Below are 54,900 nucleotides of genomic sequence, written 5' to 3' on the forward strand. Positions count from 1 at the left end.
CGGTGCGTGGGCGAGGAGTTCGCCGTGCCCGGGGAGGTCGAGCTCCAGGACGTCCGGCACCCCGTGGGTGGCGTAGTCGAGTACGGCCGCGATGGACCGGGCCCGCAGCCCGGTGTCGACCCAGGTGTCGACCTCCTGTTTGACCCGGGTCACCAGATCGTCCGGGAGGAAGCCCGGCAGTACGAGGAAACCGGACCGTTCGAACTGGGCCCTCTGCGTGTCGTCGAGTTCGGGCAGCCGGGTGGGGGTGTGCAACGTCTGCACGGACATGGGTGAGAGCTCCGTTCTTCATTGATGAACTGGCCGGTCGCGCGCCCGGGGACACGACGGGGTGCCGGGCGGTCTGCGGCGACCGGATGCTTCGGCTCAATCGAGCGGCTCTATCCGAAAAGAGTGACAGACGTTGCCTAGTCGGTCAATAATCTTGGCAACCCACATTGCCTTATCTGGCAACTGAATGCTCCGACGGAGGCAGCATGCGAGCGGATAACCCCTTGGTCGTCCTTGTCGACGCGTACGGCACGGGCCGGCACCTCCGGGCGGCCTTCGCCGGACTCGGCGCCGAGGTCGTGCACCTGTCCAGCACCCCCGAACCCCTGGAGCACCTGAAGGCGCCGGACCTGGGCGGCTACGCGGCGGCCCTGGTCGCCGCCGGCCCGGCCGAGACCGCCCGGCAGCTCGCCGCGTTGCGCCCGGCGGCCGTGGTGGCCGGGCAGGAGCCCGGCGTACCGCTCGCCGACCTGCTGTCCGAGATGCTCGGCCTGCCGACCAACGGATCGGCCCTTTCGGCGGCGCGCCGCGACAAGTACGAGATGATCGAAGCCGTCCGGAAGGCAGGCGTGCGCTGCGCCCGCCAGTTCCGGTCCGACGACGTCGACGCCCTCGTCGCCTGGGCTCGGGAGCAGGGCGGCCGGCCGGTGGTGGTCAAGCCGCTGGCCGCCTCCGGCTCCCAGGGCGTGTCCATCTGCGCCGACCCGTCCGAGGTGCGCGGCGCCGCCGAGGCGGTCCTGGGCACCGTCACCATGTACGGCGAGACCAACGCCGAGGTCCTCGCGCAGTCCTACCTGGAGGGCACCGAGTACATCGTGGACACCGTCTCCTGCCGCCGGGCGCGCTACGACGCCGGGGTGTGGCGCTGCGACAAGCGGCGCCGAGGTACCCGCAACGTCCCCCACCGGGCCCTGCTCGTCGCGCCGGAGGACCCGGTGGTCGCCGAGCTGACCGCCTACACCCACGACGTGCTGGACGCCCTCGGCATCGAGTTCGGCGCCGCGCACGCCGAGGTGATGATGACCGCCGACGGGCCCGCGCTCGTCGAGATCGGCGCCCGTATGAACGGGACGATGAACCCGGACTTCGACGCCGGGAACTTCGGCGCGGACCAGGCCCGGGCGAGCGCGCTCGCCTGGCTGCGGCCCGACGCGTTCGCCGAGGAGTTCGCCGGCCGCACGTACCGCAAGCTCCGGGAGGGGTTCGTGTACCACGTCGCCACCGGCCTGGCCGGAGTCGTGGAGTCCGTGGACGCGGCGGTCCTGGCGGAGATCCACGGGGTGGAGTCCGTCCGGGCGGTCACGGTGAAGCCCGGCCCGGGCGACCGGCTCCGGCCCACCGTCGACCTGCCGTCCAGCCCGCTCACCGTCCACATGGCCCATGCCGACGCGGCCGCCCTGGCCCGCGACCAGGCCCGGGTCCTGGCGCTGTCCGAGGAGGTGTTCCGGCTCGCGTAGCCGTCGCGGGAACACGGGAGGAGGGGGCGGGCGCGACCGTGTCGCGCCCGCCCCCTCCCCGTGTGCAGCGGCCTCAGCCCGCGAGCACCTGCCGGATCACATGGCGGGCGTTCGCGGAGATGACCGGGTTCGTCCCGCGGTAGTAGGGCAACTGGACGAGGGCCATGGACAGCGCCCAGCCCCGGCCGCGGGCCCAGGAGGCGTCGTCGGTGTCCACGGCCTCGCGGAAGGCCCGCCGCGCGGAGGACGGCAGCAGGTTCCACGCCGGGATCAGGTCCACGGCGGGGTCGCCGAGGCCCGCGGTGCCGAAGTCGATCACCGCGGCCAGCCGTCCGCCGGCACCGAGCAGGTTGCTCGGCATGAGGTCGGAGTGGATCCACCGCGGCTCCCCGGACCACCCGGGGGCGGCGAGCGCCTCCTCCCACGCGGCGAGGGCCGCGGCGGCGTCGAAGGGCTCGTCCGTACGCCGCAGTTCCTCGATCGCGGCACGGGTCTCCGCGTCGGCGGCGGCCAGCGGCCGGCCCCGGTGGGCCCGGGGCCCCTCGCCGGGATCGACCCCGCGCAGCGCCGTGACGAACGCCGCGAGGTCCCGGGCGAGCCGCCCGGGGTCCTCCACCCGGTCCTCGACCAGCACCTCGCCGTCGATCCACCGGTGGACGGCCCATCCCCACGGGTAGCCCTCGGCGGGCCGGCCCAGCGCGAGGACCTCCGGGACGGGCACGGGCACCAGGGGCGCGAGCCGCGGCAGCCAGTGGGCCTCCCGCTCCAGCGTTCCGGCGCCGCCCTGGGTGAGCGGCAGCCGGACGGTCAGCCCGGTGCCGACCCGGTAGATCGCGTTGACAGTGCCACCGGACTCCAGGCGCCGTACCGGCAGGCCGGCCCACTGGGGGAACTGTCCGCGGAGCAGCCGCCGGACGAGGTCCTCGTCGGTCCGCGCTTCGTCTGCGTGCATCGTGGCCATGGGTCGTCAGGGCCAGTCGATGACGCCGGCGCCGCCGTCCCGGGTGCCGGCGGGGGCGGTGGGTCCGGCGGGCCAGTCGATGCCGTCGCCCTGCCCGGCGCCGACGGTCCGGACGGAGGGCTCGGCGGGCCAGTCGATGCCGGGGTCGGCGGTCGTGGCGACGGTGGCCGCAGCGACGGAGAGCAGGGCTGCGGCGGAGGTGACGATGATGCTTGTACGCATGAACGGCTCCGAACGAGGATCCCGTGATCGCGGGATCGGGGATGTGGGAGGTACTCGAGATCCGCTTGAAGCGGCTCGGCCTCGATCAACCTAGAACTCCCGGCCCCCGATGGCAAGTCGATTTGCCAAAAGTTGCCAAGGGTTCTCGCGGGCTTCACGGGGGTGCGCCGGGTCGGCGGGGACGGAAGGCACGCGTCCGGCAAATAATTTGCCTACGCGGGCGGGGAGCGCTAGGATGCCCACCACAGCGTTGGCGGGCGCGATCAGGGTTGTCTTCCGAGAATTGATTGCAGGACTCACATGACAGACGAGTCGTCTTTCGGCGCGCGCCTCAAGGCTTTGAGGCTCCAACGGGGTCTCTCCCAGGCCTCGCTGGCCGGCGAGGAGATCTCCACCGGCTATTTGTCCCGCCTGGAGTCGGGCGCGCGGCAACCCACCGAGCGAGTGATCACCTACCTTGCCAAACAGCTGGGCGTGGACCGTCTCGCCTTCGACGCCCTGCCCACCGCTGCCGCCGCCCCCGGCGGCAGCTCGCTGACGCAGGCGCTGAGCATCGCCGCCTCCTCCGACAGTGACGAGTCCGTCGAGCAGCTCATCGACGTGCTCGCGGCCTCCGGGGCGGAGGATCCGCTCCTGCGCTGGCAGGCCCTGTGGGTGATCGCGGGGTACCGGTCCCGCCACGGCGAGCGCGCCGAGGAGCAGGCGTGCCTGGAGGAGCTGGCCGAGGTGGCCGAGGAGCTCTCGCTGCCGGCGCTGCAGTGCCGGTCCGGCACCCAGCTCGCCCGATGCCTGCGCTCGGTCGGCCAGATCGCCCGGGCACTCGAACTCGCCGAGAACGCGTACCGCGTCGCCAAGGACGCCGGGCTCTCCGTCGCCGACACCGGGACCGCCCTGCTGGCGCTGGTGTCGGCCGAGGCGGAGTCCGGCCGCCTGGCCGAAGCCCGGGCGCACGCCCGGGAACTGGTCGAGCTGGTGGCGGGCAGGTCGGACGCGCTGCGCGCCGAGGCCCTGTGGTCGGCGGCCACCGTCTGCTCCCGTCAGGGGGACGACGAGGCGGTCCACGCGTATCTGGAGCAGGCCATGCAGGCACTCGACAGCCGTGTCGACCCGATTCTGTGGGCGCGGCTGAGACTCGCCGCGGCCTCGCTCTACCTGCAGTCCAGACCCGCCCTCACCGAACAGGCCCGCACCTGCCTGACGCAGGCCGAGGCGGCGCTCGCGCTCATCGGCACGCCCGTCCAGCAGCAGGAACTGCTGGTGCTCCAGGCGCACCTCGCGTTCGAGGAGGGCCGTTACGCGGACGCCCGCGCGGCGCACGGCCGGCTGGACTTCGAGAACCTGCGCCTGACCTACCGCGACCGGATCCGGCTCCAGACGCTCGACAGCCTGCTGCTGATCGTCGAGGGCCACCAGCAGGAGGGCCGCGCCCGGCTGAAGCAGCTGGGCGAGGAGGCCCGCCGCGCCTCGAACATGGACCTCGCCGCCGAGATCTGGCGGGTCCTGGCCGAAACGCTGGAGAACGCCGAACGGGCGGGCGCCGCCGGCCGCTGACCGGCCGCACGGCCGCACACCGGTGGCCGCATCCCGACACACCGGCGGACGCACCGCCCGTCTGCCCGTACACGCCGCATGCCCCGGGGGGCCTGGCCCGGGCCAGGCCCCCCGGGGCATGCGCGGGCGCCGTCGGCCGGCGGCCCCGCCGCTGCTCCTCCACGGCGTGGAGGAGCAGCGGCGCCGACCTCAGCCCGCCAGTACGCGGCGCATCCACGCCACCCGCGCCCGGTGCGCGGCCTTCGAGACGGCCGCGTCCGGGACCCACTCGTCGAAGCTGTGGAACGCCCCCGACCACACGTGGAGTTCGGCCGAGCCGCCGGTCTGCCAGATGCGGGACGCGTAGGTGATGCCCTCGTCGCGCAGCGCCTCCACGGAACCGACCTCGATGAAGGCGGGCGGGAGTCCGGACAGGTCCTCGGCCCGGCCCGGGGCCGCGTAGCAGGAGACGCCCGGCGTGCCGCGCCGCTCGCCCAGCAGGGCCGTCCACCCCGCCCGGTTGGACTCGCCGTCCCACAGGCCCACGCGCGCCATCTGCCCGGCGGAGAACGTGCCGCACCGGTCGTCGAGCATCGGGAACTGCAGCACCTGGCCGATCGGGCGCGGGCCGGAGCGGTCCCGGGCCAGCAGCGCGAGGCCGGCGGCCAGGGCCCCGCCGGCGCTGTTGCCGCTGAGGAAGACGCGGTCCGGGTCGAGGCCGAGGCCTTCGGCGTGCTCCGCCAGCCAGCACAGCCCGGCGTAGCAGTCCTCCACGGGCGCCGGATCGGGGTGCTCCGGGGCCAGCCGGTACTCGACGGAGACCACCGCCGCCCCCAGGTCCTGGGCGCGGTCCAGCTCGCCGATCAGTTCGGTGCTGCGGTGGCTGCCGGCCACCATGCCGCCGCCGTGGGTGTGGTAGATGACCGGTACGGGCCCCGGGGCCGACGCCGGGCGGCAGATCAGCAGGGTGATCGCGGGGGCGCCGGCCGGGCCGGGCACCGTACGCTCCTCGGTCTCGAACGCACCGCCGCGGCGTATCCGTTCGTCGCTCAGCCGCCCTTCGGCGGAACGGCGGCGCCGGTCCGGGATCAGCTCGGGGGTCAGGGGCATGGGGAGCTCGCCGAGGATCCAGCCGATCGGCCCGGCCAGCTCGGTGTCGAAGGGCGGCGGCGGGGCCTGCAGCCCGGCGTCCCGGAGGGACGGGGAGGCAGCGGCGGAGGGGGAGGTGGTGGGAGTCATGGTGTGTGTTCCGGTCTACTCGACGGGCAGCAGGGCGAGGGCGTCCACCTCGAGCAGCAGATCGGGGCGGTAGAGCGCCACGATCTGGACCACCGTGCTCGCCGGCGGGCGCTCGGTGTCGATGAACTCGTCGCGCGCGGCCAGGATCTGGGGGACGGAGGCGATGTCGGTGACGAAGTAGGTCAGCTTGATGACGTCGTCGAACGTGGCTCCGGCGGCGGCGAGGCAGCGCTCCATGTTGGTGAAGACCTGCCTCGCCTGGGCCGCGGGATCCCCGGGGCCGACGAGTTCGCCGTCGGCGTCGAACGGCATCTGGCCGGCGATCGCGGCGACCCGCCCGGGCCCGGTCACCACGTGGGTGTACCCGGAGCTGGGGGCGACCCCGGCGGGGTGCGACAGGTGTACGAGGCCGGGCAGTTCCTTCTTGTCCGTCATGTCTTCTCTTCACTCCTGGACGGGTCGTGGGTGACGTGTCCGGTCGGGACGGGGGTGGGGGAGGGGGCGTCGCGGCGGCCGCGGGGGCCGTCACTTCGCGGTGAGGCGCACCGGCAGCGTCTCGGGGCCGCCCACCTCGATGGACCGCAGCCGCCGTACGGGGCCGTTCCGCTCGATCCGGCCCACGGTGTCGAGCAGCTCGGTGAACAGGACGCGCATCTCGGCCCTGGCCAGCGTGCTGCCGATGCAGAAGTGCTCCCCGGCGGCCAGGGCGATGTGCCGGTTCGGGCTGCGGGTGATGTCGAAGAGGTACGGATCGGTGAACACGTCCTCGTCGCGGTTGGCCGAGGGCAGCCACAGGGCGACGCGGTCGCCGGCCTCGATGCGCGTGCCCCGGACCTCCACGGCGCGGGTGGCGACCCGCATGCTGTGCGTCGCGCTGGAGGTCCAGCGCAGGACCTCCTCGATGGCACCGGGCATCAGGGCGCGTTCGGCGGCCAGCCGCTGCCACTGGTCCGGGTGCTCCAGGAAGGCCTGCATCCCCCCGATCAGGGCCAGCCGGCCGTTCTCGGTGGCCCCGATGAGGTTCTCGCAGTTGAAGACCGCCTCCTCCTCGGTCAGCAGCTCCCCGTCCACCGTGCCGTTGACGAGGGCGCTCACCAGGTCGTCGGCGGGCTCCTCCATCCGCTGGTAGAGCAGCTCCATGAAGTACTCGACGAGCTGGGGGTGCGAGACCAGGGACGCGTGGGCCTCGAACGCCTCGTTCGTCCACCGGTACAGGTCCTCGTGGTCCCGCTCGGGGATGCCCAGGACGTGGCAGATCACCGCCAGGGACAGCCGCCCCGCCACGTCGTCCGCGAAATCGCAGCTGCCGAGTTCCAGGGCACGCCCGAGGACGCTGCGCGTCGCCGCCCGGATCCAGCCCTCCAGGCCCCGTACGGCACGGGTGTTGAACCAGTCCGCCATCAGGCCGCGCAGCTGCTTGTGCCGCGGGGCGTCGGTCAGGGCGAGCGTCATGCCGCCGCCCGGGTCGTCGCCGGCGCGCAGCAGTACGCCGCGGGCCGAGCTGAAGGCCGCGGCGTCCCGGTACACCGACCGGATGTCCTCGTACCGGGTCAGCGACCAGAACGCGGGGAGTTCCGCCGCCTCGTGGCGGTACACGGGGGCGTGCGCGCGCATCCACCGCCACACGGCGTGCGGATCACCGCTCGCGTGGAGCCCGGGATCGGTCAGCAGGGCGGGTGATACGGCGGTGGTCGTCATGGCGTGACTCCTGGTACGAGGGCTCCCGGGACGGCTCCCGCGGCGAGGGCTCCCGGGGCGAGGGTGCGCACCCGCTCCGCGAAGCGCTTGGAGACCTCCCGCGCGGTGCTCTCCGCGACGGCGTCGGGCCTGAAGGCGGTGTGGACGAGCAGCCCGCCGTCGTCCGCGGGCCAGAGCTCGGTGTGCAGTTCGAGGGGCAGGTCCAGATAGGGCTGCCGCAGCAAGGTGGTCCTCGCGCCGACGAGCTCCAGCCTCGGCGGGGCGTTGTCCTGGCAGGCGAAGAGGGTCTGGTACAGCGGGGGCCGGCCGTCGCGCGGCGGATCCACCAGCGCCAGGACGTCCGGGAACGGCACGTCCTGCGCGGCGAAGGCGCGGGCGGCGGTCCCGGCGACGCGCGCGACCGCGGGGCCGTCGCCGTCCAGGGCGGCCCCGCGCAGCCGCAGGGCCAGCATGTTGATGTGGCATCCGACGGCGCGCTCCAGCTCCGCGCCGTCGCGCTGGGCCACGGGGACGCCGACCGCGAAGTCCCGCTGCCCGGTCGCCTCGGACAGGCCGGCCGCCCACAGAGAGAGCAGGACCACGAAACGGGTGACCCCCGCCGCGGCGGCCGCGGCGTCGGCCCCGGCCACCGCCTCCGCGTCCAGTACGGTCTCGACGAGCCCCGGTGCCCCCGCCTCCCGCGGCTCGGGGCCGGCCGGCCACCTCATCGCCGGTACGCCCGTCAACTCGGCCCGCAGCCGGGCGTGATGGGTGTCCGCAGCGGCCTCCCTCAGGTGTGCCCGGCGCTGCCGGTGCACCGCGGCCAGCGACGGGCGGGGGCTCAGTACGGGGGTGCCGGTGGCCACGGCCGTGCGGTAGGCGGCGCTCAGGTCCTCGGCGAGGACGCCCTCGGACCAGCCGTCGAAGGCGACGTGGTGCACCACGCAGCCGAAGACGGCGGTGCCGGCGTCCGGCTCCGGGCCGGTGACCGGGACCAGGACGGCGCGCCACACCTCGCCGGCGTCGGGGGCCAGCTCCCCGGCGAGTTCGGCGCGGGCGGCGCGGGCCGCCGCGGCGACGGACTCGCGGGCGGGCAGTACCTCCAGGGGCGGCGGGGGAACGTCCACGAGTTCCGCGGCGGGCCGCGGGTCCAGGACGTACGCGGCGCGCAGGGACTCGTGGCTCCGGTGCACCTCGGCGACGGCCGCCTCCAGGGCGGCACGGTCCAGCCCGCCCTCGACCGCCCACGTCATCAGGCAGTGCCCGGTACGGTCCGCCGGGTCCAGCAACCCGGGGGTGAGGTACACCAGCTGCATGGCGGACAGCGGCGTGCCGGCGGAGCCCCCGCGCTCGCCGGGGCCGGCGGGAACCGGCTCCGGCTCCCGCTCGGGCGCGGCCAGCCGGCGGGCGAGGCCCGAGGCCGTCGGAGCCTGGTACAGCCAGGAGACCGGGACCGGCCGGGACAGGGTGGCGCCGAGCCGTGCGCAGAGCCGGCCCGCGCCGAGGGAGGTCCCGCCGAGGTGGACGAAGGGCACGTCGAGGGGGACCGCGTCGAGTTCCAGGACGGAGGCGAAGCATTCCGCGACGGCCCGCAGCACGGGATCGCGCAGCTCGGCGGGCCGGATACCGGACCGGGCACCGGGTCGCGCCGGGTGCGCCGCCTCGGGCGACGGGCCGCCGGGGGCGGCCGCGCCGGCCCCGCCGGCCAGCGCCAGCAGGGCCCGTTCGTCCAGCTTGCCCCGCGCGGTGACGGGGAAGGCGTCGACACTGACCAGCGCGGCGGGCCGCTGGTAGGGGACCAGGGTCGCGGCCAGCACGTCGGCTGCGCCGTCCAGCGGGTCCCCCGGCCGCACCGGCACGCAGAACGCGACCAGTTCGAGTTCGCCGCGGGCGGCGTCGCCGCGGGCCAGTACCCGGCAGTGCCGCACCGCGGGCAGGAGCCGCTCCACCTGTCGCTCGACCTCCGCCGGCTCGACGCGGTGGCCCCGGATCTTCAGCTGCCGGTCGGCGCGGCCCCGGTAGTGCAGCCGGCCGTCCCGGTCCCAGTGGCCGAGGTCGCCGGTGCGGTAGACGCGCGCCTCCTGCCCCTCGATCCGTACGGTGGTGAACTTCCGTGCGGTCAGGGCCTCGTCGCCCAGGTAGCCCAGTGCCAGGCCGTCGCCCGCGAGGCAGATCTCGCCGGTCTCGCCGACCGCGCACGGCCGGTTCCCGTCCAGGACGTGGACCCGCGTGCCGGGCACCGGGCGGCCGAGGGGGATGCCGCCGGGGAGGTCGCAGTCGGCTTCCGTGACGCGGTGCGTGGTGGCGAAGACCGTGGATTCGACCGGCCCGTAGCCGTTGAGGAGCGTGATGCCGGGGTGCCGGCGCAGGAACCGGCGGACGTGGCCGGCCGAGAGCCGTTCCCCGCCGATCGCCACCTGGCGCAGCCCGTGGAAGGCGTCCGGGGCCTCGTCCACGATCATGTTGAACAGGCTGCTGGTCAGCCAGACGGTGTCCGCGCCGTGCCGGGACACGGCCTCGGCCAGGGCCACGGGCGACAGGTAGGGGTCGGTCACGATCACCGAGGTGCCCCCGTTCAGCAGCACCGCCCACAGTTCGAGCGAGAAGGCGTCCCAGGGGGTGGCGGCGGCCAGCGGCATCACCGTGGCGGTGGTGAATTCGGCGAAGGTGCCCGGCTGGAAGAGGCGGGCGGTCGCCCGGTGCGGGCTGAGCACGCCCTTGGGCCGGCCGGTGGTCCCGGAGGTGAAGAAGACGCACGCCGGATCGCCGGCGTCGACGGCCACGGGCGTGAAGCCGGCGCGTTCCGCCGCCCGCCCGGTCCCGTCCCCGGCCGTCCGCCGGGCCGGCGGTGACCAGACGGGCTGTGTGGTGCCGTGCGGCACGTCCCGGCCGTCACGGGCGATGAGGAGGGGCGGCCGCAGGTCGCGCAGCACGTCCCGCAGCCGGTCCGCTGGCCAGTCGGGGGGCAGCAGGGCGTAGGCGGCCCCGGTCTTCAGGACCGCGAGGAGCGCGGTGACCAGCTCCGTGCTCCTCGGCAGCAGTACGGGCACCAGCGCGCCGGGGGTGACTCCCGCGGCGACGAGCCCCGCGGCCCAGGCGTCGGCCGCCGCGTCGAGTTCGGCGTACGTGGTGGTGCGGTGCCCCTCGACGAGGGCGACGGCCCCCGGGCGCTGTGCCGCCGTGCGGGCGAACGCCTCGTGCAGTCCCCCGCCGGGCGCCCTGTTGCGCGGGCCTGCGGTCCACTTCGGGTCTGGTCGCACGCCGTCCTCCCCCTCTGCTCCGGTTAACCACCTGTCAGACAAGTCGATGACAAGGACATTGCCATCAACTTGCCTAATCTGGCAACCTTGCTGATCCGTACTGGCGCGACACGAAGGTGGACGCATGACGCGCGACCGTTCCCTCGACATAGCCGTGACCGGGGTGTCCGGCCGGTTCCCGGGCTCCGCCGACCTGGCCGGGTGGTGGGAGGCCCTCGTGGAGGGGCGGGTCCTCACCACCCGGTACGACAAGCGGAACCTGCGGGCGGCCGGAGTGCCGGCGAACCTGGTGGACGACCCCGGGTTCGTGCCGGTGCACGGGCACCTCGCCGACGCCGACCGCTTCGAGAACGCCCTGTTCCGGGTCAGCCCGCGCGAGGCCGAGATGATGGACCCGCAGCACCGGCTGATGCTCGAGTGCGCGTGGGCGGCCCTGGAGGACGCCGGCACCGGCCCGCTCGACACCACGCTCACCACCGGCGTGTACGCCTCCGCCAGCGGCAGCGGCTACCTGCGCGCGATGCTGGCCGGCGGCGGTCTGGACCCCATGACCCTGGAGGACGCCGTCCACGGCAACGAGCCGGACTTCATGGCGAGCCTCATCTCCTACAAGCTCAACCTGACCGGGCCCGCGATCGCCGTCCAGACCGCCTGTTCCTCCTCCCTGGTCGCCCTCCACACGGCCGTCCAGGCGCTGCTGAACGCGGAGTGCGACCAGGCCCTGGTCGTGGGCGCCGGCGTCGCCTACCCCCAGGCCGGGCACCTCCACGTGCCCGGCGGCATCCACAGCGCGGCGGGGGCCTGCCGGCCGTTCGACGCACACGCCGACGGCGTGGTGGCGGGCTCCGGGGTGGCCTGCGTCGTGCTGCGGCGCCTGGAGGACGCCCTCGCGGACGGGGTGGAGCCGTACGGCGTCGTCCTCGGCACGGCCGTCAACAACGACGGCTCGGCGAAGGCCGGTTACTACGCCCCCTCCGCCGGCGGCCAGGAGGCCGTCATCCGGGCCGCCCTGGAGGCCGCGGACGTCGACGGCGCGAGCATCGGCTACCTGGAGACGCACGGGACCGGCACCCGGGTCGGCGACCCCATCGAGTGGTCCGCCGCCTCGGCGGCCCTGCGCGCCGCGGGCGCCGCCCCCGGCCAGGTCGCCGTGGGGGCGCTCAAGGCGAACACCGGCCACCTCGACAACGCCGCCGGGCTCGCCGGACTGATCAAGGCGTTGTTCGTGGTGCGCGAGGGCGTGGTCCCGCCGGTCGCCGGATTCACCCGGCTCAACCCCCTGCTGGAGACCGCGGACTCGCCGCTGTACGTGCCCGCCGCCGCCGCGCCGTGGTCCGGCCCCGAGCCCAGGAGGGCCGGGGTCAGCTCCTTCGGGGTGGGCGGCACCAACGCGCACGCCGTCGTGGAGGCGCCGCCGGCCCGCGCGCCCCGCTCCGAGGACCGGGACCGGCCGCGGGCCGGGTACCTCGCGCTGCTCTCCGCCGCGGACGGCGAGGCCCTCGCGCGCTCCGCCGACCGACTCGGCCGCCACCTGGCCGCGCACGCCCCGGCGCCGGCCGACGTCACCCGCACCCTCGCCACCGGCCGGACCGCGCTGCCCGAACGCCTCGCCGTCGTGGGCCGGGACACCGCGGGCCTCGCCGAACGCCTCGCCGCCGGCACCGGGGCGGTGCGCGGCCGCGTCCCCGAGGCCGGCCCGGCCCCCCTCGTCCTCGCCTTCCCCGGCCAGGGCTCCCAGCGCCCGGGCATGGCGCTGCCGTTCGCCGAGGCCCTGCCCGGTTTCGCCGGGGCCCTCGCCGAGTGCCTCGGCGCCTTCGGGCCCGGCCTGGCCGCCGAGGTCGACCGTGCCGTGCACGACCCCGCGTTCCCCGAGGAGGAGCTCGCCCGGACCCGGCTGGCCCAGCCCGCGCTCTTCGCGGTCGAGTACGCGGTCGCCGCCGCCCTGCGCGGTCTCGGCCTGGTCCCGCGGGCCGTGATCGGGCACAGCCTCGGCGAGGTCGCGGCGGCCTGTGCGGCGGGCGTGCTGGAACTGCCCGACGCGGCCCGGTTCACGGCCCTGCGCGGGCGCGCCATGCAGGACTGCCCGGAGGGCGCCATGCTGGCCGTCGGCTGCGGCGAGGACGCGGCCCGCGAGCTGCTGGCCTCCTGCGGTCTGCCGCTGGAGCTGGCGGCGGTCAACTCCCCGGAGGGGTGCGTGGTGGCGGGTGCCCCCGGGGCCGTCGCGGAGTTCGAGGCCCGGCTCGCCGGGCGCGTCGTCACGCACCGGCTGCGCACCACGCGGGCCTTCCACTCGGCGCTCGTCGAGCCGGCCGTCCCGCTGCTCGCCGCGGGGCTGTCCGGGACCGCCGTGCACCCGCCGGTGATCCCCTGGGCCGCCAACGACGGCCGGCTGCTGCTGCCGGGTACCGAGGTCGCCGCGGACTCCTTCGCCGCCGCCGCGCGCAACCCCGTCCGGTTCGCCCGGGCCCTCGGTGCCCTCGCCCGGCACCTGCCCGGCGCGCTGGTCGTGGAGGCCGGTCCGGGCCGTACGCTGTCGGCCCTGGCGGAGGCCGCGGACCTGACCGCCGTCCCGCTCGCCGCCGCCCGCACCGCCCGCGCCGAGGACGTGCTCACCGCGCTGGGCGCGCTGTGGACCGTGGGCCAGCCGCTCGCGGCGGGCCGGCTCTGCGACGGGGGCCGCCCCGTACGCCTGCCCGGCTACGCCTTCGCGGGGCCGCGCCGGACCGCGCCCGAGGCCGCGCCGCCGTCGGAGGCCCCCCGCCGCGTCGCGGGCGCCCCCGGGCCGGCGGCCCCGGAGTCCGGCACCGGTGAGCGGTCCCCGGACCCCCTCGACGTGCCCGCGCTGGTCGCGGGGGTCTGGGCGGAGCTGCTGGGTCATCAGGAGATCGCCCCGGACGCCGACTTCTTCGCCCTGGGCGGCGACTCCCTGCTCGTCACCCGCCTCGCGCGCAGGCTCGGCGCGCGGCTGGGGGTCCGGGTCCCGATCCGCGAACTGCTCCTCGCCCGTACGCTCGGCCGCCAGACGGAGGTGGTCGCCGCCCTCGCCGCGCAGGCCCCGGCCCCCGCCGCGGCCGCGGCCGGCTGACCCGCGCGAACGCCCGGCACACGAAGCCGCCCCCGGACCTTCCGGGGGCGGCTTCGCGTGTGCCGGGCGGGGCGGCCGGCGGGGGTCTCAGGCCGGGCGCCCCGCCGAGAGCTCGGTGCGGGGGATGCCCGGGGCCTCGAAGCCGAACACCTGCCCGTAGGCGGAGAGCTCGGCGTGCAGGCAGTCGACGACGGTCCGCGCCATGCGGAAGCCGTGCTGCTCGTCCTTGAACGCGAGGTACGCGTGCGGCACCCCGTTCTCCCGCATCCGTTCCAGGAACCGTTCGGCCTGGACCGGCGGGCACACGGCGTCGTCGAGCCCCTGGAGCAGCACGAACGGCGCGCGCACCCGGTCGGCGCGCCGCAGCGGCGACACCCGCGCGTAGCGTGCGGCGGCCCGCGGCCACGGGCCGATGAGGCTTTCGAGGTAGCGGGACTCGAAGTCGTGCGTGCCCTGCGCGCGCCACTCCTCCGGGTCCAGGAGCGGGAAGTAGATGCCGGCGACCCGGTACAGCTCCGGTTCGGCGGCCAGCGAGGCGGCGGCGGTCCAGCCGCCCGCGCTGCCGCCGCGGATGCCGATGCGCCCGGGGTCGGCCTTCCCCTGTGCGACCAGGCCGCGGATCGCGGTGGCGCAGTCGCGTACGTCGACCACGCCCCAGGCCTCCCGCAGCCGTTCGCGGTAGGCGCGCCCGAAGCCGGTGGACCCGCCGTACTGGACGTCCACCACGCCGACGCCGCGGCTGGTGAAGAAGGCGGTGGAGAGGTCCGCCACCAGCTGGCTGCGGGTGGTGGGACCGCCGTGCGCCTGGACCACGTACGGGGGCAGCTCGCCCTCCGGGGCGGTGAAGGCGGGGTTGTGCGGCGGGTACACGTACGCGTGCACCTCCTCGCCCTCCGGGCCGCGGAACACCGCGTGGTAGCCCGGGGGCAGGTGGTCCTCGTACGAGGTGTCCGCCGGGCGCAGCACCTCCGGCGCCCCGCCGTCAGGCCCGATCAGCAGCAGCTCGCCCCGGTTGCGCGGGCCGGCGGCCGCGGCGGCCACGCGGCGGCCGTCGGTGGCCAGCACGGCCCACTCGGTGAGCTCCTCGCGGGCGTCCAGGTCCCGTAGCGAGCCGTCGGCCTCCAGGAGCGCGAGCCTGCGTGCGCCCACCCCGTGCGTGACGAACATCCGGCCGCCGCCGACCGGGAGGAACCACTGCGCGCCGATGCGCCACAGCGCCTCGCCGAACTCCTCCTCCCGTGCGCACAGGGGGCGTGCGGAGCCGTCGAGGGACAGCTCGTGGAGGTTCCACCAGCCCGTGCCGTCGCTCAGCACGTACAGGACGCCGGGCCGGTCCGGGGCCCACTCGGCCTGGCTGACGGCGATGCCGGGCCCGCCCGCCAGGACGCGGGCGGGGCCCAGGGTGCCGTCCGGGCCGACCGGCGCGCACATCAGCTCCGTACCGTCCCAGGGCATCCTCGGGTGGTCCCAGCCGAGCCAGCAGGCGTACCGGCCGTCCGGGGAGACCTTGGGGCCGGTCATCAGGTGGTGGCTCGCGGCCAGGACCCGTACGGCCGCCGGGTCCGCGGCCGCGGCGCCGTCCAGCGGCAGGGCGACCAGGTCCCGGCGGACCTCGGCGCGGTCCGGGGTGAGGGCCGTCTCGCGCAGGCACCAGACCTCGTCCCCGACGCGGGAGAAGTCGGCGTAGTGCGCCCCGCCGGGCAGCTCCGGCTCCGGGCTGATCGGCTCCGGGCGGCCGCCGGGCACCGCCCGGTACACCCGCTGGTCGTCCCAGTGGGTGAAGACGAACCCGGCGGCGGGGTCCGCGCCCAGGGGCAGCCACGGCCGCCCTCCGTACTCGATGACCCGGGTGCGGACGTTCCACCCGGGGTCCAGTACGTCGGCGGCCGAGCCGTCGGGCGTGCGCCGCACCAGTGCCACGCGGCCCGCTTCGCCGGGGCGCCACTCGGTCCACCAGACCTCTTCGCCGATGAACGCGGCCCACTCGACCTTCTTCTGTCCGGCGGCGGCCGCGTCCGCGCCGATCGGTGAGGTCCAGGTTCCGTAGGGGGACGTGCGCACCTGTGTCTCCGTCATGTCCGGGGTCGTGGTCTCCGTGTCCGGGTGGCGCCGGCCGCTCAGTCCCGGCCCGTGCTGTAGGCGGAGGTGTCACCGCGCAGGGCCACGCTGGGCCGGCCGTCCACGCCGACGGGGGTGGGGGCCACGACGGTGACGCGCTCGCCGCGGCGGTACTGGTCGCCGTAGTCGTAGATGGCGTAGTGCGCCGTCGACTGGTTGTCCCAGATGGCGATGTCGCCGACCTTCCACTGCCAGCGCACGGTGTGCTCCGGCTTGGTGAGGTACTCCTGCATGAGCCTGATCAGGTCGCGGGAGGCCTGCGGGGGGTAGCCCACCACCCTGCGGGCGAACCCGCCGAGCAGGAGCGAGCGTTCGCCCGTCTCGGGGTGGACCCGGACCGCGGGGTGTTCCGCCTCGTAGGGGGTGGAGATGTAGGCCCCGCGCTCGATGACGGTGTCGTCGGTGAAGTCGCAGTCGTTGCTGTGGACGATCCGCAGCTGGTCGGCGAACTGGCGCAGCTCCGCCGGCATGGCGGCGTACGCGGTCGCGGCGTTGGCCCACACGGTGTCCCCGCCCACCGGGGGGATGACCTTGCTGTGCAGGAACGCGAAGGCCGGCGGGCGCTCGATGAAGGTGAGGTCCGTGTGCCAGTGGTTGGCGCGGGTGCCCTGCTTCGAGTCCATCTCCCGCAGGTTCGGGCGGCCTTCGGGGGCGTCGTAGATCGGGTGCCCGAGCGTCAGCTTGCCGAAGCGCGAGGCGAAGGCGGTCTGCGCGGCGTAGTCCAGGTCCTGGTCGCGCAGGAACACCACCTTGTACTGGAGCAGGGCCGCGCGGAGGGAGGCGATCGTCCCGTCGCTCAGCGCGCCGCCCGCGTCCACGCCGCCGATCACGGCGCCGATGTTCCCGGTCAGCGGAGTGACCGTCACACCGGTCGGTGCCTGAAGGGTTTCAGTCATGGCTCGTGCCCTCCCATGGTGATTCCGGTTTCACCGGGCGTCCCGGTTCGCCGAATTGACTTTCCAGATCTGGCAAGAGGTTGCCATAATTGTGACTCGCCTGGCAATGTTGTTGGCATGAAGCTCCTGAAGACGCGGACCGGCCCTGCGCCGTCTGGACGAGCAATGGAGGACTCCTGATGGCCACGCCGACTCTGACCGCCCCTTCCGGGCCACCGGCCGGCGAGCCCCGCGCCACGGGAGAGGGCGAGCCCCTCCCCGCCGGCCCCCGGCCGCCGGTGCACGAACTCGTCGCGGGGTTCGCCCGCACCCGCCCCGCCCGTACCGCCGTCAGCTGCGGCGCGAGCAGCATCGCGTACGGGGACCTCGATGCCTGGGCCGGCCGCGTCGCGGCCGGGCTCACCGAGGCGGGCGTCCGCCGCGGCGGACGGGTCGGCGTGCTCGTCGAACCGTCCCTCGCGATGGTCGCCGCCGTGCTCGGCGTGATGCGCTGCGGAGCCGCGTACGTACCGGTGGACGCCTCGAACCCCGACGCCCGCCTGACCGCCGTCCTGACGGACGCCCAGGTCGACGCCGTGCTCGTCACCGACGCCACCCGGCCCCGCCTCACCGGGCTCGACGTCCCCCTGGTCGACGCCGGCTCCACCGCCCGGGAACCGGCGGGCGCCCCCGTGAGCGGCACGGCCCGCGGCCGCGAGCCGGAGTCCCCCGGCGTTCCGGTGGCCGCCCACGACGCCGCCTACCTCATCTACACCTCGGGCAGCACGGGCGAGCCCAAGGGCGTCGTCGTCGAACACGGACAGCTGGCGGCCTCCACCCTGGCGCGCCGCACGGTCTACCCCGGCCGGCCCGTCTTCCTCCTCGTCTCACCGCTGGCCTTCGACTCGTCGGTGGCCGGCCTCTGGGGCACCCTCACGGCAGGCGGCCACCTGGTGGTCGCCACCCCGGACGAAGTGCGCGACCCGGAGCGGCTGGTCGCCCTCGTCGAGCGCCACCGGGTCACCCGGCTGCTGTGCGTGCCCTCCCTCTACAGCGTCCTCCTCGACGCCGCGCGCTCCCTGGGCGGCGAGCGCCTGAGCTCCCTCGAGACCGTCATCGTCGCGGGCGAGGCACTGCCGCCCGAACTGGTCGACCGCCATTTCGCCCTGCGCACCGCTCCCACCGCGCTGGTCAACGAGTACGGGCCCACCGAGGCGACCGTCTGGGCCAGCTACCGGCGCTTCGACGCCCCGGGCCCCGTCTCCATCGGCGGGCCGGTCCCCGGCGCCCTGCTCCACCTGCTGGACGACGAACTGCGCCCGGTGCCGCCCGGCACCGAGGGCGAGCTGTTCATCGGCGGCGCCGGGGTGTCCCGCGGTTACCACGGCCGGCCGGAGGCCACCGCCCGCGCCTTCCTCGACGACCCCTTCGCGGACGCGCCCGGAGCCCGGATGTACCGTACGGGCGACCGCGCCCGCTGGAACGCCGACGGCACCCTCGCCTTCCTCGGCCGCCGCGACCACCAGGTCAAGATCCGCGGCCACCGCGTGGAACTGCCCGTGATCGAAGCCCAGTTGGCCGCCCTGCCCGGCGTACGGGAGGCCGTCGCCGTCCCGGACGCCGCCGGCACCTCCCTGACCGCCTTCGTCCTCGCCCCGTCCGGGCCGGCACCGGCCCCCGAGGCCCTGCGCGAGCGGCTCGCCGCCCGGCTGCCGGCCGTCATGGTCCCCGCCCGGATCGTCTGCCTCGACGCGTTCCCCCGTACCGTCAACGGCAAGGCGGACCGGGCGGCCCTGCGGGCCCTGGCCGACGAGCCGCAGCCCGTCGCCGCCGGCGCCGCCGCCCCGGAGTCGGGGGACGATCTGACGGCACAGGTCGCCGCCGCCTGGGCCGAGATCCTGAAGACCCCCCACGTGCCGCCGGACGTCAACTTCTTCGACCTCGGCGGCCACTCCCTCGCGATGTTCCAGCTCCGCGAGGCCCTGGAACGCCATACCGGCAAACGGCCCCCGGTCGTCGCCCTGTTCAAGCACACCACCGTCGCCGCGCAGGCCGCGATGCTGCGCGACGGCGACGGTGCCACCGAAGGCGCCGACGGCACCGCCTCGGCCGAACGCCGCGCCGCCGCGCGCCGCGCCCGTGCCCTGCGCGCCCGCCGGCAGGACCCGGCCCAGGAGACCTCCCCGTGACCACCGACCTCACCGCCCCGTACGACGCGACCGCCGGCACCGCCCTGTGGCTGCACCGCACCGCACCCGTCGCCGACCCGGTCGCCCGTCTGGTCTGCTTCCCCCACGCCGGGGGATCCGCGTCCTTCTTCCGCGACTGGGGCCACCGGATCCCCGGTGTCGAGGTGTACGCGGTCCGCTACCCCGGCCGCGCCGAGCGCCTCGCCGAACCGGTGGCGACCGACCTGCGTGAACTCGCCCGCGCGGTCGCCGGAGCCGTGGCCCCCCTGGCCGACCGCCCCCTGGCCCTGTTCGGCCACAGCATGGGCGCGCCGATCGCCCTGGAGACCGCCGCGGCGCTGGAGGCCCGGGGGATCGACCCCGTCCACCTGTTCGCGTCGGGCTCCCGCGACGCCCCGTACCCGTCCGCCGAGGAGTGGACCGACCCGGACGAGGACGACGACCCCGCCGTCATCGAGCGGCTCCTCACCCTCGGCGGGACGGATCCCGAACTGGCCGCCGACCCCGAGTTCCAGGAGCTGGTCCTGCCGTACGTACGGGCGGACGCGCAGATGTTCCACTCCTACGCCCCCGGCTCCGGTGCCGCCCCGAGCGTGCGGTGCCCGGTCACCACCCTCACCGGGGACGCCGACGCGGACGCGGACCGCCGGCCCTGGAGCGAGCTGACCACGGGCGGCGTCCGTGAACGGGCCGTGCCGGGTGACCACTTCTACCTGGTGGCCGCGCCTCCCCTCGACCTGATCCGGGACACGCTGGCGCCCGTCCCGGCGGCCGGCTGACCGCCGCACGCCCCCTCACCCACCCGTCCCCCACCGAGCAGACCCGGAGCAGCTGTGGACATCCTCCAGGCGGACGCACCCGGCCGCGTCCCCGCCGACGGGCTCGCCGGCCTGCTGTACCCGCTCGCCGAACCGGAGTTCCTCCGCCACCGGCTGGGGTCCGAACCCGTCCTGATCCGGGGGCGGGAGGGCCGCTTCCGCGGCCTCTTCGGCTGGCCCGAGCTCAACGAGGTCCTCGCGGCCGCCCGTACCGACTCCTCCCGCGTCCACCTGGTGCGGTCCGCCGACGGGGTGCCCCTCGCCTCCTGCGCCGAGCCCGTCCCGCAGCTGTCGCCGCGCGGGCGCCCCTCGCGGCTGCGCCCGGAGCGGCTGCACGAGACGCTCCGCGCGGGCAGCACCCTCGTCATCGACGGCGCCGAGGAACTCCACGCCCCGCTGCGGGCCCTGGTCACCGCGGTGGAGGGCACCCTGCGCTCCCTCGTGCAGGCCAACCTGTACGTGAACCTGGGCGGGGCCGAGCAGGGGTTCCACACCCACTGGGACGACCACGACGTGTTCGTCCTCCAGGCCGAGGGCGCCAAGCACTGGGACGTCCACCCGCCGACCGAGGACCACCCCGTCGGGATCCTCAGCGCCCCGGCCCCGCCGGCCCCCGGCGCCGCCACCTGGTCCGGGGAACTGACCGACGGCGACGTGCTGTACCTGCCGCGCGGCTGGTGGCACACCGTCAAGGCGGTCGAGGGCCGCCCCTCGCTCCACCTGACCCTCGGCACCCGGCTGCCCTCCGCAGGGGACCTGCTGCGGCGGCTCCTCGTCCACCTGGCGCGCAACCACTCCCGCGTACGCCAGGACCTGCCGAGGTTCGCCACCGCGGACGACGCGCGGGACTGGTACGAGGGCCTGCGCGAGGTCCTGGTGGCGGCCGCCCGCGAGCCCGGTCTGCTGGAGGAGCTGGCCGGGCAGGCCGACGGCGGCGCCCCGGTCCGGCCACGGTTCGGCCTCCCCTACGGCGGGCCCGCCGCCGGCGACCCGGCCGGCAGCCGGTGACCCGCCCGCGGCGGGCGCGGCTGAGGGCGCCGGCGGCCGTACGCGGCCTGCCGACGGCGTTCTGGTGGATCTGGCTGAGCGTCCTGGTGAACTGGACCGGCGGCTTCGCCGGTCCCATGCTGGCCCTGTCGCTCACCGCCGGGCACGGCTACTCGGCTTCGTACGCGGGGCTCGTGATGTCCCTCGTCGGCCTCGGCGGGATCGCCGGCACGTTCCTCGGCGGAGCGCTCGCCGACCGGATCGGGCGGCGCACGACCATGTTCGCCTCCCACCTCTGGACGGCGGTGAGCATGGCCCTGCTCGGCGTGAGCACCGCGCCGTGGGCGGTGGCCGCGTCCGCCCTGGCCATGGGGCTCGGCGCCACCGCGGTCCGGCCGGCGATGCAGGCCTCGCTCACGGACCTGGTCCGGCCCGAGGACCGCCAGCGGGCCTTCGCCCTGAACTACTGGGCGCTGAACGCGGGCGGTGCGGTCGCGGCGGTGCTGGCCGGCCTGATGGTCGTGCACGGCTACGCCCTGGTCTTCCTGGCCGACGGCGCCGCGACGCTGCTGTGCGGGATCCTGGTGCTGGCGAAGGTCCCCGAGACCCGCCCCGGCCCGGCCGTGCGGCGGCCGGCGCCCGCGGCCGGGGTGAAGGCCGTACCCGTGCACCGCGACGGCTCCTTCATGCTCTTCGTCCTGATGACCGCCCTGTTCGCCGTGGTCTTCAAGCAGGGGACCTCCACCCTGCCCGTCGTCATGACCCGCGAGGGGCACTCGCCCGAGACGTACAGCCTGGTCAGCGCCGTGAACGGGCTGGTGGTCGTCGCCCTGCAGATCCCCCTGACCCGGCTGGTGAGCGGCCGCTCCCGTCCGGGGGTGCTGCTCGCCGCCTGTCTGCTCCTCGGCTGGGGCTTCGGCCTGACGGTGTTCGCGGACGGCGTCGCGGCCTTCGCGTGCACGGTCCTCATCTGGACGCTGGGCGAAATCCTCCAGGCCCCCGCCGGGATCGCCGTCACCGCCGGCCGCGCCCCCGCCGAGAGCCGCGGCCGGTACCAGGGGATGTACGGGGGCGCCTGGTCGACCGCCGCGTTCCTGGCCCCCGCGGCCGGCGGCTGGGTCCTCGACCAGTGGGGCGCCACCGCTCTGTGGACCCTGTGCGCGGTCCTCGCCACCACCGCCGGCGCCGGCTGCGCCCTGGTGACCGCCCGCGAAGACTTCCGTACGGGCTCCGCGAACCCCGTACGGGACGGCAGCGGCACCCGGCCGCTCCCGACCACCTCCTCCGGACCCGGAAGAGGACACGCAACCGAAGGGAACGCGTCATGAACCCCGTGGACCTCACGGACGAGCAGTTCGTCGTCGACAACTGCGTCGCCGCCTACGTCGGCGCCGAGGACCTCGTCGTCAACAACTGCGTCGCCGCCTACGTCGACACCGAGCAGTTCGTCGTCGACAACTGCGTCGCCGCGTACGTGTGAGCCGGTGACAGCCACCCGTACCGCGGAGCCCGGCCCGGACAGCGACCGCTGTCCGGCGCCGGGCGCCGGCCCGCACCCGTCCGTCATCTCCCGTACGCGGGTCCTGACCGGCCCCGCCGGTACCCCGCCCGCCCTCCACCTGGCCGTGTGCGACCTCACCGACCCCGGCCCCGGCCGGCCGTGGCAGGCCGACCGGCAGGCGTTCGGCACCTCCTGGGACGGCCCCCAGCGGGCCCGCCGCTCCGCCGAGGGGGAAGCGGTCGAACGGTTCTGCGGCTCCGTACCGCCCGCCCCGGAGCGGGTCCGGTACGCGAGCCACGACGAGCTGTCCCGCCGGGGCGTCCCCGCTCTGGACCCCAACCGGCTGGTCCTGTACTCGTCCCGCCAGTACGCGACCCCCGGCTTCCCGTTCCGCCCCTTCCTGCGGGACTCCCCGGCCCACTGGATCGAGGGCCGCCACGCCGATCGCGACGAGCCCGTCCACGTACCGGCCTTCCTCGTGTACACGGCCTGGCGGCGGATGCCCCATCAGGGGCCGGAACCGCTGTACGCCTTCCCCGCCCTGGGCGGCACCGCCGCCGGCCCCACCCCCGAGGACGCGCTGCGCGCCGGGCTGGAGGAGGTGGTCGAACGTGACGCGGCCGCCGTGTGGTGGGCCCACGCCCGGCCGCGGCCGGCCCTGGAGCCGACGGCGTACCTGCGCGGCCTGACCAGCGGCGCCGCCCGTGACTTCGACGTCCGGCTGACGCACCTCGACAACGAGTTCGGGGCGCCGGTGCTCGCCGCCGGCGTGCGCAGCCGCGCGGAGGGCTGGCTGACGTACGGGTTCGCCGTGCGCCCCGACCCGGTCGAGGCCGCGGCCAAGGCCCTGGCCGAGGCGTACACCCTGCAGCTGACCTGCCGCACCCTGGACGACCCCGCGGCCACCGTCGCGACCCCGGGCCGGCCCTCGCCGCTCAAACCCTGGCGGGCCGACCGCCGCTACCTCGACTCCTACCGCGAGGACGCGTCGGACGTCGTGGAGCAGCTGTGCCAGCAGCAGCTCTACCTGGACCGGAGGGCGGCCGACCGCGTCGCGCCGTGGACCTGGGACCTCCCGGCCGGCCGCTGGAGCGACGTACCGCGCGCCGGCCCGGGCGGCGGCCTCGCCGACCGGGTCCGTGCGCGGGGGTACGAGGTCATCGCCGTGGACCTCACCACGCCGGAGGCCGCCGCCGGGGGCCTGCACGCGGTGCGCGTCATCGTCCCGGGCACGGTCGGCGCCGCCCCGGCCGCCTACCCCGCCCTCGGCGCCGGCCGCCTGCGACGGGCCGGCACCCGCCTGGGCTGGACACCGTCCGACCTCCCCGAGACCGGCCTCAACACCTTCCCCATGCCGCATTGCTGAACGGCGCCCCGAATGATCCGGGCGGCCCGGGGTACGCCGTCGGGAGTGCGGCGCGTGCAGGCGGGGGGCGGGAGGAGGACGGCTCGATGGGCATCGTGGTGACCACACCGACGGGACACGTGGGAGCGCGCGTGGTGCGGTTGCTGCTCCAGGCGGGCGTCCGCCCCCGCGTCCTGGTCCGCGACCCCGCCCGGCTGGACGAGGAGACCCGCGGGCGGGTCGACGCGTGCCCGGGCGACCTCACGGACCCCGGGTTCGTCCGGAAGGCGGTGGCGGGGGCGCGTTCCGTCTTCTGGGTGGACCCCACCCCGCACACGGCGGCGGACCCGGTCGGGACCTCGCTGGCGACCGCGGCGCCGTTGGTGCGGGCGGTCCGGGACGGTGACGTGGGGCGGGTCGTGCTGCTCAGCAGCGTCGGGGCGGAGAAGCGGCACGGAGTCGGGCACATCGACGGGCTGGCCGGGATCGAGGCGGAGCTCGACGCCGCCGGGGCCGACGTGCTGCACCTGCGGTGCGCGTACTTCTTCACCAACCTGCTGCTCGACCTCGAGGGCCTCTCCCGCGGCGTGCTGAGCACCGCGTTCGACCCGGGACGGCCGATGCCCTGGGTGGATCCGCGTGACGTCGGGGACGTGGTCGCGGCCCGGCTGCTGAACGACGCGTGGCGGGGCCGGGTGGTGCAGGCCGTGCACGGGCCCGAGGACCTCACCTTCCACCAGGTCGCGCGGATCCTGACCGCCGCGCTCGGGCGCACCGTCCGGGTGGAGCGGGTCGGCGACGACGCGGTGCGGGACGCCCTGCGCGCGGCCGGGCTGCCCGGACCGGCGGTGGAGGGCATCGTCGGGATGGCGGCCGGCTCGCGGGACCTGGTGCCCGAGCAGCCCCGTGACCTGCTGACCACCACGCCCACCCGGCTCGCCGGCTGGGCCCACGCCGAACTGCGCCCGCTGCTGCACGGCTGATGCCCCCCGCCGGGGGTCGCGCGCCGCCGGGAGGACGGTCCCGCTCCTCCCGGAGCGGCAGCGGTTCAGGACTCGTCCCGGCTCGCGGCCCGGTCGTCCTGGGCGGGATGCGGGTCGCCGTCGTCCGCGCCCAGGCCGGCGAGGAGGCGCAGCCCGTCCTCGGCGGGGGTGCCGGGGGCCGCGGACAGCACCAGCAGTTCCCTGCCCGATCCGTCCGGGAGCGCGAAGTTCTCCTGGTGGAGTTCCAGCAGTCCGACGAGCGGGTGCCGGTACGTCTTGCGCCCGTGGGTGCGGGCGCGTACGTCCGCCCGGGCCCAGAGCCGGCGGAAGCGCTCGCTGCCCATCGCCAGCTCGCCGATGAGCGATGCCAGGTGGGGGTCGTCGGGGTGCCGGCCGGCGGCCAGGCGCAGGTGCCCGACGACGTCGAGGGTGCACGTCTCCCAGTCCGCGTAGAGACCGTTCCCGGGCTCCTCGAGGAAGACGTGCCGGGCGATGTTCAGGCCCGGCATCGGCCGGCCGTAGAGGAGCCCGGCGAGGCGGTTGCCCGCGAGCGCGTCCAGGCGGTGGTCCATGATCAGCGCGGGGGCGTCGGCGACCAGGCCGAGGAGGCGCAGCAGTTCCGGGCGGACACGCCCGCCGGGCGCCTTCGCGGGGCGGCGGCGCTGCCGGGCGAGGCGGCAGAGGTGCCCGTGTTCGGTCTCGTCGAGGCCGAGGACGCGGGCGAGCGCGTCGAGGACCTGGTCGGAGGGCTGGGTCGCGCGGCCCTGTTCCAGGCGTACGTAGTAGTCGACGCTGACGCCGGACAGGTGCGCGACCTCTTCGCGGCGCAGTCCTTCGACCCGGCGGCGGCTGTCGGTGGGGATGCCGACGGCGGCCGGGTCGACGCGGGCGCGCCGGGTCCGCAGGAAACCCGCGAGATCGTCCATGCCCCCCAGTATGGCCGCGGGCGTGCGGGCGAGGGTGGTACTGGCGTTCCCAGGAAGTCCCGTCCGATGGAAGGGGCGTCCCTGAACGGCGGGCGTCGCGGCGCGCAGGATCGGGGCAACCGATCCGGAGGAGAGTTCCCTTGAAGACGCTGATCGTCTACGCCCACCCCGAGCCGAAGTCGCTCAACGGCTCGCTGAAGGACCTCGCGGTGTCCACCCTGGAGGGCGCCGGGCACGAGGTACGGGTGAGCGATCTGTACGCGATGGGCTGGAAGGCGGTGGTGGACGCCGCCGACTACGGCCCCGGCGCGTCGAGTCCGCTGAAGGTCGCCGCGGACTCGGGCCGGGCCTTCGAAGCCGGCACCCTCACCCCGGACGTGCTCGCCGAGCAGGAGAAGCTGCTGTGGGCGGACACGGTCGTCTTCCAGTTCCCGCTGTGGTGGTACACGATGCCCGCGATCCTCAAGGGCTGGGTGGACCGGGTGTTCACCCACCGCTTCGCGTACGGGGTCGGTGAGCACAGCGACACCAAGTATGGCGAACGGTACGGCGCGGGGACGCTCGCGGGCCGGAGGGCCCTGTTGTCGGTGACCGTCGGCGGTCCGGAGCCGCACTACGCCGCGCGCGGCATCAACGGCCCCATCGAGGACCTGCTGTTCCCGGTCCACCACGGCGTCCTCTACTACACGGGCGTCGAGGTGCTGCCGCCGTTCGTGCTGTACGGGACCGACCGGATGTCCGGCGAGGACTACGCGGACGCCGCCGAGGCCTGGGAGCGGCGGCTGCTCACGCTGGAATCGGCGGAGCCGATCCCGTTCCGGCGGCAGAACGGCGGGGACTACGAGATCCCCTCGCTGCACCTGAGGGAGGGGCTGGGGTCCCCGGGCCGCACGGGTTTCGGGCTGCACGTGCGGGGCTGACCAGCGGGGCGGGTCCCGGCCGCGGCCGGTCCCGGGGGTGCCCGTTCGACTCCCGTTCGAGGTGTTCTCGTTCGCGGCCTGGCAGCTTCGGAGCTCCAGCACCGGGGACGAAAGGACAAGGGGAATGACCAAGTCGAGGCGCAGGTTCGGTATCGCCGCTGTGGTGGCCGCGTTGGTGGCCGGCATCACCGTCGTGGGGCCGCAGGGAGCGAGTGCGCAGGACACGGCGCGCCGCGGCTGGGACCACTTCGGGTTCGGGGTGTCGTGGGAGGAGAGCTACGGCTACTCGCAGGCCATCAAGGCCGGTGACACGGTCTACATCTCGGGTCAGCTGTCGCACGACGCGGCCGGGAACCTGGTGGGTGTCGGCGACTTCGAGAAGCAGGTCCGCACGTCGTTCGAGAACATGGACAAGGTCCTCGCGCACTACAAGATCCCGCGCAGCCAGATCGTCAGCATGAAGATCTACACCAAGGACCTGCGCCAGAACTTCGACACGGCCGCGAAGCTGCACAAGGAGTACGTCGGCAAGCACCGCACGACCGACACCATCATCGGGGTCAGCGACCTGGCGTTCCCCGAGCAGCTGGTGGAGATCGAGGCCGTCGCGCTGGTGAAGCCGCGCTCCTGACCCCGGGCGGGCCGCGCGGTGACCGCCGTGCGGCCGTTCGGCTCGTCGCGCGGTGAGCGCCGCGGCGACGCCCCGGTGACCCGCCGACACCGGGCCGTCCCCGCTCGCGGCCCGGCACGGACGTCACCGGATCCGGTCCGGCCGCGGCCGGCACGGCGCGCGATGCGAAGGGCCCGGGCACTCGTTGCCCGGGCCCTTCCGCATGCCCGGCGGCCGCTGGACGGTGCGGTCTTCGGCGGCGGGTCTTTCATGTGGTTCCTACAAATCTTCGGTGGAGGCTCCGTCGATCGCCGCACCTGATGGTGCGTGAATTCCCTGGCAGATTGGCACATGTCTTGATCACCTCCGGCCCGAGTCCGATGGCGGGGGTGTGCCAGTCGAACAAATGGGGGTTGGGCGATGACCATGGATACGACGGATGTCGTGGTGACGGGGCTGGGGGCCACGACGCCGCTCGGCGGGGACGTTCCCTCCACCTGGGCCGGGATGCTGGCCGGGGATTCCGGGATCCGTGCGATCGAGGAGGAGTGGGCCGCCGGGCTGCCGGTGCGGATCGCGGGGCGGCTGCGGGTCGAGCCGGGTGAGGCCATGGACCGGGTGCAGGCCCGGCGGCTGGACCGGTGCGAGCAGGTCGCGCTGATCGCGGCCCGGGAGGCGTGGGCCGACGCGGGGCGGCCGCAGGTGGAGCCGGAGCGGCTGGCCGTGGTGATCGGTACGGGCGCGGGCGGTGCGCTGAGCATGCTCGGGCAGGACGACGTCCTGGAGGCGTCCGGGGTCCGCAAGGTCTCGCCGCACACCGTGCCGATGCTGATGGCGAACGGGCCGGCGGCCTGGGTCAGCATCGAACTCGGTGCCCGGGGAGGGGCCCGCACCCCCGTCAGCGCCTGTGCCTCCGGGGCCGAGGCGATCGCGATGGGCCTGGACCTGATCCGGCTGGGGCGCGCGGACGTGGTCGTCGCGGGCGGGGCCGAGGCCTGCGTCCACCCCCTGCCGCTGGCGGGGTTCGCCCAGGCGAAGGCGCACTCCACGCGCAACGACGCGCCGCGGGAGGCGTCCCGGCCGTTCGACACCGGCCGGGACGGCTTCGTCATCGGGGAGGGCGCGGCGCTGGTGGTCCTGGAGCGGGCCGGTTTCGCCGCCGCCCGCGCCGCCCGCGTGCACGCGGTGCTGGCCGGCGCGGGCGTCACCTCGGACGCGCACCACATCACCGCCGCCCACCGGGACGGGCAGGTCCGCGCGATGCGGCTCGCCCTGGAGTCGGCCGGGCTCGGCCCGCTCGATGTCCGGCAGGTGCACGCCCACGCGACCTCCACCCCCCAGGGTGACCTGACCGAAGCCGAGTCGGTCACCGAGGCCATCGGTACGCATCCGGCCGTCACCGCGACCAAGTCGATGACCGGGCACCTCTTCGGCGCGGCCGGTGCGCTGGGCGCCGTCGCGGCGGTCCTGGCCCTGCGCGATCAGGCCGTACCCGCCACGCGGAACCTGGACGAACTCGATCCGCGGGTGGGGCTGGACGTGGTCGCCGGGCGGCCCCGGCGGGGCCTGGCCGGTGCCGCGCTGGTCAACTCCTTCGGCTTCGGCGGGCACAACGCCTCGCTGGTGTTCACCGCCGGACGTGGCTGACGGTCCGTTCGCCCACGGCGTCGGCGAAGGCGCGGGCCGGCGGGGCGAGGGCCTCCCAGCGGCGGACCGCCCAGCCGACCGCGAGGGGCGGGAGGGCGGGTACGGGGACCAGGCGCAGGGGGCCGCCGGGGGCGGCGCGCAGGCCGGGGACGAGCGGTACGACCGTGTGGCCCAGGCCGAGTTCGGCCAGCAGGAGGGCGGTGTCCCAGTCCGCGACGCTGGTGTCCGAGCCGACCCGGACGCCCAGTTCGGTGAAGGCCGCGTCCAGGCGGGCGCCGGAGAGGGAGTTCGGGGGCAGCCGGACCAGGCGGAGGTCCGTGAGGTCGGCGGCGTCGACGGTGCGGCGGGCGGCGAGCGGGTCTCCGGCGCGGACGGCGAGCACCCACGGCAGGTCGGCCACGGGGCGCTGTTCGATGCCGGGCACCGGGGGGCCGATGGTGACCCAGGCCAGGTCCAGGGTGCCGGCCAGGAGGGCTTCGAAGCAGCGGCGGCTGGAGGTCTCGGTGCGGAACTCCAGGCTGGTGCGCGGGTGGTGGCGGCGGAAGTCGACGATGGCCTCCGCCATGAAGTGGCGGACGGTCGCCCCGCCGGTGCCGACGCGTACGGATCCGCCCTCGCCGTTCGCCAGGTCGCCCAGGCGGCGCAGGGCCTGGTCCAGGCCGGTGATCCCGTCGGCGGCGGCCTCGTAGAGGATCCGGCCGGCGGGGGTGGGCACCACTCCGCGGGGCCGGCGTTCGAGCAGGGCCGTCGCCGTTTCGCGTTCGAGGCGCTTCACGTGCTGGCTGACCGCCGACTGGGTGCGCCCCAGTTCGCGTGCGACGCCGCTGAGGCTGCCCGCGCGGCATACGGCGACGAAGACGCGGAGGTCGTCCAGGGTCATGAACCCCAAGGTAGGGCTTGGGTGTTGGCAAGGAAACCCCAGGATTGACTGGATGCCGGGCAGGGCGGACGATTCCGGTGGGCCCGGACCCAGGCGGCAACCCTGTCCGGTGGCCACGGCCGGGTCCGGAACCGGCGTGGGCGCCGGACGGGTGCCGACCACGGGAGGGTTCGATGACCGCTGTGCCGTCCGCCGACGAGCGGGCCCTGGAGTTGCTGCGGCGGTGCGGGGCGGAGGGGGTTCCCCATCCGGGCGGCGACCTGCGGGCCCACCTGCTGCGGGTACGGGGGCGGCTCGCCTCGTGGGGGGCGCGGCCGGCGCTCCGGCTGGCGGGGCTGTGCCACGCCGTGTACGGGACCGACGGCTTCCCCGTGGCGCTGCTGCCGCTGGAGCGCCGTCCGGAGGTGGTGGAGGCGATCGGAGCCGAGGCGGAGGGTGTGGTGTACCTGTACGCCGCGTGCGACCGGGGGGCGACCTACCCGGGTCTCGGGCGGGCCGGTGCCGTGTTCACCGACCGCTTCGACGGCGGGCGCGGCCTGGTTCCGGGGGAACGGGCCCGGCGGGACTTCGCCGAGCTGACGGCGGCCAACGAGCTGGACCTCGCGGCGGAGGACGCCGCCTTCCGGGCCGCGTACGGGCCGGACCTGCTGGTCCTGCTCGGCCGGGTCCGGCACCTGCTCGGGCCCGGTGCGCGGGAGGACGTACGGGCCTTGGCGCGGGACCTGGGGGTGCGGTGGTGAGGGACCGCCGTGCGCGGCCGGCCCCTCCCCCGCACCGCGGGTGTTCCCGGGGGGCCTCGTCCCCGTTCAGCCCGTGGGCCGGGACGGCCCGGGGGTGGTGGGGCAGCGCAGGGCGTCCGCGGTGACCGGGGCGCCGTCCGCCTTGTTGCGGTCGTAGGTCACCGTCCTGACCCGGGCCGGGGTGGTGCCGACGGTGACGTCGAAGGTCTGGTCCTGGTCCGGGTCGGGGTGGAGGCGGGCACCGGGGAGGGCTGCCGCGAGGGTGGCCGCGTCCGCTTCCCGGCCGGGGGCGTACGTGATGGCGGGCGGGCCCGGGGGCCGTACGGGGGGTGCGGGCAGGGGGGTGACCTGGAAGCCGCCCCGGGTCAGGGCCCCGGCCACGGCGGGCTCGTCGACGCGGACCCTGATGCCGGCCGGGTTGGTGTCGGCGGGGGTTTCGGGGACGGGCTGGATGCGGGGGTCGCCGGTGATGGGGCGGTCCTCGGCGAGGGCGTCCCAGAGGGCGGCGGCGCGGGACTCGTGCCAGACCAGGGTGGATCCGACGCCGGGGACGCGGTGGTCGAAGAGGCGGATGGGGACGGTGGCGAACTCGGTGCGCTCGGGGCGGAGCCGGCCGAGGGCCCAGCCGATGCGGACGAGGTCGCGCAGGTCCGTGCGGTCGTCGGTGCGGACGGTCTTCAGGAGGGTGCGGGCGGTACGGGCCGTGCTGAGGGGGCCGGAGAGGGCGCCTTCGGCGGTGAGGCGGGCCAGCAGGTCGTTGACGGTGCGCTGCTGGCGGCGGACGCGGCCGAGGTCTCCGGGCCGGCTGGTGACGTGCCGGGCGCGGACGTAGCGCAGGGTCCGGTTGCCGTCGGTGCGGTGGACGCCGGCGGGGACGTCGAGGCCGGAACCCTCGTCCCGCAGGGGCCGGTCGGTGCAGACGGTCGCGCCGCCGAGGTTGTCGACGGTCTGCTCGAAGCCGGTGAACCCGGTCTCCAGGTAGTGGTCGACGTGGAGGCCGGTGACCTGTTCGACGGTGCGCACGGCCAGCGGTCCGCGGCCGATCGCGTACGCCCCGTTGATCTTCCCGAAGCGGGGCGGGCCGGGCAGCGGGTACTGGACGTAGGAGTCGCGCGGGATGGAGACGACGCTGGCGCGGCGGCCGTTCGCGGAGAGGTGGACGAGCATCATGACGTCGGTGCAGTCGCAGCCCTTGCCGCCGACGTGCAGCCGTCGCTTCTCGGCGGCGGAGAGGCCGGCGCGGCTGTCGATTCCGACGACGAGGATGTTCGTGCCCCGGTGGTGGGCGCCGGTGCCATGGTCGGCGGACAGGGCCCGGGAGCCCGCGGGGGCGCCGGCGGCGAGGGTGGCCAGCAGCGTGAGGGCAACGGTGAGTCGACGCAACGCGCATCCCCTGACGTGGTGGTGGTGAGGTGGTGGCGGAAGCCGCGGGAGGACCGTACTGCCGCGGCCGGTGGCGGATGGGGTTACGCGCCGGGGAGAATGTCCAGATTGTCCCGAGCGGGCCTGGTCCGGCCGGCCGGTCCGCGGGCGAAGGCGCGCAGGACGTTGGCGGTGACGGTGCGGGTGAAGTGGCCGGCGCGGGCGTCCAGGCCGTGGTTGGCCTTGCCGCCGGCGGGCCCGGTCGCGTCGAGGGCCTCGACCCAGCGCATGGTGCCCGTGGCGAAGACGGCCGCGCCGCCGGGCAGGGTGAGGTAGGCGGTGTCCGCGTACGAGGCACGGCCCTTGCGGACGACCGGGGAGCGGGCCAGGACCTCGATGGGGCGGGGGGTGGGGTGGCGCGGGTTCACCCGGTCGTACTCGACGCCCACCAGGTGCGGGAAGCTGTCGCCGGCGCGGGCTCCGGTGCCCTCCAGGAGCCAGTGCCCGGGGTGGGTCACCACGTAGGGGGCGTCGACGGGGTAGCCGTCGTAGATCACGCCGAGCAGCGCGCTCTCGGGGTCGGCGGCGGGTGCCCGCCGGAAGTCGTGGGTGGGCGGGGATCCCCGCCGGTAGCCGGGGTCCTGGGCGTAGTCGTCCTTGTAGCAGACGACGGTCCGGTCCGGTCCGGCCGGGGACGCCTCGAGGCGGATCCGCCGGTAGCAGCAGTTCGCGCCGAGCACGGCCAGGTTGGTGCCGGTGTCGCGGGCGAGGGTCACGTGGCGGCGCTGCTCGGGGCTCCAGTACTCGTCGTGGCCCATGGAGACCACCGCGGCGGCTCCGCGCAGCAGTTCCGGGTCCCGCGCCACGTCGATGCCGGTGGCGTAGGCGAGGGGCAGGCCGAGCCGTTCGGCGAGGGCGACCACGGGTGCCTCGTAGACGAGGAACTGGCCGGCCCCGTGCCTGTTCGCGTAGGGGCGGTCGAAGGTGACCCGCAGGGACCTCGACGCCTTGTCACCCGTCCTGCCCCGGTACAGGTCCGCGCCTCCCCAGCGGTTGTAGGCCTGCCAGGTGGCCACGGCGTGCGCGAGTACGGTGCGGCCGGCCGTGACGGCGGAGCGTACGGTGACCGGCACGAACCGCTGGGCCAGCCCGTCGGTGGTGTCCAGGCGCAGCAGGTAGGCGCCCTCCGGCCAGCCGGAGGTGTCCACCAGCGCCGTCCGGTGCCAGGGGGCGCTCGCCGTGCGGGTGGCGGGGTCCGTGGTGGCGGGCGCCTGGCGGACGCCGGGGAGCGGGGCGGAGCGCCACACCAGGCGGGCCCGGGCGCCGCCGTACCAGCCCGTCCGGTAGGCGGAGACGGTGTAGGAGGCGGAGGTGGTCGACACCCTCAGGCCCAGCGGTTCTCCGGGGCGCAGGGAGACCCGCTCGGCGAAGCCCTCGACGGCGCGGGCCGGGCCGGGGCGGGTGATCCGCCAGTCCGGGGAGCCGGGGAGCGCGTTCTCCGCCGTGACGTCCAGGCCGCCGTCCGGGGGCGGCCGGTGCACGGGGCCGTCGGCGCGCGCGGCCGCACGGGCGGGCGGGCCGGGCCGTGCGGTGACCGCGGCGGCGGCCAGGCCCAGGATAAGCCGGCGTCGTCCGGGCCGTCCCTCGCTCTCGCGCACGCCCTCCGTTGTAGTCCACCGGCGGCCGCCGGCCCGGCAGACGCGCCCGTCCGGCCGTGGGGGCGGCCGACTGCATGGGCGGCACCCGGCGGGGCCGGGACGGGCGGGTGCTCGACGGGCCCTTCGCCTCCACGGGCGGGAAGTGGGCCGTGACGGTGGGCGTGGACCGGCGCGACTACCTGCGGCGCGTCCTCGGGTCGGGGGCGCCGCAGCTGCCGACCAGGGCCGAGGTCGACGCGGTGCTCGCCATGCCGGTGTACGACACCGCGCCCTGGAACAGCGCCTCGAGCGGGTTCCGCAACCATCTGGAGGGCTGGCGCGGGGCCAGCCTGCACAGCCGGGTGCACGTGTGGGTGGGCGGCCGCACGGCTTCCGCGGCCTCCCCCAACGACCCGGTGTTCTGGCTGCACCACGCCTTCATCGACAAGCTGTGGGCGGACTGGCAGGCCCGCAACCCGAAGGCCGGCTACCGGCCCGCGACCCGGACGCCGAACGTGATCGACCTGCGGGACGCGCTGCCCCCGTGGAACGACGTGACCCCGGCCGACCTGCTGGAGCACCGGCGGTTCTACACCTTCGACAGGCCGTGACGCCCCGCGGCGGCCCCGGCACCGCCGGGCGGCCGCCGGCCCCGCCGTGGCGCCTCCCGGCCGCTGAGCCGCGCGGTGCGCGAGGAGGCCCGCGCTCCCTCGGGGCGCGGGCCTCCTCGTATGGAGTGGCGGGGGCCGGTCAGGCGGCCGCGGGCGCGGAGGGGGCGGAGGGGGCGGGCGCGGCCTTCTTCTGGTCCCGCATGACCACGACGGCGAGGACCGCGGCGGCCAGGATGGCGGCGGCGCTGATGGTGAAGGTCGTCGACATCGAGCTGACGAAGGCTTCGCGGGCCGTGCGCACCATGCCCTGGTCCGTGCCGGCGACGGCCAGGGCCCCGGCGATGGAGTGCCTGGCCTGCTCGGGCAGTCCGGCCGGCATCTCGGCGGCGAACCCGGAGGCGAGGAGCGAGCCGAGGATCGCGATGCCGAGGGCGCTGCCGGCCTGGCCGATGGTGTCGTTGAGGGCCGAGCCGACGCCCGCCTTCTCCTCGGGGATGGTGGCCATCAGGGCGCCGACGGCGGCCGGCATGGCCGCGCCCGCGCCGAGGCCGAGCAGGCCCAGGGCGACCGCCGGGACGGTGAAGCCGGAGTCGGGGGAGGCGGTGGTCAGCAGGGCGAAGGAGGCGGCCATCACGATCATGCCGCCCACGATCAGGGGACGGTTGCCCACCTTGGAGGCGAGGCCGGCGCCCGCTCCGTTGCCGATCAGGGCGGCCACGGCGAGCGGGACGAAGGCGAGGCCCGCCTTGAGGGGCGAGTAGCCGAGGACGAACTGCAGGTACTGCGTCAGGACCAGCAGCAGGCCGCCGTTGCCGATCTGGACGAGGGTCAGGGAGAGCGAACCGCCGCTGAAGTTGCGGTTCTTGAAGAGGACCAGCGGGACCATCGGGGAGGGGGTGACGTTCTCCCAGATCACGAACCCGGCGAGGCAGGCCGCGGCCACGGCGAGGGTGAGCGAGGAGCGGCCCTCGAAGGCGCCGTGCTTCGGGATCTCGATGATCCACCAGACCAGGGCGGTCATGCCGACGGCGGAGAGGACGGCGCCCAGCGGGTCGGGCTTCTGCCAGGGGCCCTTGGACTCGGGCATCAGGGTGAGGGCGGCGATCACGGCGAGGACGACGACCGGGACGTTGATGAAGAAGATCGACTGCCAGGAGAAGTGGTCGATCAGGACGCCGCCGAGGACGGGGCTGCCCACCAGGCCGAGCATGGAGACCGAGCCCCAGGCCGCCATCGCCTTGGGCCGCTCGTCCTCCTCGAAGACGGTGATGAGGATGGAGAGGGTGGACGGCATGATGAGCGCGCCGCCGACGCCCATGGCGACGCGTACGGCGATCACCTCGCCCGGGTTGGAGCAGTAGGTCGCGGCCAGGGACGCCGCGCCGAAGAGGACCAGCCCGACCAGCATGACCAGGCGCCGGCCGAAGCGGTCGCTGAGGCTGCCGGAGGTGAGCAGGAGCCCGGCGAAGACCAGGATGTAGGAGTCGAGGATCCACTGGGTGTCCTGCGCGCTCGCGCCGAGATCCGTGGTCAGGACCGGGACCGCGACGGTCAGGGCCATGGAGTCGACCACGAGGACCAGTGAGCTCAGGCACAGCACGATCAGGATCCACCAGCGGCGGGGGTTCCTGGTTTCCATGGGTCGTTCCCTTTCGTCCTTCGTCGGTGCGTCCCGTTGATGAGGCCCACTCGGCGCGTACACCGTTCCAGTGCTGCGCACACTGTACGCGCAATGGGTACGGCGTACGCAAGGGGGCGTGCGGCGTTCTATGCTCCACGTCATGGGAACGGGGTCGGCGGGTGCCGGTGGAAGCGGGGAGCGGGTCCTCCTGTACGGGCCGGGAGGGCTCGTCGAGGGCCGGATGGCGGGGGAGCCGGAGGTGGCCGACTCCTGGCTCGTCGAGGAGGGGCGGGTACGGGAACCGGCCGCGCACTGGCGGCGGTTCGGCGCGTCCGTGGCCGAGGCGGGCGGGCCGGGACTGGAGGGTTTCCCGGAGGCAGTCGTCCGGGCGCTGCCCCGGCGGGGGTGCTGGTTCCCCCGGGTGGAGCTGGTGGGCGGACGGCTGCTGCTGCGGCTGCGCGTGGCGCCCGCGCGGACGGACGCGGTCCGCCTGTGGACCGGGGGCGACGATCCGCGGCGCGCGCCCCGGCGCAAGGGGCCGGACCTGTACGCGCTGGGGGCGCTGCGGGCGCGGGCCGTCGCGGCGGGCGCCGATGACGCGCTGCTCGTCGGCGACGACGGCGTCGTACGGGAGACGGCCACGGCGAACCTGGTGTGGTGGGACGGGGACGTGCTGTGCGTCGTCGATCCGGGGCTGCCGGTCCTGCCGGGGGTGACCGCGGCGTGGGCGGTGCGGCGCGCGGGCGCGCTGGGGATCCCGGTGCGGCGGTGCCGGGTGCGGGCGGCGGAGCTGAGCGGGCGGGAGGTGTGGGTCACCAACGCGCTGCACGGGCCGCGGCCGGTGACCGGGTGGGTGGGGGCCGACGTGGCCGCCGGCCCCTCACCGCGGGTTCAGGAGTGGCGGGCCGCCTGGGCGGCGGCCGCCGAGCCTCTGCCGCGGTAGCGGCACAGGTTCAGCAGGAGGAGGGCCAGCTCGACGCCCGGGCGGCCGAGGCTGTTGCCGTACCGGGCGATGACCTGGGTCTCCCGGGACAGGCGGGTACCGGGGCCGCCGGCGGCGGTCCGGTCGCGCTGGACCTCGTGGACGAGGGCGGCGCGGTGGGCGATCAGGCCGATGATCTGGTCGTCGAGGGCGTCGATCCGGTGGAGCAGGACCTCCTCGTTGAGCCGGGTGAGGAAGGCCGTCGTCTCCGTGGAGGCGGGCTCTGTGGTGACGGGCATGCGGTATCCCCTCAGCGGGTGGGTTCGGGGGCGGCCGGACGGCGTTGGGCCCGGACGAGCAGGACGGCGGACAGCACGGCCGCGGCGGCGAGGGCCAGGGACCATCCGAAGGTGACGGCGAAGGCGGAGGCCTTCTCTCGCGGGCGGCCCTCCGCACCGTCGAGGCCGCTCTGCAGGACGGTGACGAGCACCGCCGTGGCGAGCGAACCGCCCAGCCGTTGCAGGATGCTCAGCTGCGGTGAGGCGTCGCTGATCTTCTGCGGGTCGAGGCCGCGGAACGCGGTGGTCATGGCGGGCATGACGGACAGGCCGGCACCGAACCCCGAGACGGTCATGGCCGTCCCGATCACCGCGTAGGGCGTGTCGGTGCCGGCGAACACGAACGGCACCGCCGCCGCCAGGCTGAGGCCGGCGCCGACGAGGGCGGTCCGGCCGGTGCCGAGGCGTTCGGCGGCCCGGCCCGAGAGCCAGGTGGCCGCCGCCGCGCCGATGCTCGACGGCACCAGCAGCACACCGGTGGCGACCGGGTCCTCGTTCCGGAGGTCCTGGAAGTACAGCGGCATCAGCACCATCCCCGCGTACATGCCCATGGAGAGGAAGAACGTGGTGAGGGACGCGGCGCGGAAGACCCGGTCCCGGTAGAGCCGGATGTCGAAGAGCGGGTGGGCGGTGCGGAGCGTACGGACCGTGAAGAGGACGAGGAGGGCGGTGCCGGCGGCGACGGAGAGCAGGGGCACCGTGGGGGAACCGGTGTCGGTGCCGCCCAGGCCGTAGGTGAGGACGGCCATGCCGGTGGAGATCGCGGCCAGGCCCGGGACGTCGAGCGGCGGGGCCGCCTCGGGGCGGTCGGCCGGCAGGAGGCACACCGCGCACAGGACGGCGGCGGCGCCCACGGGCAGGTTGACCAGGAAGATCCACCTCCAGTCGGTGTAGTGCAGCAGCAGCCCGCCGATGAAGGGGCCGAAGACCGGGGCCAGCACGATGGGTACGCCCACGGTCGCCATGACCCGGGACATGTTCCGCGGCCCGGCCGTGCGGGCCAGGATCATCTGCCCCACGGGCATGATCAGGCCGCCGCCGAGGCCCTGGACCGCGCGGAAGGCGATGAGCTGTCCGGCGTCCTGGGCGGCCGCGCAGAGCGCGGAGCCCAGGGTGAACAGGACGACGGCCGCCACGTAGGTGCGGCGGGCGCCGAAGCGGCGGGCCGCCCAGCCGGAGACCGGGATGACCGCGGCGACGGCGAGGAGGTAGGCGGTGACCACCCACTGGACGGTGTTCAGCGGCGCGCGGAAGTCCGTACCGAGCGCGGTGAGCGCGACGTTGACGATCGTCGAGTCCAGGAACGACATCGTCGCTCCCACGATCACGACGGTGGCGGCCTTCCAGACCTCGCGGCCCAGGCCGGTGCGGGGTGCGGGTGCGGTGCGGGTCGTCATGCCACGGTCTCCGTCAGCCAGTGGTCGACGGCGGCGGCAGCGGCCCGCGCGTCGTCCTCCATCATCGTGAAGTGGTCACCCGGCACGTCCACCGCCGTGTGGGGCAGCGGCCAGGACGCCTGGTGGTCCCCGCCGTCGGCCAGGGAACGGCCCGCCCTGACGAGCAGCGTCGGGACGTCGGTGGCGGTGGGCCGCCAGGCCGGGAAGAGCCGGAAGTAGCCGCCCATGGCCGTGAGCCTGAGGTCGGTCATCCAGCCGAAGGCGTCCTCCCGTTCGAACATGGCCTCCGTCATCCGGGAACGGAACGCGGGCCGGGCCGCGTCGCCGGGCAGGAACGTGTCGAGCAGCACCAGCCCGGCGGGGGCGGCTCCGCCGCGTTCGAGGTGGGCGGTGACCTCCTGGGCGAGCCAGCCGCCCGAGGAGTACCCGGCCAGTGCGAACGGTGCGCCGTCCGCGAGGCGCAGGACCGCGGCGGCCGCGTGCGCGACGAGGGCGCCGGCGGTGGCGGGCAGCGGCTCGCCCTCGCCGTAGCCGGGGAGCGGGAGGACGTGGACGTCCCGGTGGCCGCGGAAGGGCGCGGCGAAGCGGGCGAACTGGTGGGGGCTGGACAGCGCGGTGACCGAGGGAAGGCAGATCAGCGCCGGAGCGCCGGTGCCGCCGGTGCCGCCGGTGCCGCCGGACAGGGTGACCGGTGCCGGGGCGCGGTCCGTGCCGTCCGCGGTGAAGGACGGGCGCAGCAGGGAGGCCGCCACGAGCAGGCCGGTGGCCTCCTCGACCTTGCCGTCCGCACAGGCCTGCCGGTAGAGCGCGGCGATGGGCTGCGCCGGCTCGGGCGGCCGTACGGGTTCCCGCGTCCGCGGAGTCCGGGCCGCCGCGAGTTCGCCGCGCATGTGCTCGGCGAGGTCGGCGGGGGTGGGGTGGTCGAAGACGGCCGTGGCGGACAGTCTCAGGCCGGTCGCGGTGTTGAGGCTGCCGCGCAGCCGCACCGAGGTCAGCGAGTCGAAGCCCATCTCCAGGAACTTCCGGTCCGGTTCGATCCGGTCGGCGGAGCTGTGGCCGAGGACGGCCGCCGTGTGTGCCCGTACGAGGGCCGGCAGGTCCTCCGGGTCCACGACGGGTACGGCCGTCGGGCCGCCCGCCGTCCGGCGGAGCGGGGCCGGTACCAGGCCGTGCAGCAGGGGCGGGAGCGCCTCGTGCCGGGCTCGGGTGCGCAGCGCGGGCAGGTCCAGGCGGATCGGCACCGCCAGGGCCCGGTCGTGTGCGGGGGCCGCGTCCAGGAGTGTGAGGGCCTCCTCGGTGGTGAGGGCGGCCATGCCGCCGCGCCGGATGCGGTCGACGTCACCCGCCTCGAGGGCACCGGTCATCCCACTGCGCTCCGCCCACAGACCCCAGGCCAGGGAGACACCGGGCAGACCCAGAGAACGCCGGTACTGGGCCAGAGCGTCCAGATAGGCATTGGCCGCCGCGTAATTGCCCTGACCGGGCGCACCCAGCAGACCCGAGGCCGACGAGAACAAGACGAACGCCGACAGCTCCAGACCGGCCGTCAGCTCGTGAAGGTTGAGGGCGGCATCCGCCTTCGGACGCAGCACCGCCTCGAAACGATCCGCAGTGAGAGACTCGATCACCCCGTCATCCAGGACCCCCGCCGTGTGGATCACAGCCGTCAGCGGATGCCCGTCCGGGACGGTGGCCAGGAGGGCGGCCAGGGCCTCGCGGTCGGCCGCGTCACAGGCGGCGACCCTCACCGAAGCACCCAGCCCCGACAGCTCGGCCACCAGATCCCCGCCACCACCGGAACGCGAGGCCAGCAGCAGATGGCGAACGCCGTGCACCCTCACCAGATGCCGGGCCACCGCCCGCCCCAGAACACCCGTACCGCCCGTGATCAGCACCGTCCCGCCCCCGGCGAACGACAGACCCCCAGAGCCCGGAACGGGGACGCGGACCAGGCGCGGGACCCGTGCCTGTCCCCCGCGCACCGCGAGCTGCGGCTCCACGCAGGTCAGATAGGGGCCCGGGTCGACGTGCCCGTCCTCCAGGTCCAGGAGGTGGAAACGGCCCGGGTGTTCGGACTGCGCCGAACGCACCAGACCCCACACCGCCGCACCCGCCGGATCACCGGCGCCGTCACCCACGGCCCCCCGGGTCACGAACACCACACGCTGCTCCCCGGGGCTCGCCAGGGAGCCCTGCAGGACCTCCAGGGCCCGGTGCAGGGCGGGACGGACACCCTCGGAGGTGTCCACCTCGCACACCGTGCCCGCGGGCAGCGGCTCGGCCGCGAGGGCCACCGGGGCCGCGACCCAGTCCACCGCGAACAGCGTGTCCTGGTGCGCGAGGTGTTCCGTGGCCATCGGGCGCAGGGCCAGTGAGTCGACGGTCGCCACCGGCGAGCCGGCCGCGTCGGTGACGGTGAGCGAGACCGCGTCGCCGCCCGCGGGGCTCAGCCGGACGCGCAGGGTGCGCGCGCCGGCCGTGTGCAGGCGGACGCCGTTCCAGGAGAAGGGGAGGCGGACGCCGGGGCCGTCGAGGAAGGAGCCGAGGCCCACGGCGTGCAGGGCGGCGTCGAGGAGGGCGGGGTGGAGGCCGAAGCCGCGCGCGGCCTCCTGCGGGCCCTGGCCGGGGCCGACCTCGGCGTACACCTCGTCACCGAGCCGCCAGGCGGCGCGCAGGCCCTGGAAGGCGGGCCCGTAGCCGAGTCCGGTGGCGTGGAGCCCTTCGTAGAAGCCGGTCAGGTCCAGGGGTTCGGCGCCGGCCGGCGGCCACTGGCCGCCGGTGGTGGCGGGCACGGGGGAGGTGGCCGGGGCGGCGGACAGGACGCCGGTGGCGTGGCGGGTCCAGGGTGCGCCGTCCTCCTGGGCGGGGCGGGCGTACGCGGTGACCGTGCGCCGGCCGTCCGGGCCTGCGGGGCCCACGGCGAGCTGGACCTGGACGCCGCCCCGCTCGGGCAGCACCAGCGGGGCTTCCAGGGTCAGTTCCTCCAGGTGGGGGTGGCCGGTCCGGAGGCCGGCGTGCAGGGCCAGTTCCACGAAGGCGGTGCCGGGCAGGAGGACGGTTCCGGCCACCGCGTGGTCGGCCAGCCAGGGCTGCGCGGTCAGGGACAGGCGGCCGGTGAACAGGAGTTCGTCGGAGCCGGCGACCGTCACCGTCGCGCCGAGCAGCGGGTGCCCGGCCGCATCCAGGCCCGCGGAGGCCATATCGCCCGCGGCAGCGGTGCCCTCCAGCCAGTACCGCTCGCGCTGGAAGGCGTAGGTGGGCAGGTCGACCCGCCGGGCGCCGGGGAAGACGGTGTCCCAGTCGACCGGCACGCCGTGGACGTGCGCCTCGGCGAGGGCGGCCGCGAAGCGGCCGGGGCCGCCGTCGCCGCGGCGCAGGGAGCCCAGCGCCGTGTCGGGCAGGCCGTGGACGAGCACGGGGTGCGGGCTGACCTCGATGAACACGCCGTAGCCGGCGTCGACGAGGGTGTCGGTGGCGTCGGCGAGCAGGACGCTCTGGCGGAGGTTGCGGTACCAGTACCGCTCGTCCAGTTCGGTGCCGTCCAGCCAGGCGGCGTCGACCGTGGACAGGAACGGGATCTCGGCCGGGCGGGGGGTGATCCCGGCAAGGGCGTCCAGGACGTCCGTACGGATCTCCTCCACGTGGGCGGAGTGGGAGGCGTAGTCCACGGGGATCCGGCGGGCGCCCTCGACGCCGGCGAGTACCGCGTCGAGGGCCTCGGGATCCCCGGAGACCACCACGGAACGGGGGCCGTTGACGGCGGCGAGCGACAGCCGCTCGCCCAGGTGCGCGGCGGCCTCCTCGCGGGACAGCGGCAGCGAGACCATGCCGCCGCGGCCGGAGAGGGCCAGGAGGGCTTTGCTGCGCAGGGCGACGACGCGGGCCGCGTCGTCGAGGGTGAGCGCTCCGGCGACGCAGGCGGCGGCGATCTCGCCCTGGGAGTGGCCGACCACGGCGGCCGGTTCCACTCCGTGGGAGCGCCACAGCGCGGCGAGGGAGACCATCACCGCCCACAGGGCGGGCTGGACCACGTCGACCCGGGCCAGGGCGGTCTCGTCGGTGAGGGCTTCGCGCAGCGACCAGTCCACGTAGGGGGCGAGGGCCCGCTCGCAGGCGGCCAGCCGGTCGGCGAACACCGGTGCGGAGCCGAGCAGGCCGTGGGCCATGCCCGCCCACTGGGAGCCCTGGCCGGGGAAGACGAAGACGGCTTTCGCGGCGGTGCGCGACGATCCTCGCAGCAGGCGCGGGGAGGGCTCGCCCCCGGCCAGGGCCGTCAGCCCTTCGGCGAAGGCGGCGGGGTCGTCGGCCACCACGGCGGCCCGGTGCTCCAGGGCGGCGCGGGAGGTCGCGAGGGAGCCGCCGATGTCGGCGAGGCGGTGGTGGGGCTCGTCCTCGGGGGACCGCGGCGCGGTCAGGCCCCCGAGGGCGGCGAGGAGGTTGCGGGCCTGCGCGCGCAGGGCTTCGCCGGTCTTGGCGGACAGCACCCACGGCAGTGCCGTACCCGGTGCGGGGGCCGGCCGGAGGGCGGCGGGCCCGGCGGCGGCGGGCACGGCGGCGGCATGGCCGAGGGGCGCGTGGTCGAGGGGGGCGTGGTCGAGGGGGGCCTGTTCCACGATCACGTGGGCGTTGGTGCCGCTGACCCCGAACGAGGACACCCCGGAGCGGCGGACCCGCCCGGTCTCGGGCCACGGCACGGGCTCGGTCAGCAGTCGCACGCCGCCGGCCGTCCAGTCGACGTGCGGGGTGGGTTCGTCGACGTGGAGGGTGCGGGGCAGGACGCCGTGGCGCATCGCCTCGACCATCTTGATGACGCCGCCGACGCCGGAGGCTGCCTGGGTGTGGCCGATGTTGGACTTGAGGGAGCCCAGCCACAGCGGCTGGTCCGCGGGCCGGTCCTGGCCGTACGTGGCGAGCACGGCCTGCGCCTCGATCGGGTCGCCGAGCCTGGTGCCGGTGCCGTGGGCCTCCACGGCGTCGACGTCCCGGACGCCCAGGCCTGCGTTGCCGAGGGCCTGGCGGATGACGCGCTGCTGGGAGGGCCCGTTGGGGGCGGTGAGCCCGTTCGAGGCGCCGTCCTGGTTGACGGCAGAGCCGCGGACGACGGCCAGGACCCGGTGGCCGTTGCGGCGGGCGTCGGAGAGCCGCTCCAGCAGCAGCATGCCCGCGCCCTCGCCCCAGCCGGTGCCGTCGGCGGCCGCGGCGAAGGACTTGCAGCGGCCGTCGGACGACAGGCCGCGCTGCCGGGAGAACTCCACGAACGTGTTGGGGGTGGCCATCACGGTCGCGCCGCCGGCCAGGGCCATCGCGCACTCACCGGACCGCAGGGCCTGGGCGGCCAGGTGCAGGGCGACCAGGGAGGACGAGCAGGCGGTGTCGACGGTGACGGCCGGGCCCTCCAGGCCGAGGACGTAGGAGATGCGGCCGGACAGGACGCTGCCGGCGTTGCCGGTGCTGAGGTAGCCGTCGATGCCCTCGGGGACCTCGCCCAGGCGGGAGGCGTAGTCGTGGTACATGACGCCTGCGAACACGCCGGTGGCGGTGCCGCGCACGGACGTCGGGTCGATGCCGGCGCGTTCGAACGCCTCCCAGGCGGTTTCCAGGAGGAGCCGCTGCTGCGGGTCCATGGCGAGGGCCTCGCGGGGCGAGATCCCGAAGAAGCCGGCGTCGAACTCGGCGGCGTCGTAGAGGAAGCCGCCCTCGCTGACGTACGAGCGGCCGGCCGCGTCGGGGTCGGCGTCGAAGAGCCCGTCCAGGTCCCAGCCGCGGTCGGTGGGGAACGCCGCGATGCCGTCGCCGCCCGCGGCCACCAGCTGCCACAGGTCCTCGGGCGAGCGCACTCCGCCGGGGTAGCGGCAGCTCATGCCGACGATCGCGATGGGGTCCTCGGTACCGGCGCCGGGGGTGACGGCGGCCGGGGCGGCCGCGTCGGCGGCCGGGGCCCCGGCCAGTGCCGCGCGCAGGTGCTCCACGAGGGCGGCCGGGGTGGGGTAGTCGAAGATGAGGGTGGCCGAGAGCCGCAGGCCCGTCTCGGTGGTGAGCCGGTTGCGGAGTTCGACCGCGGTGAGGGAGTCGAAGCCGAGCTCGGTGAACGCCTGGCCGAGGTCGACCGTCCGCGTGCTCGCGTGGCCCAGCACGGCACTGACGTGCGTACGGACCAGCTCGGCGAGCTGCTGTCCGGTCCACCGGGCCCGTGGGGCGGACGGGCCGGACGCGGCCGTCCGGCGGGCCGGCCCGCGGAGGAGGCCGCGCAGCAGCGCGGGGGGTGTGGCGTTCCGCGCCGCGCCCGACGGCGGGTCGAGGTCGAGGCGGGCGGGGACGAGGAGGGGCTCGTCGAGGCCGCCCGCGAGGTCGAAGAGGTCCAGGCCGTCGGCGGCGGACAGGGCGCCGACGCCGGAGCCGGTGATGCGCCGGCTGTCGCCGTCGGCCAGTCGCCCGCCCATGCCGCCGCCCTCCGCCCACAGGCCCCAGGCCAGGGACACGGCGCTGAGGCCCTGCGCGGCGCGGTGCTGGGCGAGCGCGTCGAGGAAGGCGTTCGCGGCGGCGTAGCCGGCCTGCCCGGGGGCGCCGAAGACGCCGGCGGCCGAGGAGAACAGCACGAACGCCGCCAGACCGGCGTCCCGCGTCAGCTCGTGCAGGTGCCAGGCCGCGTCGAGCTTGGGGCGCAGTACGGTGTCCAGCCGGTCGGGTGCCAGCGAGCCGATGACGCCGTCGTCGAGGACGCCGGCCGCGTGCACGACCGCCGTCAGCGGCCGTTCGGCGGTGATCCGGGCGAGCAGCCGCGCCAGGTCGGCGCGGTCGCCGACGTCGCAGGCCTCGATCCGTACGCGGGCGCCGGCCGCGGTGAGTTCGGCGGCGAGCTCGCCGGCGCCCTCGGCGGCCGGGCCGCGCCGGCCGGCCAGCACGAGGTGGCGTGCGCCCCCGGCCACCAGGTGGCGGGCCAGCAGGGCGCCGAGGCCGCCGGTGCCACCGGTGATCAGGACCGTGCCGTCGGGGTCCCAGGACCGCGGCTCGGCGGGGGCGGGGGCCGGGACCCGGGCCAGCCGGGGGGCGTACGGCGTGCCGTCACGGAGCGCGAGCTGCGGTTCGTCGAGGGCCAGGAGGGCGTTCAGGGCGGCCGGGTCGTCCGGGGCGTCGTCCGGGGCGCCTTCCGGGGTGGCGACGTCGATCAGGCGGAAGCTGCCCGGGTTCTCGGCCTGCGCCGACCGGACGAGGCCCCACAGCGGCGCCTGGCCGAGGTCGCGGACCGTCTCGCCCCGCCGGACGGCCAGGGCGCCGCGGGTCACCAGGACCAGCTGCGAGGAGGCGCACCGGGGGTCGGCGAGCCAGGTCTGGAGGAGTTCCAGGACGCGGTGCGCACCGGTGTGGGCCGCGGGGACCAGGTCGTCGCCGGTGCGGGGGCAGCGGACGAACACGGCGTCGGGGACGGTGTCCAGCGCGGCCAGGTCGGCGGCCGAGGTGATCCAGCGCGGCGGCGCTCCGGCCGGCTGCGCGGGGGTGGCGGGCCGGGGCAGGGCGGCCCAGTCGACGCGGAAGAGGGAGTCGCGGTGCCGGTGGGTGCGCCGGGCCGCGGCCGGGCGCAGGGCGAGCGCCTCGACGGTGGCCACCGGGGCGCCCGTCCGGTCGGCGGCCTCCAGGGACACGCTGTCGGGGCCGGCCGGCGACAGCCGTACCCGGAGCGTCGCGGCGCCGGCCGCGTGGAGGGTCACGCCGCGCCAGGAGAACGGGAGGCTCGCGGCGCCGTCGGTGACGAAGTCACCGAGCCCGACGGCGTGCAACGCGGCGTCCAGCAGGGCGGGGTGGAGGCCGAAGCGGGCGGCTTCGGCCTCCGCGGGCAGCCGTACCTCGGCGTACACGTCCTCGCCGCGGCGCCATGCCGCCCGCAGCCCCTGGAACGCGGGCCCGTACCCGAAGCCGACCTCGACGAGGTGGTCGTAGAGCCCCTCGACGGACACCGGTTCGGCGCCCGCGGGGGGCCATTCGCTCAGGTCGGGGCCGGCGGGCGGGGTGGCGGCCGGGGAAGGGGCGGCCGTCAGGGTGCCGGTGGCGTGCCGGGTCCACGGCACGTCGCTGCCGCGGGAGTGGAAGGTCAGGGAGCGGCGGCCGTCCGCGTCCGCGGGTCCGACTCCGACCTGGATCTGGACCGCGCCCCGTTCGGGGAGGACCAGCGGCGCCTCGATGGTGAGTTCTTCGAGGCGGGAGCAGCCGACCTGGTCGCCGGCGCGGACGGCCAGCTCCACGAAGGCGGTGCCGGGGACGAACACGGTGCCCAGGACGGCGTGGTCGGCGAGCCAGGGGTGGGTCCGCAGGGAGAGACGGCCGGTGAACAGGACCTGGTCCGCCTCGGCCAGGGTCACCATGGCTCCGAGCAGGGGGTGGTCGGCCGGTCCCAGGCCCGCGGCGGCCACGTCGCCGGGCGCGGTCGTGCCGGGCCAGTAGCGCTGCCGCTGGAAGGGGTACGTGGGCAGGCCGACGCGGCGTCCGGGGAGCAGCGGGGCCCAGTCGACGGGGAGGCCGCGGGTCCAGGCCTCGGCGAGCGCGCCGAGGAAGGCCTCGGGCTCGGGCCGGTCCTTGCGCAGGACGGGCGTCAGCAGCCCGGAGAAGGCCTCGGGGAGGGATTCGCCCGCCATGGCGGCGAGCACGCCCTGCGGGCCGAGCTCCAGGAAGTGCTCCACCCCCTGCGCGGCGAGGTGGGCGATGCCGTCGCCGAAGCGGACGGCGGACCGGACGTGCTCGACCCAGTAGTCGGCGGTGAACTCTTCGACCTGCCCGCCGGTGACGTTGGAGACGACCGGAACGGACGGGGCCGCGTACTCCAGCGTCTCCGCGACCTCGCGGAACGCCTCGAGCATCGGCTCCATCAGAGGCGAGTGGAACGCGTGCGAAACGGTGAGGCGCTTGGTCGTGCGCCCCTGGGCGGCCAGCCGCTCGGCCACCTCCAGGACAGCCGCCTCGGCGCCCGAAATCACCACCGAAGAGGGCCCGTTGACCGCCGCGATGTCCACCTCGGCGGACAGCAGCGGGCGTATCTCGTCCTCACCGGCGCGGACGGACACCATCGCCCCGCCCTGCGGCAGGGCGCCCATCAGCGCACCGCGCGCCGCCACCAGACGCGCCGCGTCCCCCAGGGACAGCACCCCCGCCACATGCGCGGCCGCGATCTCACCGATCGAATGACCCGCCACGAAGTCCGGACGCACACCGAAGGACTCCACCAGCCGGTACAACGCCACCTCGAGCGCGAACAGGGCCGGCTGGGTGAACTCGGTGCGGTGAACCTCCTCCCCGCCCCCGAAGACGATCTCCTTCAACGGGACGTCGAAGTGGGCGCACACCTCGTCGAACGCGGCCGCGAACACCGGCTGGACGTCGTACAGCTCACGCCCCATCCCCGCACGCTGCGCCCCCTGCCCCGAGAACAGGAAGGCGGCTTTGCCGCCCGAGGCCACGCCCTCGACGAGGTCCTCCCGGTCGGCTCCCGGCACCACGCCCCGGTGGGCGAAGGGCGTCGACAGGGAGAGGGAGTGGGCCAGGTCGGCGGGGTCCAGCTCCGGGTGGTCCTGTGCGTACGAGCGGAGCTGGGCGGCCCGCGCGCGCAGCGCCCCGGGGGTGTGGGCCGACAGCAGCCACGGGGCGGCGGCGGTGCGCGGCGCGCGCGGCTCGTGCGTACGGTCCTGGGGCCGGGCGTCCTCGGGGGCGGCCTGCTCGACGATCAGGTGGGCGTTGGTGCCGCTGACGCCGAAGGCCGACACGCCGGCGCGGCGCGGTCCGCCCGTCTCGGGCCAGGGCGTGGGCTCGGTCAGCAGGCGTACGCCGCCGGCCGACCAGTCCGCGTGCGGGGTCGGCTCGTCCACGTGCAGGGTCTTGGGCAGGGTGCCGTGCTGGATGGCGAGCACCATCTTGATCACCCCGGCGACGCCGGCCGCGGCCTGGGTGTGGCCCAGGTTCGACTTGACCGAGCCCAGCCACAGCGGCCGGTCGGCGGTGCGGGCGCGGCCGTAGGTGGCGAGCAGGGCGTGCGCCTCGATGGGGTCGCCGAGCCTGGTGCCGGTGCCGTGGGCCTCGACGGCGTCGACCATGTCCGGGGACAGCCGGGCGTTGGCCAGGGCCTGGCGGATGACGCGCTGCTGGGCGGTGCCGTTGGGGGCGGTGAGCCCGTTGGAGGCGCCGTCCTGGTTGACCGCCGAGCCCCGCAGGACCGCGAGGACGGGGCGGCCGTTGCGCCGGGCGTCGGAGAGCCGTTCGAGGACGAGGAGGCCCGCGCCCTCGCCCCAGCCGGTGCCGTCCGCGGCAGCGGCGAAGGGCTTGCAGCGGCCGTCGGCGGCGAGCCCGCGCTGCCGGCTGAACTCGACGAAGACCCGGGGGGTGGCCATCACCGTGGCGCCGCCCGCGAGGGCCAGGGCGCATTCGCCGCGGCGCAGCGCCTCGGCGGCCAGGTGCAGGGACACCAGGGAGGACGAGCAGGCGGTGTCGACGGTGACGGCGGGGCCTTCGAGCCCGAGGACGTAGGACAGCCGGCCGGAGAGGACGCTCGCCGCGTTGCCGGTGCCGACGTAGCCTTCGAGGCCCTCTTCCGGGGCCGGGCCGAACAGGGTGCCGTAGTCCTGGCCGTTGGTGCCGACGAAGACGCCGGCCCGGCTGCCGCGGAGGGCGGCCGGGTCGAGTCCGGAACGCTCCAGGGCCTCCCAGGCGACCTCGAGCAGCAGCCGCTGCTGGGGGTCCATGGCGCGGGCCTCGCGCGGGCTGATGCCGAAGAAGGCGGGGTCGAAGTCGGCGGCGCCGGCGAGGAAGCCGCCCTCCCGGACGTAGCTGGTGCCGGCCCGGTCGGGGTCCGGGTCGTAGAGCGCGGCGAGGTCCCAGCCGCGGTCGTCGGGGAAGGGGGCGAGCGCGTCGGTGCCGTCGGCGAGGAGGGTCCACAGCTGTTCGGCGGAGTGCGCGCCACCGGGGAAGCGGCAGCCCATGCCGACGATGGCGATCGGCTCGTGGCTGAGGTCCTCGGCGTCCTTCAGCCGCCGGTTCGCTTCGTCCAGGTCGGCCGTGACCCGCTTGAGGTATTCCAGGAGCTTGGTCTCGTTCACCATGTCAGCGGGTCCCGTATTTCTGGTCGATGTAGGCGAAAAGGTCGTCCGCCGTGTCCAAGGCCGGCCGGGTGTCGGCAGTCGTCGCGCCGTCCGCGCCGGCGCCGGGTCCGGATCCCGCGCCGGCGCGGGCCAGCAGGTTCTGGAGGCGGGTCACGGCCTCCGCCCGTACGTCGGGGGCGTCGAGGACCGCGAGGGCGTCCTCCACGCGGTCGAGGTCGGCGAGGAGGCGGGCGGCGGCGGTGCCGCCGAGTTCGGCGTCGAGGTGCTCCGCGAGGGCCTGCGGGCTGGGGTGGTCGAAGACCACGGTCGTGGCGAGGTCCAGCCCGGTGCGGGCGCCGAGGACGTTGCGCAGGTCGACGGCGGTGAGGGAGTCGAAGCCGAGTTCGCGGAAGGGCTGGGTGGGAGTGACCGCCCCGGGACCGCCGTGTCCGAGGACGGCCGCGGCCTGGGTGCGTACGAGGTCCAACAGGGCGGCGGCGCGTTCCGTGTCCGGGAGCAGGGTGATGCGTTCGCGCCAGTCGGGTTCCGCGGTGGTGCGGGGGCGGGCTTCCTCGATGCCGGTGAGGAGCGGGCTGGGCCGGACGGTGGTGAAGCCGGGGGCGAACAGGGCCCAGTCGATGTCGGCCACCGCCAGGCAGGCGTCGCCGTGGTCGAGGGCCTGTTGGAGTCCCTCGATGGCGTGCGCGGGCCGCATCGGGCGGATGCCGTGGCGGCGCAGGCGCTCGCCGACGGCCGCCTCGTCCTCGGCCATGCCGCCTTCGGCCCAGGCGCCCCAGGCGACGGCGGTGGCGGGCAGTCCGTCGGCGCGCCGCTGGTCGGCGAAGGAGTCCAGGAAGGCGTTGGCGGCCGCGTAGTTGGCCTGGCCGGAGCCGCCGACCGCGCCGGCGAAGGAGGAGAACAGGACGAACGCCGACAGGTCCAGTCCGGCGGTGAGTTCGTGGAGGTTGCGGGCCGCGTCGGCCTTGGGGCGCAGGACCGCCGCGAACCGTTCGGGGGTGAGGGAGTCGATGACGCCGTCGTCGAGGATCCCGGCGGTGTGCACCACGGCCGTCAGGGGCAGGTCGGCGGGGACCGCGTCGAGCACCGCGGCGAGCGCCTCCCGGTCGGCCGCGTCGCAGGCCGCGAGGGTCACGCGGGTGCCCGCGGCGGTGAGTTCGGCGGCGAGTTCGCGTGCGCCGGGGGCCCGCTCGCCGCGGCGGCTGGTCAGGAGCAGGTGTGCGGCGCCGGACGCGGCGAGCCAGCGGGCGATGTGGCCGCCGAGGGCGCCGGTGCCGCCGGTGACCAGGACGGTGCCGGAGGGACGCCAGGGCGTGACGGCGGCCGAGGTCCTGCGTACGCGGACCAGCCGGCGGGCGAGGACGCCGGCGGGCCGGATGGCCAGCTGGTCCTCGGCGCCGGTCCCGGCGGGGGCGCCGGCCAGCAGGAGGGCGGCGAGCCGGTCGAGGGCGGGGGCGTCGAGCTCCGCGGGGAGGTCGACGAGCCCTCCCCACCGGGCGGGGGTTTCCAGGGCGGCGGCCCGGCCCAGGCCCCAGACCTGTGCCTGGCCGGGGTCGGCGGGCCGGTCGCCGGGTCCGGTGGAGACCGCGCCGCGGGTGGCGCACCACAGCGGTGCGGTGGTTCCGGCGTCTCCGAGGGCCTGGTGCAGCCGCAGGGCGGCGTCCAGGCCGGGGTCGCCGGGGTCGGCGGGCAGGAGCAGGACGCCCGCGCAGCGGTCGGCGGCGGCCAGGGCGGTGAGCAGGCGGACGGTCAGGGCCTCGCGGTCGTGGCCGGTGCCGGGGGTCAGGTCCAGGCGGGCGGTGGTGGCTCCGCGGGCGGCGAGCGCCCCGGTGACCAGGTCGAGTTCCCGCGGGCGCGGGCCTGCCACCAGCCAGGTGCCCTCGGGGGCGGGGGCGGCGGGGGTGGCGGCGAACGGCTGCCACTCGATGCGGTACTGGAGGCCGGCGGCGGGGTCCTGGGCGCCGGCGGCGGGCCGGCCGGCGCTCTCGCCGGGGCGGGCCCAGTAGCGGGTGCGCCGGAACGCCGTGGTGGGCAGGGGCACCCGGTGTACGGGGTGCCCGGCGAAGACGCCGGTCCAGTCCGGGGCCGTACCGTGCACGAACAGCTCGCCCAGGGCGGCGGTGACGGTCTCCCGCTCGGGCCGGTCGCGGCGCAGGGCCGGTACGAGGACGGCGCCGGGGCCGCTCACGCAGTCCTGTCCGGCGGCGGCGAGCACGCCGGAGGGGCCCAGCTCGAGGAAGCGGCGTACGCCCCGGGCCTCCAGGTGGCGCATGCCGTCGTGGAAGCGGACGGCCGCGCGGACGTGCCGGACCCAGTACGCGGGCCCGGCGAGTTCGGCCGGGTCGGCGGTGCGTCCGGTGACGTTCGAGACGATGGGGACGGACGGCTGGTGGAAGGTGAGCGTCCGCGCGATGCGGCCGAACTCGGCGAGCATCGGCTCCATCAGCGACGAGTGGAAGGCGTGGCTGACGTTGAGCCGCTTGGTGCGGTGGCCCGCGGCCTCCAGGAGCCCGGCGGTCCGCGCGACCGCGTCCTCGGGGCCGGAGACGACCACCGCGCGGGGGCCGTTCACCGCGGCGATGTCGGCGCCGGCCGTCAGCAGGGCGCGCACCTCGTCCTCGGCCGCCCGGACGGAGACCATCGCCCCGCCCCCGGGCAGCGCCTCCATCAGCCGGCCGCGGGCGGCGACCAGCGTGGCGGCGTCGGGGAGGGTCAGCACGCCGGCGACGTGGGCGGCGGCCAGTTCGCCGACGGAGTGGCCGAGGAGGAAGTCGGGGCGTACGCCCCAGGACTCGAAGAGCCGGTACAGCGCCACCTCCAGGGCGAACAGCCCGGCCTGGGTGTACCGGGTGCGGTCGAGGAGTTCCGCCCCGCCGCTCACCACCTGCCGCAGCGGGCGGTCCAGGTGTGCGTCCAGGGCGGCGCGGGCCGCGTCGAGGGCCTGCGCGAAGACCGGGAACGCCGTGTACAGCTCGTCCCCCATGCCGGCGCGCTGGGCGCCCTGGCCGGTGAACAGGAACGCCAGCCCGCCGGGGGCGGCGCTGCCGTGCAGGACGCCGGGGTCCGGAGTGCCGTCGGCGAGCGCCGCCAGCCCCTTCAGGAGGGCGTCGCGGCCGTCGGCGACGACGGCCGCGCGGCGGTCGAAGGTGGCGCGGGTGGTGGCGAGCGAGTGGGCCACGTCGCGGGGGGACAGGTGCGGGCCGGCCTGGAGGTGGGCGTGGAGGCGGGCGGCCTGGGCGCGCAGCGTCTCGTCCTCGCGGGCGGAGAGCACCGCGAGGACGGGCGTCCCGGCGGCGGCGGGGGCCGCTGGGTCGGCGGGGGCGGCGCCGGTCGCGGGGCTCCGGTCGTCCTGCGCGGACGGCTCGGGGTCGGGCGTGTGCTGCTCCAGGATGACGTGGGCGTTGGTGCCGCTGATACCGAACGAGGACACGCCGGCGCGGCGCGGCCGCCCCTCCGGCGCGGGCCAGTCGAGGTTCTCCGTCAGCAGCCGCACGGAGCCGGCCGACCAGTCGACCCGGGGGGTGGGCTCGTCCACGTGCAGGGTGCGCGGGAGGACCCCGTTGCGGATGGCCTGGACCATCTTGATGACGCCCGCCACGCCGGCGGCGGCCTGCGTGTGACCGATGTTCGACTTGACCGACCCGAGGCGCAGCGGCCGGCCGGCCGGGCGGTCCTGCCCGTACGCCGCGATGAGGGCCTGCGCCTCGATGGGGTCGCCGAGGGTGGTGCCGGTGCCGTGCGCCTCGACCGCGTCGACCTGGTCGGGTGTCAGGCGGGCGTGGGCGAGGGCCTCCTCGATGACGCGCTGCTGGGCGGGGCCGTTGGGGGCGGTCAGGCCGTTGGAGGCGCCGTCCTGGTTGACGGCGGAGCCGCGGATCACCGCGAGGACGGGGTGGCCGTGGCGGCGGGCGTCGGAGAGCCGCTCCAGCAGCAGCATGCCCGCGCCCTCGCCCCAGCCGGTGCCGTCCGCGGCGGCCGCGAAGGCCTTGCAGCGGCCGTCGCGGGCCAGCCCGCCCTGGCGGCTGAACTCCGCGAACAGGGTGGGTGTCGACATGACGGTGGCCCCGCCGGTGAGGGCCAGCTCGCACTCGCCGCGGCGCAGCGCCTGGCCCGCCAGGTGCAGGGCGACGAGGGAGGCGGAGCAGGCGGTGTCGACGGTGACGGCGGGCCCCTGGAGGCCGTAGACGTAGGAGAGGCGGCCGGAGAGCACGCTGGCGGCGTTGCCGGTCATGATGTGCCCGGCCAGGTCGTCGGCGGAGTGGACGGCCACGGGGGTGTAGTCCTGCCCGTTGGTGCCGACGAACACGCCGGTGCGGCTGCCGCGCAGGGTGTCCGGGGCGATCCCGGCGCACTCGAAGGCCTCCCAGGAGGTCTCCAGCAGCAGCCGCTGCTGGGGGTCCATGGCGAGGGCCTCGCGCGGGGAGATCCCGAAGAAGGCGGCGTCGAAGTCGCCCGCGCCCTCGAGGAATCCGGCCCGGCGGGCGTGGGAGGCGCCGGCCCGCTCCGGGTCGTCGCAGAGCAGGCCCGCCAGGTCCCAGCCCCGGTCGGTGGGGAAGCCGGACAGGGCGTCGCCGCCCGAGACGAGGAGCCGCCACAGGTCTTCGGGGTTCCGGACGCCGCCGGGGAAGCGGCAGCTCATGGCGACGACGGCGATCGGCTCGGCGTCCCGGTCCTCGCTCTCGCGCAGGCGTTCCCGGGTCTGCTCCAGCTCGGCCGAGACGCGCTTGAGGAAGTGGCGGAGTCTTTCTTCGTTGGACACGTGAGGGTTCTCCCTGGCGGAGGGGCGGGCGGCGGCGGGGCGGGCGGCGCTGCTCATGAGATGCCGAACTTCTCGCCGAGCAGGCCGAACAGTTCGTCGTCGGTCGCCGCTTCGTACGCGTCGGCGCCGGCGGCGCGGTCCGGATGGCCGGAGGCCTCCCGGCCCTGCGCCAGCAGGGCCTGCAGCCGCCGCATGATCGTGGTGTGCTCGCCGGTGCCCGGCTCGAGCCGGTCCAGTGCGCGTGTGAAGCGGGCGAACTCCTCCAGCGCGGACGGGCCGTCCGCGCCGGCTTCCCCGCACAGCTCGGAGCGCAGGTGGCCGGCGAGCGCGGCCGGGTCGGGGTGGTCGAAGACCACGGTGGCGGGCAGGGCCAGGCCGGTGGCCGTGCTCAGCCGGTTGCGCAGTTCCACCGCCGTCAGGGAGTCGAACCCCGCCTCGCGGAAGGCCCGCCGGGGGGCGACCTCGTGCGGGGTGGCGTGACCGAGGACGGCCGCCACGTGCGTACGGACCAGCTCGAGCAGGGCCCGTTCCTGCGCCTCGGCGGGCAGGCCGGGGAGGGTGTCCCGCAGGGAGCCGCCGGTGGCCCGGCCCTCCTCCAGCGCCTCGAGTACGGTCCGCGCCTCGGGTACGCCCGTCAGGAGCGGGCTGGGGCGGCCGGTGACGAAGGCCGCCGCGAAGCGTTCCCAGTCGACGGAGGCGACCACGAGGGTGGTCTCGTCGCGGTCCAGTGCCTGCTGGAGTGCGGTGACGGCCAGGTCGGGGGCCATCGGCAGGAGGCCGCCGCGGCGCATGCGGGCGGTGACGGCGTCGGATCCGGTGGCGAGGCCGCTGTCCCCCCAGGCTCCCCAGGCGAGGGAGGTGGCGGGCAGTCCGTCGGCCCGCCGCTGCTCGGCCAACGCGTCCAGACAAGCATTCGCCGCCGCGTAATTGCCCTGACC

34 protein-coding genes and 1 pseudogene (1 of these 35 cut by a window edge) are annotated in these 54,900 nt (G+C 75.8%); 16 read left to right on the forward strand and 19 right to left on the reverse strand.

Translation table 11 applies throughout. The features are described from left to right. Positions 1-270, reverse strand: partial view of a phytanoyl-CoA dioxygenase family protein gene (locus ACZ514_RS28670; RefSeq protein ID WP_468170278.1) — the start only. Its footprint begins 540 nt before the window's first position; 270 of the gene's 810 nt are visible here — the first part of the coding sequence; the start codon lies at positions 268-270; the stop codon falls past the left edge of the window. A gap of 206 nt (positions 271-476) precedes the next feature. On the opposite strand from ACZ514_RS28670, the gene ACZ514_RS28675 reads away from it, so the two are divergent. Then, positions 477-1,727: an ATP-grasp domain-containing protein gene (locus tag ACZ514_RS28675; protein WP_468170281.1), complete on the forward strand. Its 1,251-nt coding sequence runs from the start codon at positions 477-479 to the stop codon at positions 1,725-1,727. A 73-nt stretch (positions 1,728-1,800) separates the two neighbouring features. On the opposite strand, the gene ACZ514_RS28680 is transcribed toward ACZ514_RS28675, so the two are convergent. After that, the gene (locus ACZ514_RS28680) at positions 1,801-2,679 is read right to left on the reverse strand and encodes an aminoglycoside phosphotransferase family protein (protein WP_469126026.1); all 879 of its coding nucleotides are present in this window, start codon (positions 2,677-2,679) and stop codon (positions 1,801-1,803) included. Positions 2,680-2,694: 15 nt separating this feature from the next. Beyond that, positions 2,695-2,910 carry a hypothetical protein gene (locus tag ACZ514_RS28685; protein ID WP_468701209.1) on the reverse strand — a complete coding sequence of 72 codons (216 nt, stop codon included), beginning with the start codon at positions 2,908-2,910 and terminating at the stop codon, positions 2,695-2,697. Positions 2,911-3,210: 300 nt separating this feature from the next. On the opposite strand from ACZ514_RS28685, the gene ACZ514_RS28690 reads away from it, so the two are divergent. After that, a complete protein-coding gene (locus ACZ514_RS28690; protein WP_468170290.1) occupies positions 3,211-4,461 on the forward strand; it encodes a helix-turn-helix domain-containing protein in 1,251 nt (416 codons plus the stop codon). A 189-nt stretch (positions 4,462-4,650) separates the two neighbouring features. Here ACZ514_RS28690 and ACZ514_RS28695 read toward each other — a convergent pair whose 3' ends face one another. The 4 genes from ACZ514_RS28695 to ACZ514_RS28710 all read right to left on the reverse strand — a co-directional run bounded on the left by ACZ514_RS28695 (position 4,651) and on the right by ACZ514_RS28710 (position 10,616). Then, positions 4,651-5,679 carry an alpha/beta hydrolase gene (locus ACZ514_RS28695; protein ID WP_469126027.1) on the reverse strand — a complete coding sequence of 343 codons (1,029 nt, stop codon included), beginning with the start codon at positions 5,677-5,679 and terminating at the stop codon, positions 4,651-4,653. A gap of 15 nt (positions 5,680-5,694) precedes the next feature. Further along, positions 5,695-6,114: a RidA family protein gene (locus ACZ514_RS28700; RefSeq protein ID WP_468170295.1), complete on the reverse strand. Its 420-nt coding sequence runs from the start codon at positions 6,112-6,114 to the stop codon at positions 5,695-5,697. Positions 6,115-6,204: 90 nt separating this feature from the next. After that, positions 6,205-7,377 carry a cytochrome P450 gene (locus ACZ514_RS28705; protein ID WP_469126028.1) on the reverse strand — a complete coding sequence of 391 codons (1,173 nt, stop codon included), beginning with the start codon at positions 7,375-7,377 and terminating at the stop codon, positions 6,205-6,207. After that, entirely contained in the window at positions 7,374-10,616 is a 3,243-nt protein-coding gene (locus ACZ514_RS28710; RefSeq protein ID WP_469126029.1) for an amino acid adenylation domain-containing protein, read from the reverse strand. Before ACZ514_RS28710 ends, ACZ514_RS28705 begins: the two co-directional genes overlap by 4 nt. 124 nt (positions 10,617-10,740) lie before the next feature. Here ACZ514_RS28710 and ACZ514_RS28715 point away from each other — a divergent pair, with 124 nt between their 5' ends. Beyond that, on the forward strand, positions 10,741-13,701 hold the full coding sequence (locus tag ACZ514_RS28715; protein ID WP_469126030.1) for a type I polyketide synthase: 2,961 nt from the start codon (positions 10,741-10,743) through the stop codon (positions 13,699-13,701). A gap of 87 nt (positions 13,702-13,788) precedes the next feature. Here ACZ514_RS28715 and ACZ514_RS28720 read toward each other — a convergent pair whose 3' ends face one another. Together ACZ514_RS28720 and ACZ514_RS28725 are read right to left on the reverse strand one after the other, a co-directional pair. After that, positions 13,789-15,777 carry an alpha/beta hydrolase family protein gene (locus tag ACZ514_RS28720; protein ID WP_468170307.1) on the reverse strand — a complete coding sequence of 663 codons (1,989 nt, stop codon included), beginning with the start codon at positions 15,775-15,777 and terminating at the stop codon, positions 13,789-13,791. A gap of 41 nt (positions 15,778-15,818) precedes the next feature. Beyond that, the gene (locus ACZ514_RS28725) at positions 15,819-16,715 is read right to left on the reverse strand and encodes a TauD/TfdA dioxygenase family protein (RefSeq protein ID WP_468170310.1); all 897 of its coding nucleotides are present in this window, start codon (positions 16,713-16,715) and stop codon (positions 15,819-15,821) included. Between the two features lie 179 nt (positions 16,716-16,894). Here ACZ514_RS28725 and ACZ514_RS28730 point away from each other — a divergent pair, with 179 nt between their 5' ends. The 7 genes from ACZ514_RS28730 (at position 16,895) to ACZ514_RS28760 (ending at position 24,517) form a co-directional block, all read left to right on the forward strand. Beyond that, positions 16,895-18,883: a non-ribosomal peptide synthetase gene (locus ACZ514_RS28730; protein ID WP_468170313.1), complete on the forward strand. Its 1,989-nt coding sequence runs from the start codon at positions 16,895-16,897 to the stop codon at positions 18,881-18,883. Continuing rightward, positions 18,880-19,662: a thioesterase II family protein gene (locus tag ACZ514_RS28735; protein WP_468170316.1), complete on the forward strand. Its 783-nt coding sequence runs from the start codon at positions 18,880-18,882 to the stop codon at positions 19,660-19,662. The genes ACZ514_RS28730 and ACZ514_RS28735 overlap by 4 nt, the downstream gene beginning before the upstream one ends. A gap of 54 nt (positions 19,663-19,716) precedes the next feature. Then, entirely contained in the window at positions 19,717-20,709 is a 993-nt protein-coding gene (locus ACZ514_RS28740) for a cupin domain-containing protein (protein ID WP_469126031.1), read from the forward strand. Next, entirely contained in the window at positions 20,706-22,016 is a 1,311-nt protein-coding gene (locus ACZ514_RS28745; RefSeq protein WP_469126032.1) for an MDR family MFS transporter, read from the forward strand. The genes ACZ514_RS28740 and ACZ514_RS28745 overlap by 4 nt, the downstream gene beginning before the upstream one ends. Beyond that, positions 22,013-22,168 carry a hypothetical protein gene (locus ACZ514_RS28750; RefSeq protein WP_468170325.1) on the forward strand — a complete coding sequence of 52 codons (156 nt, stop codon included), beginning with the start codon at positions 22,013-22,015 and terminating at the stop codon, positions 22,166-22,168. The genes ACZ514_RS28745 and ACZ514_RS28750 overlap by 4 nt, the downstream gene beginning before the upstream one ends. Positions 22,169-22,172: 4 nt before the next feature. Beyond that, complete coding sequence (locus ACZ514_RS28755) at positions 22,173-23,555, forward strand: YcaO-like family protein (RefSeq protein ID WP_469126033.1); 1,383 nt, start codon at positions 22,173-22,175, stop codon at positions 23,553-23,555. Positions 23,556-23,641: 86 nt separating this feature from the next. After that, entirely contained in the window at positions 23,642-24,517 is an 876-nt protein-coding gene (locus ACZ514_RS28760; protein WP_468170331.1) for an NmrA family NAD(P)-binding protein, read from the forward strand. A 65-nt stretch (positions 24,518-24,582) separates the two neighbouring features. Here the strand turns inward: ACZ514_RS28760 and ACZ514_RS28765 are convergent, their stop codons facing one another. Beyond that, the gene (locus tag ACZ514_RS28765; protein ID WP_468170334.1) at positions 24,583-25,443 is read right to left on the reverse strand and encodes a helix-turn-helix transcriptional regulator; all 861 of its coding nucleotides are present in this window, start codon (positions 25,441-25,443) and stop codon (positions 24,583-24,585) included. A gap of 140 nt (positions 25,444-25,583) precedes the next feature. On the opposite strand from ACZ514_RS28765, the gene ACZ514_RS28770 reads away from it, so the two are divergent. The 3 genes from ACZ514_RS28770 (at position 25,584) to ACZ514_RS28780 (ending at position 28,620) form a co-directional block, all read left to right on the forward strand. Further along, positions 25,584-26,363 carry an NAD(P)H-dependent oxidoreductase gene (locus ACZ514_RS28770; RefSeq protein ID WP_468701234.1) on the forward strand — a complete coding sequence of 260 codons (780 nt, stop codon included), beginning with the start codon at positions 25,584-25,586 and terminating at the stop codon, positions 26,361-26,363. Positions 26,364-26,487: 124 nt separating this feature from the next. Beyond that, positions 26,488-26,994, forward strand: a complete 507-nt coding sequence (locus ACZ514_RS28775) for a RidA family protein (protein WP_468170340.1) — start codon at positions 26,488-26,490, stop codon at positions 26,992-26,994. Between the two features lie 399 nt (positions 26,995-27,393). Then, positions 27,394-28,620, forward strand: a complete 1,227-nt coding sequence (locus ACZ514_RS28780; protein ID WP_469126034.1) for a beta-ketoacyl-[acyl-carrier-protein] synthase family protein — start codon at positions 27,394-27,396, stop codon at positions 28,618-28,620. Here the strand turns inward: ACZ514_RS28780 and ACZ514_RS28785 are convergent. Further along, entirely contained in the window at positions 28,601-29,500 is a 900-nt protein-coding gene (locus ACZ514_RS28785) for a LysR family transcriptional regulator (protein WP_469126035.1), read from the reverse strand. The two genes, ACZ514_RS28780 and ACZ514_RS28785, sit on opposite strands and share 20 nt — an antisense overlap. Before the next feature lie 173 nt (positions 29,501-29,673). Between ACZ514_RS28785 and ACZ514_RS28790 the strand changes: the two genes are divergently transcribed. Next, positions 29,674-30,240 carry a DUF6817 domain-containing protein gene (locus ACZ514_RS28790; protein ID WP_469126036.1) on the forward strand — a complete coding sequence of 189 codons (567 nt, stop codon included), beginning with the start codon at positions 29,674-29,676 and terminating at the stop codon, positions 30,238-30,240. Positions 30,241-30,306: 66 nt separating this feature from the next. On the opposite strand, the gene ACZ514_RS28795 is transcribed toward ACZ514_RS28790, so the two are convergent. Continuing rightward, complete coding sequence (locus tag ACZ514_RS28795; RefSeq protein ID WP_469126037.1) at positions 30,307-31,623, reverse strand: LCP family protein; 1,317 nt, start codon at positions 31,621-31,623, stop codon at positions 30,307-30,309. 83 nt (positions 31,624-31,706) lie between these two features. Next, positions 31,707-33,260 carry a N,N-dimethylformamidase beta subunit family domain-containing protein gene (locus tag ACZ514_RS28800; RefSeq protein WP_469126038.1) on the reverse strand — a complete coding sequence of 518 codons (1,554 nt, stop codon included), beginning with the start codon at positions 33,258-33,260 and terminating at the stop codon, positions 31,707-31,709. A 68-nt stretch (positions 33,261-33,328) separates the two neighbouring features. Here ACZ514_RS28800 and ACZ514_RS28805 point away from each other — a divergent pair. Then, positions 33,329-33,850: pseudogene (locus ACZ514_RS28805) on the forward strand (tyrosinase family protein); the annotation flags it as partial. Between the two features lie 139 nt (positions 33,851-33,989). Here ACZ514_RS28805 and ACZ514_RS28810 read toward each other — a convergent pair. Continuing rightward, a complete protein-coding gene (locus ACZ514_RS28810; protein ID WP_468170358.1) occupies positions 33,990-35,489 on the reverse strand; it encodes an MFS transporter in 1,500 nt (499 codons plus the stop codon). Between the two features lie 142 nt (positions 35,490-35,631). On the opposite strand from ACZ514_RS28810, the gene ACZ514_RS28815 reads away from it, so the two are divergent. Continuing rightward, positions 35,632-36,414, forward strand: a complete 783-nt coding sequence (locus tag ACZ514_RS28815; protein ID WP_468170361.1) for an aminotransferase class IV — start codon at positions 35,632-35,634, stop codon at positions 36,412-36,414. Here the strand turns inward: ACZ514_RS28815 and ACZ514_RS28820 are convergent. The 5 genes from ACZ514_RS28820 to ACZ514_RS28840 form a co-directional block, all read right to left on the reverse strand. Then, a complete protein-coding gene (locus ACZ514_RS28820; protein WP_468170364.1) occupies positions 36,363-36,692 on the reverse strand; it encodes a chorismate mutase in 330 nt (109 codons plus the stop codon). The genes ACZ514_RS28815 and ACZ514_RS28820 overlap by 52 nt on opposite strands. 11 nt (positions 36,693-36,703) lie before the next feature. After that, positions 36,704-38,128, reverse strand: coding sequence for a DHA2 family efflux MFS transporter permease subunit (locus ACZ514_RS28825; protein ID WP_469126039.1), 1,425 nt, complete (start codon positions 38,126-38,128; stop codon positions 36,704-36,706). Beyond that, positions 38,125-49,203, reverse strand: coding sequence for an SDR family NAD(P)-dependent oxidoreductase (locus ACZ514_RS28830; RefSeq protein ID WP_469126044.1), 11,079 nt, complete (start codon positions 49,201-49,203; stop codon positions 38,125-38,127). Before ACZ514_RS28830 ends, ACZ514_RS28825 begins: the two co-directional genes overlap by 4 nt. 4 nt (positions 49,204-49,207) lie before the next feature. Beyond that, entirely contained in the window at positions 49,208-53,962 is a 4,755-nt protein-coding gene (locus ACZ514_RS28835) for a type I polyketide synthase (RefSeq protein WP_469126040.1), read from the reverse strand. Between the two features lie 53 nt (positions 53,963-54,015). Beyond that, positions 54,016-54,900 (reverse strand): acyl carrier protein (locus tag ACZ514_RS28840; protein WP_469126041.1); only part of this gene is annotated, 885 nt, incomplete at its 5' end.

The sequence above is a fragment of the Streptomyces sp. NPDC034086 genome, assembly GCF_055575515.1.

Coding starts and splice junctions, on each gene's coding strand:
- ACZ514_RS28675 (WP_468170281.1), top strand. CDS start 477: ATGCGAGCGGATAACCCCTTGGTCGTCCTTGTCGACGCGTACGGCACG.
- ACZ514_RS28680 (WP_469126026.1), bottom strand. CDS start 2,679: ATGCACGCAGACGAAGCGCGGACCGACGAGGACCTCGTCCGGCGGCTG.
- ACZ514_RS28685 (WP_468701209.1), bottom strand. CDS start 2,910: ATGCGTACAAGCATCATCGTCACCTCCGCCGCAGCCCTGCTCTCCGTC.
- ACZ514_RS28690 (WP_468170290.1), top strand. CDS start 3,211: ATGACAGACGAGTCGTCTTTCGGCGCGCGCCTCAAGGCTTTGAGGCTC.
- ACZ514_RS28695 (WP_469126027.1), bottom strand. CDS start 5,679: ATGACTCCCACCACCTCCCCCTCCGCCGCTGCCTCCCCGTCCCTCCGG.
- ACZ514_RS28700 (WP_468170295.1), bottom strand. CDS start 6,114: ATGACGGACAAGAAGGAACTGCCCGGCCTCGTACACCTGTCGCACCCC.
- ACZ514_RS28705 (WP_469126028.1), bottom strand. CDS start 7,377: ATGACGACCACCGCCGTATCACCCGCCCTGCTGACCGATCCCGGGCTC.
- ACZ514_RS28715 (WP_469126030.1), top strand. CDS start 10,741: ATGACGCGCGACCGTTCCCTCGACATAGCCGTGACCGGGGTGTCCGGC.
- ACZ514_RS28720 (WP_468170307.1), bottom strand. CDS start 15,777: ATGACGGAGACACAGGTGCGCACGTCCCCCTACGGAACCTGGACCTCA.
- ACZ514_RS28725 (WP_468170310.1), bottom strand. CDS start 16,715: ATGACTGAAACCCTTCAGGCACCGACCGGTGTGACGGTCACTCCGCTG.
- ACZ514_RS28730 (WP_468170313.1), top strand. CDS start 16,895: ATGGCCACGCCGACTCTGACCGCCCCTTCCGGGCCACCGGCCGGCGAG.
- ACZ514_RS28750 (WP_468170325.1), top strand. CDS start 22,013: ATGAACCCCGTGGACCTCACGGACGAGCAGTTCGTCGTCGACAACTGC.
- ACZ514_RS28760 (WP_468170331.1), top strand. CDS start 23,642: ATGGGCATCGTGGTGACCACACCGACGGGACACGTGGGAGCGCGCGTG.
- ACZ514_RS28765 (WP_468170334.1), bottom strand. CDS start 25,443: ATGGACGATCTCGCGGGTTTCCTGCGGACCCGGCGCGCCCGCGTCGAC.
- ACZ514_RS28775 (WP_468170340.1), top strand. CDS start 26,488: ATGACCAAGTCGAGGCGCAGGTTCGGTATCGCCGCTGTGGTGGCCGCG.
- ACZ514_RS28780 (WP_469126034.1), top strand. CDS start 27,394: ATGACCATGGATACGACGGATGTCGTGGTGACGGGGCTGGGGGCCACG.
- ACZ514_RS28785 (WP_469126035.1), bottom strand. CDS start 29,500: ATGACCCTGGACGACCTCCGCGTCTTCGTCGCCGTATGCCGCGCGGGC.
- ACZ514_RS28790 (WP_469126036.1), top strand. CDS start 29,674: ATGACCGCTGTGCCGTCCGCCGACGAGCGGGCCCTGGAGTTGCTGCGG.
- ACZ514_RS28810 (WP_468170358.1), bottom strand. CDS start 35,489: ATGGAAACCAGGAACCCCCGCCGCTGGTGGATCCTGATCGTGCTGTGC.
- ACZ514_RS28815 (WP_468170361.1), top strand. CDS start 35,632: ATGGGAACGGGGTCGGCGGGTGCCGGTGGAAGCGGGGAGCGGGTCCTC.
- ACZ514_RS28820 (WP_468170364.1), bottom strand. CDS start 36,692: ATGCCCGTCACCACAGAGCCCGCCTCCACGGAGACGACGGCCTTCCTC.
- ACZ514_RS28825 (WP_469126039.1), bottom strand. CDS start 38,128: ATGACGACCCGCACCGCACCCGCACCCCGCACCGGCCTGGGCCGCGAG.